Below are 57,671 nucleotides of genomic sequence, written 5' to 3'. Positions count from 1 at the left end.
TGCGACCGCCTGTTCCGGAGCGTGAGGCGAGAAAGCCCATGCGTGGGCCAATGTGGCGAAACGCTTCACCAGGCAGTCATTTTTCGCCCGGTGTCGGCAGACACGTGCAGAAGGGGTGCACGAAAGTCCGCGCAATTGTGACTTTGTGGGTCAGCCACGCTTTAGAGTCGCATAGCAAAAAGTAGCGTAATCCACGATATTCGCAAATGCCAGGTGGATGTCGGACAAAACGCAGGCGCATTCAGCATTGCGCGGTGCGAATGATGAACTATCGCGCGATAGCGAATGACTGCGAAGGCCTCACCGGTCGGCTGGCACGTAGGCAAGGATGACCGTTGCACGTTGGAAGCTGCCGTTGACGCGGCCTCCGGATCATCGAGGCCACCGGAATGCGCGATCACTGATCGGCATTCTTGAGCGCGCGTCTCTGCCTGCGCTCGGGGCGCAGCCCTATAACGAGTACGGCATTGGCCCGACCTCAATGGCACTCTAGCGGACCGCGTGGCGAGACGGGCCGCTCACGCAAAGGAGACGTAGAATGAAATCAGTACTCGCGATTGCCTTCATCGTTTTTTTTAGCGTGGCTGCGATGGCCACCACTTCCATGGGATCCTACTCGAGGAATGGCAGCGACCAGCAGGACGCTTGCCGTTCTGCAACCGCTGCTGCGGAGCAGGACAGGGTTAATTGGCTCTCCAAGGGATGGATCTTCGCAGGGATGTCAAGCTGCACCTGCTCCGGAAGCGGAACAAGCTGGACTTGCTCAGTCAAAGCCACGTATTTCCGCCGCTAACCGCAGAGCGACGCCTCACGGCAACTCGGGGGCCAGGTCGGCACTTCCGGTGTGCGCGGCTCCCTATTGTCGACCGTCCGGTCAGCAGCCCTTAGCGGACTCGCCAACGCTTGTGCGCGACAGGCAGCTTCACGCCCTGAGGGCGGTCAGTCAAGGTTTTTCCGAGGGCAGGTGCAGCCCACATCCTTGACCTTGTAGCCTCGGGCGCCGCTCATTCATGAAACGGCGTATGTCGAGGAAACGTCGTGCGCCCGTCTGGCTGCACAAGCAGGTGATGCAGGCGCTGGCGGCGAACGGTGGCAAGCTGCCGCCCGATCTGGCGGCCTGAGTTCGTTTATGGCTGTGTCCGGGCTCCGCGATTTTGACGCCGTCGTTATCCAGCTTGTCAGCGTCAGCTTTGCTCTGGCCCGGCACGTTCATGGCAATGGCATGCCGATGAACTAACATCTATGCAAAGAATCAAGGAGGACATGAGAGGGCGGGTTCAGTCGGTGTCGTCGAAGTCAGAAAGCAGGTCCATAACCGCATCACAAAGCTTTCGGAGAGAAAAATGGATTTAACCAGTTTTTTCGTTACGCTGGAAAACGCGCTAAGTGGCTTTTTGCCTAAAATCGCCGGTGCGCTCGGCATTCTGATCGTCGGTTGGCTGGTTGCCGTTATCGCCCGGGCCGGTGCCCGCAAGCTGCTCTCTGCGCTCAAGGTCAATCAGCGCATTGCCGACAGCACGAAGCAGGCCGCGCAGGTGGAGAACGTGATTGCCGGCGGCCTGTTCTGGCTTGTTCTGCTCATGACCGCCGTCGGGGTCTTCAATGTCCTGAACCTGTATGCGGTCTCCAATCCGTTTTCGCTCCTTGTCACCCAGATCGTCAACTATCTGCCGAACCTGATCGGCGGCACCGTGCTTGCGCTGGTCGCATGGCTGATCGCGTCGCTATTGCGTGCCGTGGCCGACAGGGCGCTGCGCGCGAGCAAGCTTGACAGCAAGTTGTCCGAGACGGCCGGCATGCGTCCGATGAGCGCGTATGTAGGTGATGTGCTCTTCTGGCTCGTCATCCTGTTGTTCATTCCGGCCGTGCTCGCGGCATTCGCTCTGAACGGCCTGCTCGCGCCCGTGCAGAGCATGATCGACAAGCTGCTTGCGATCGTGCCGAATCTCTTCGCGGCCGCCGTGATCGGGATTGTCGGCTGGATTTTCGCGAGGATCCTGCGCGGCCTTGTCACCAATCTGCTCGCGGCGGCCGGTGCGGACAAGCTCACACAGGACGTCGACAGCCCGACGCCCGTGCGGCTGTCGAGTCTAGCCGGAACGGTGGTGTACATCTTCGTGTTCGTGCCGACGCTGATTTCTGCACTCGACGCACTGAAGATCGAAGCGATATCAGGACCCGCCACGCATATGCTCGATCAGTTCCTGAGCGCCGTGCCGGATATCGTCGCAGCCGTGGTCATTCTGCTCGCGACCTTCTATGTTGCACGCTTCGTCGCGGCACTGGTACAGAAGCTGCTGGTGACGGCCGGTGTGGACGGGTTGCCGGCGGTGCTCGGTCTCGACAAGGTTCTGGACGGCCCGTTGCAACCGTCGGTGCTGGCCTCGCGACTCGTGGTTTTCTTCGCGATGTTGTTCGCCGTGGTGGAAGCTGCCAATCGCCTGGGCTTTGGCCAGGTCCGCGACGTGGTCACGCTCTTTATCGAGTTCGGCGGACACATCCTGATGGGCAGCGTGATCCTGATCATCGGATTCTGGCTGTCGAGTCTTGCGCGGCGTGTGATCGAGCAGGCCGATCGAGAGCACAGCGTACTGCTTGCCCGCATCGCTCAATTCGCGATCCTCGGACTGGTGTTCGCCATGGGACTGCGCGCAATGGGTATTGCCAATGAAATCGTGCAACTTGCATTCGCCCTGGTGCTGGGCGGGATCGCGGTAGCCGTGGCGCTGTCGTTCGGGCTTGGCGGACGTGACGCGGCCGGCAAGCTGCTCGAACGCTGGTTCGCTACCCGGGGCGACAAGGAGTAGCGGCGCCCGCCTGAACCGCACCGTGTTTGCGGTGCGGTTCAAGTGCTCCACTAACGTCTTCCGTGGTGAAAAGTCGGAATGGCAAACGATCCTGGAATGGCTTTCGTGGGAGACGAATCGCATCGGGTTCAGCATACCGAACCTTCGTTTCTCGCTACTGTGGGCGCATCAACCGACAGAGGTTATTGCATATCTGCGCCATCGAGCGATTGCAGATCTGCGGACGCTTGATGAAGTTCTATCGACCACCGAGTTTCTCTTACCATCAGGTCCAACGATTGCCGATATCTCGTGTTCGGCGTATCTCTTCTGGCTTTCTCAGGCCGGCATCGCGGAGGCTGAATTCCCTAATATTGAGCGATGGTTGCGATCACTGCGTGCTTTGACTGGATGGATCCATCCTGATGACGCAATGAGGCCGGCGCCGCTCGCTCCCATGGCCTAACTGGGGTCATGCGAAACGCTGAATGTCTGCTCTCGAGTGCGGTGAATTTTCGCGATGGGTCGACTTCTGCCTGTCGCCAACACAGCAGTCGCCGACCAGGAGACTTTCACTGATTGCGCTGGGAATTTTGACAGTTGAGCGAACCGAATCGATGGAAAGCTTCGGACAATGCCTTCGCTACGCAACGAGCGCAGCGTCCACCGCAGGCAGATAGCTGTTGAAGCCGGCTTCCACGAGGGCTGCGCGCGCACGCTCGAGTTCGCGCTGCGCTGCTTCTCCAGAATGGTCTTGCTGCGCGCGAGCGAGGGCGCGGCCGCGCGCCACAAACAGCTCTGCCCATGGCAGCGGCTCAGCGCGCGTATAGTCTTCGAGCGCGGTGACATAGGGCAGTGCGCCGGCTGCGTCGCCGGCGGACAGCATCGCTTCCATGGCATCGCGGTAGAACCACAGATGATTGTGGCCAACCGCGCCTCGGTGCAACATGTCGGCACCTTCGGCGAGCAGACGCGCGCGTTCGCCGTCGTCCTCGACAGCGCGGCTCAGAGCGCCCACGGCCTTGGGTGCGCTGAACTGCGTTCCCACCTCGCGGCAAATCGCTAGCGCTTCACGCAATAATTCGGCGGCCTCTCGCCGACGCCCGCTATCGAGCAGCACTCGCGCCCGCATTTCCATATTCTGCGCCTCGAAGCGGCGAGCTCCCAGCTGACGGATGATGTGCGTCTCGCGTTCGAGATGGGTGAGGGTCGCCTCCATGTCGCCCATTTCGTAGCAGGCAAAGGCGCCTAACGTTTCGCACAGCATCTGCGCACGCGGCTGACCGACCAGCGCGGCGGCGCGTGCGGCGGCGCTTACGTCCTCGCGCGCTGCGCGTGCCTGGTTGAGGTAGATCCTGCTGAAGCCGGCCATCGAACGATTAGCGACCTCGATGCGGCCGAAGCCGTGTTCGCGGCTTAACGCAACGCACCGGCTAAAGTGCTCGAAAGCGGTGCGCATGCGCCCTTGCGCGTAAGCAGCATCCGCGAGGCCACCGAGCGCGCGCGCCTCGGCTTCCGGCAAGCCGAGGCGCCGTGCATAGGCAAGCCCGCGCTCATGCTCGGTGCGGCAATCTTCGATCCTGCCAAGCGGGAAGAGGATGTTGCCGCGCAGGTGATGCAGGCGCGCAAGTTCAGGCACCTTATCCAGACGTTGCGCCACTTGCTGGGCCGCGTCGAGCAGCGAGAGGGCTTCGGCGAGGCCTTCGCTCACCCGCAGACCTTCGGCGAGCCCAAGTTGGGACTGGCAGAGACTCGCTTCGTCCGGAGCGGCGGCCACGGCCGCACGGTACGTCGCGATCGATGCGGCGATGTCGCCGAGATCTCGTTGGAGTTCGCCACTGAAACAGATCAGCGCGTGGCGATCCACGTCCGTTTGCGCGATTTGCAGACCTCGCTCGACTAGCCGCAATGCCGCCTCGGTCAAGTAGGCGGAGCGTTGTGCGATCGCGGCGTCGAGATAGGCCTGCGGCGCCCGCTTGTCCTCGGCGCGATCGAGATGCTGGGCGCGCAGCACGGGGTCAGTCGTCGCAAACCAGCCGGCCGCCAGGCGGTGCAAGTCGCGCCGGCGCGCCCGCAGCAGCGTCGCGTAGGCGCTCTCCTGGATTAGCGCGTGGGCAAACAGGAAATCTTCGCCTTCCGGCAGGACGAGCGCGTTGGCGACGAGCCCGTCACAGACATACTCCGGTGCATCGATCAACCGCCGGAGCAAGGCGAGGCCAAAGCGCTGTCCGATTACCGAGGCAGCCTGGAACGCTTCGCGGTCGCGCGGAGTCAGCCGGTCCATGCGCGCCAGCACGAGGCTCTGGATCGTCGCGGGGACCGCTTCCTCGCTGCCTTCCTCGGCGTTATGCAGGAGTTGTTCGAGGAACAGCGGATTGCCGCCGGCTCGCTCGATGCAGGCACGCGCGACACGCCCGGTCGCTTCGATAAAGCTGCCGGCAAGGTTCAGCGCCTCGTCGCTGCGCAGCGGGCCGAGGTCTATCGTGGCGAAGGGCGTGCCGCGGCAACTTGCCCGCCATGCCGCGTCGAGCGGATCGCCGTCCACGCGCGACGTCATCACAAGCAGGCCCGGACCGTTCGCGATCGCAACGGCGAGGGTGGCGAGGTAACCGAGCACCTGCGGGTCGGCCCAATGAATGTCCTCCACCACAATCATGGTTGGCTGGTGCCGGCAGACATCCTCCGTGATTGCTGCTGTGACCGCGCGCTTGCCGCGCGTGTGTGCGGCATTGTCCATCGCGTCGTAAAGCGTGTGCCATTCGCCGGTTTGCGTGAGATCGAGGAGGTCGTGGAGAAACATCAGCTGATCGGGGCCGACGGCCCCGGATGCGGCAACCCGTTCGGCGGCGGCGCGCAGTTCATCGGACCCGGCCGCGGGCCGCAGGTCCAGCAGGCTGCCGACAATGGTGCGAATGGGGTCCTGGCCTTTACCCACGCCAAAATCCAGTACGAGGCCGCGGTGACTGACAAAGCCCAGCGTTTCGACGAAGCGGCGCATCTCGTCGACGAGCCGCGTCTTGCCAATGCCCGCCTCACCGCGGACATAGACGACGTGACCGGCCCGCTGTTCGAGGCACGCGCGGGCGAGGCCCTTGAACTGCTCGAGTTCAGCCTTGCGGCCGACAAACACACTGCGGCTTGGCGTGACGGGTTCAAAGGCGAGACCGCTCAGACGCCACACGCGCACCGGCGAGTCGATCCCCTTGAAGCGCATCGCACCGACGGCGTCGCTCATCACGCAGTTGCCGAGCGCGTGATGCACGCTATCGGAGAGCAGCGTTTCCCCGGGGCCGGCAGCGGCAACCAGGCGGGCGGCGAGGTTCACGGAGTCGCCGAGGACCGTATAGTCCTGAACGTCTGCGCGCTCGAGCGGACCCGCGACCACCTCGCCGCTGGCGATGCCCACATGCGCCCTCAGCGCAGGCGCCACCTGCTTGCCCAGTCCGTTAAGGGCCTCATGAATCTCCAACGCGGCACGCGCCGCGCGCAGCGGATCGGTGTCGTGCGCGCGCGGTGCACCGAAGATTGCCATGACGGCATCGCCGATGTGCTTGTCGATCGTGCCGCCGTAACCGAGGACGATCCCATCGACGAGCGCTGTGTAACGACCGGTTAACTCGCGCAACTCTTCAGGATCGAGCGTTTGCGACAGCGCGGTAAAACCACACAGATCGGCGAAGAGAATGGTGACTTGCCGACGCTCGCTTGCCGGCGCATTCACAGCGGGCGACGCTGCGCACAGTGCGGCGTCGCGCTGATCGGCAATCGCCGCCAGCAGGCGCTTACGGTGGCCGAGCGAGAGGACGCCGAGCTCTTTCAGGTCCGCGCCGTCGAGCTGTGACAGCATCGCGAGATCGATGTCGTTCTCGGCAAATACGCGTGCGTATTGTTCAAGCCCCAATGCATGCAGCCACTGATCGATATCCATCGCCGCCGCCTAATCCGGTGCGTTCGAACAGGCATACTCCGTCGCAGTTCGTGGCCGCGCAGGCGGTCGAACCGTATCCCCGAACCGGGCCGCGTTGCACCAACAGATCATACGAATCGACGCACCGCCGGTTGCCTGGCTGTGACGGGTGCAACGTACTCCGTGCTCAAGGCCTTCCTGCCGAAAGCACAGTGTACGTCCAGCGTGAAGGAAACGGATACCGGGTATGAGCGACGAGGTGGATGCAAATTCGGCCAGGAGCGCGACGGCGCGCCGCAGTGCGTTTGACACTGGCTGTGGCCACGACGGATACTGCGTAGCGAATCGGCCACAGTGTCGGGCGAGCAGGCGGGCGCAACGTGCAGTCGTTCGTCATCCGGAACGATGGGTGACGTTCGAACAAGCCACAACCGCAGCGCGCCGCGCGAACCGCACGGCCCAGGCCAGATTCCATCTGCCCTCACCGGGAGCACTGTGAAGCCAGCTACGACAGGTTCCTCACCCGATGCCCGCCCCGGGCCACGCATCACGGGCCTGGTCGGAGACCTCTCGGCCGGCATGGTGTCGACGTTGGTCATGCTCTGCTATGCAATGAGCCTGGGCACTATGATCTTTAGTGCGGATCTCGCCCGTTACGCTGAGCTTGGCGTGCCCACCGCCTTCATCAGTTGCGTGGTAACGGCACTGGTGATCGCCTTGACGAGTTCGATGCGCGTGAATATAGCCGGACCCGACGGCAACGCGACGGCGTTTCTTGCCGGTGTGGCGGCAGGCGTCGCGAGCAGCGTGCGGGCTGACGGCGGTACGCCCCAGACAATTCTGCTGACGGTGCTGATTGCCATCGCGCTGTGTTCTGTGGTGACGGGCGTCATTCTGTATGCGGTCGGTTCGTCGAAGCGCAGCCGTTCCCTGCAATTCCTGCCTTACCCGGTCGTAGGCGGCTTTCTTGCCGGTACTGGCTACCTCCTGCTAGCCGGCGCATTTCGGGTCGTGACCGGCGAATCCTTGAACTGGCACACATTGGCGCTGATGACGCACCTGAACTGGCTGGTGTGGACACCCGCTGTGCTGGTGTGCGCATTAGCCACGCTCCTGTCGCGCACCTGGAAACACCCAGCGGCGCTGCCGATCACCCTTGCACTCGGCGTCGTGCTGTTCTACCTGCTCCTGCTTGCTGCAGGCCTGTCGATCGACGACGCCCGCAACACGGGATTATTGCTTCCGCGCGTGGCACTGCACCCGATCCGGATTCCAGAACTGCATCTTCCGGCATTGCTGACGCGTGGGAGCGTCGACTGGTCGGCAATCGCTGCGCACTTGCCGGAGACGCTCGTGGTCACCTCGATTGCGGCGATCACGATCCTGATGAATTCGACAGCGATTGGCGCAGCCACGGGCGAAGACATCGATCTGAACCGCGAAATGAGGGCCGCCGGAATAGCTAACATCGCGAGCGGGATGTTAGGCGGGATGGTCGGATACCAGTCGTTCAACCGATCGATGCTCAACGCACGCGCGGGCGCGACAAGTCGTATGGCGGGCGTATTCGCCTCCCTCGCGTGCCTGTTCGTGCTGGCCGCCTCGCCGGACCTGGTGGCGCTATTCCCGGTACCAGTGCTGGTCGGGCTGCAGCTCTTCATTGGACTGCGTCTGTTGATCCAGTGGCTAGTCGGTGCGTATCGCAAGCTCAACTGGCATGAGTATCTACTTGTACCGCTTATTCTGGGCGCTATTGCGTTCTACGGCGTCGTCACGGGCGTCGTCGCGGGGGTCATCGCCGCATGTGTGATGTTCGCTCTGCTGTATGGCCGCGTCAGTTGCGTTCGTATGGAGTTCGATGGCAGTACCCGCACATCGAATGTTGAGCGCAGTATCGAGGCAACCGAACGGCTTCACGAACTCGGCGTACAGGTGTGCGGAACGTGTCTGCAGGGGTTCCTGTTCTTTGGCACCGCCAATTCGATCTTGCAGCGCGTGCGCGAACGGCTGGCGAGGCACGGGCCGCTGCCGGTTCGCTTTGTCGTGCTCGACTTCGCTTTGACCAACGGCATGGACGCGTCGGTATCGGTCAGCTTCGTCAAGCTCAGGCAGCTGTGCGCGACGATTGATGCGGACCTGGTGTTGACGGGGCTGCCGACACGCTCGCGTGAACTGCTCATGAAGACCGGCACGCTGAACCTAAGGATTCACGAGTTCGCTACGCTGGATGCCGGCCTGGAATGGGTCGAAGATACGCTTCTTGCGTCGGATTCACGCGCGCCGCCTTGCGGCGAAGAGGATTTCGAGGCGCTGCTCGCACCGCATTTCACGTCATACGCGCTCGAAAGGCTGTTGGCCCTTCTAGACGTGCGCGAGCTTGGCGCGGGGCAGCCGGTGTTCCGTCACGGCGAGCCGGGGGACGCCATGTACTTTGTCGAGCGCGGCCGTGTCACCGTCTTACTGCCGCTTGCGGACGGGAGATCCCTCAGGCTGCGCTCGTTCGGACCAGGTACGATCGTCGGCGAAATGGCGGTGTACACGCAGCGGGCGCGTAGTGCGGATGTACTCGCAGACGGCCCTGCGCGTGTCCGGCGTTTGACATTTGATTCGTTGCATGCGCTCGAGCAGGACGATCCCGTGACCGCGCGGCAAATCCATCGTTTTATCGTCAAGGTCATGGCGTCACGGCTGGCTGTCGCGGACGAAGCCTTGCGCGCGGCTCATTGACAGGCAACCCTAATCATTGAGGCAAGCCAGTATCTGCCGGATCGTGACCAGCGCCCGCAGCCGCACGAGCGTGCGGCAGTCCCGTTCATTCCGCACGCGCACCAGACGCTCCATGACGGCCTCCGGAGCTGTATATGCAAACATATTGCGCACATATACAGGTTCCACGGATCTTTCAAGGTTCAGCCCGTTCAATTGACGAGACAAACGGCGAAAGACCCTCGGCCAGGCGCTCGCCCAAAGCGAAGTCAGGCCGCGAGGTCGGGCGGCAACTTCCCGCCGTTCGCCGCCAGCGCCTGCATCACTTGCTTGTGCAGCCAGATATTCATGCTCGCCGAGTCGTTCGTGTCGCCGTCGTACTTGAGTTCCTGGGCGAGCTGCTTGCGATGATCGAGGCTGCTGTCGACGCCGAGCGCCTTCATCGTGTCAACGATTGACGTGCGCCAGTTCAGCGTTTGCCCGCTTTCACTGACAAGCTGATCCATCACGGCTTCGACGTCGACGTCAGTCAGAGGCGCAGGTGCTGGCGTGGCATCCGGGGCGGCAGCCTGGGCTGCCGCGGGATCCGGTGTCGGCTCCGCTGCAGGCGCTGGTTGATCCGGTTTTGCTTTTCCGAACAGCTTGTTCACAATCTCGCCGAAGATGCTCATTATCGATGCTCCCAACAGGTTGGTAATTCACGGAAACACCGTACCGTATCCCGATACGCGTGCTTTCGATATCCTATGCGAGGTTTGCGTCCAGGTCGTGGCAAATTGTTTAAGAATGTTCAGGCGTTGGCAGTCTGCGCCAAGGATTGAAAGCAGCGCGAGTCGCCTTGCGGCGCGCTCTGCATGAGAGCTGCCCGCACACTTTCAGATCGACATGAGTGCACTCTGTGTGGCCGCTCATGCGCCCGCGGATGCTTCCAGTTCCGCGAGACGCTTGCGCAGCAAGCGATCTTCCTGGAAGCGGCTGGTTTCGTCGCGGATCACGGCGACGATGCCGGTGAGCTCGTTTTGCGGCGAATGCAGCAACGCAACCGTAAAGGCAATCGACAGTGACCGCCCGTCCTTATGCGCGGCGGGCACACGCAGCACGTCGTTGCCGTAACGGGTTTCGCCCGTTGCCATGGTCTTGTGATAGCCGTCCCAATGGCGGCCGCGCAAACGTTCCGGAATGATCAGGTCCAGCGACTTTCCCAGCGCCTCGCTTTGCGTAAAGCCGAACATGCGTTCGGCCGCGGGGTTCCACAATGTGATGCTGCCGCCGGCGTCGGAAATGATGATCGCGTCGCCGATTGCGTTGACGAGTTGCTGGAAGTCGATGGCTCTTTGCATGGCGTTCCCCCGAATGTAAAAACGTAGATCCTTGAATCGGATACGGCGCCGCCAGGGCGCTGTATTCACAGGCCCGAGCGTACAACCGGGCCTGCGTGACACCCCGCGTGACACCCTCGTGACACCATTAAACCGCTTTGACTTCGCGCAGGTTGACGATTTCCTGCTGACTGTAGCCAAGGCTCGCGAGCACTTCGTCCGTGTGTTCGCCGAGCAGCGGCGACGCGGTGACTTCCGGCTTCAGATCCGAGAACTTGATCGGACTGCCGACCGTCAGATACGTGCCGCGTTTCTTGTGCGGCACTTCGACGATCGTGCCGCTCGCGCGCAATGACGGATCGTTGGCCAGTTCCTTCATCGTCAGCACAGGCGCGCACGGAATGTCGAACTTGCGCAAGATGTCGACTGCTTCGAATTTGGTCTTGTCGGCGAGCCAGTCTTCGATGGTTTTGAAAATCTCGAAGATATGCGGTTGACGTGCTTCAGCGGTCTTGTAGGCTGGGTCATCGATCCACTCGGGTTTGCCGAGTGCCCGGCAAATCGGCTCCCACGCATGACCCTGGATCGTGAAGTAGATGTAGGCGTTCGGATCCGTTTCCCAGCCCTTGCACTTGAGCACCCAGCCCGGCTGACCGCCGCCGCCCGCATTGCCGCCGCGCGGCACCACATCGCTGAATTCGCCGTGCGGATATTGCGGATATTCCTCGAGATAACCCACGCGCTCCAGCCGCTGCTGGTCCCGCAGCTTTACGCGGCACAGGTTCAGTACGCTATCCTGCATCGACACCGCGACCTTCTGGCCCTTGCCGGTTTTGTCGCGCCCCAACAGCGCGGTCAGAATGCCGATCGCCAGATGCATGCCGGTGTTGCTGTCGCCGAGCGCCGCGGCGCTGATGGTCGGCGGACCGTCCCAGAAGCCGGTGGTGGACGCCGCGCCGCCCGCGCATTGCGCGACGTTTTCGTAGACCTTCAGGTCGTCGTAGTGATGGCCGTCGCTGAAACCCTTCACCGAAGCGACGATCATCTTCGGATTGAGTTCGTTCAGGCGTTCCCACGAAAAGCCCATCCGGTCCAACGCGCCCGGGCCGAAATTTTCGACCAGAACGTCGGATTCGCGGATCAGCTTTTCGAGTACCTCCTTGCCTTCGGGCTTTTTCGTGTCCAACGTCAGCGACTTCTTGTTGCTGTTGAGCATCGTGAAGTACAGCGCGTCGGCGTCGGGCATGTCGCGCAACTGGTTGCGCGTCACGTCGCCCGAACCTGGTCTTTCAACCTTGATCACGTCGGCGCCGAACCAGGCGAGCAACTGGGTGCACGCGGGACCGGCTTGAACGTGGGTGAAGTCGATGATCTTGATGCCGTCGAGAGGTTTGGTCACTTTGCTATCTCCTGGGTTGCTCTGGATTACTTTTTCATCGCCGCGCTTTGCGGATTCAGATTGGTCAGGCGGCCGCTTTCGGTGCCCGCCGCTTCATCGATCACGGCATTGATCAAGGTCGGCTTGCCCGATGCGATCGCTTCGACGAGCGCCTTCGTCAACTCTTCCGGTGTGGTCGCGTTGTAGCCGACACCACCGAATGCCTCGATCATCCTGTCGTAGCGCGCACCCTTCACGAACACGGTCGGCGCGACGTCCTTTCCGCCCGTCGGGTTCACGTCGGTGCCGCGATACACGCCGTTGTTGTTGAATACGATCGTGCAAACCGGCAAGTCGTAACGGCAGATGGTTTCGAGTTCCATGCCGCTGAATCCGAACGCGCTGTCACCTTCGATCGCGACAACCGGTTTGCCGCTCGTCACCGCCGCGCCGATCGCGAAACCCATGCCGATGCCCATGATTCCCCACGTGCCCGAATCGAAGCGTTTGCGCGGCTCGGCCATGTCGATGATGCTGCGCGCGTAGTCGAGCGTGTTCGCGCCTTCGTTGACGACGTTGATGTCCGGGCGCGTCTTCAGCACATCGCGGATCGCGCGCAACGCGCTGTGGAAATTCATCGGCGACGGGTTCTTCTCGAGCGTCGCGGCCATCTTGGCGAGATTCTTGTTCTTGCGCTCGGCGATCGCGCCGGTCCACTCGGCGCCCGGCTTCGCGAAGCCCGCATCGAGGCCCGCGCGCAGTGCCGCGACACACGAGCCGATATCGCCGATCACCGGCGCGGCGATCGCGACGTTGCTGTCGATTTCGGTCGGCGAAATATCGACCTGGACGAACTTCTTCGGCTCCGCGCCCCACGTTTTGCCCTTGCCATGCGCCAGCAGCCAGTTCAGCCGCGCGCCGATCAGCACGACGACGTCGGCTTCCTGCAGCACGAACGAGCGCGCCGCCGACGCCGATTGCTCGTGCGTATCGGGCAACAGACCCTTGGCCATCGACATCGGCAGATACGGAATGCCGCTTTGTTCGACGAACCCGCGGATCTCCGCGTCAGCCTGCGCGTACGCCGCCCCTTTGCCGAGCAGGATCAGCGGACGCTTGGCGCTCTTCAGGACGTCGATCGCACGCTTGACCGATTCCGGCGCGGGCAGCTGACGCGGCGCGGCGTCGACCACTCGCACCAGCGACTGCTGCGCCTTCACGGCATCCAGCGTTTGCGCGAGCAGCTTGGCCGGCAAGTCCAGATACACGCCACCCGGGCGGCCTGACACCGCGGCACGAATCGCACGCGCCACGCCGATGCCGATGTCTTCCGCATGCAGCACGCGATATGCGGCCTTCGCGTACGGCTTGGCCGCGTTCAATTGATCCATCTCTTCGTAATCGCCTTGCTGCAGATCGACGATTTCGCGCTCGCTGGAGCCGCTGATGAGGATCATCGGGAAGCAATTGGTGGTCGCGTTGGCGAGCGCCGTCAGGCCGTTCAGAAAGCCCGGCGCCGATACCGTCAGGCAGATGCCCGGCTTTTGCGTCATGAAACCGGCAATGGCCGCCGCATTGCCCGCGTGCTGTTCGTGACGGAAGCCGATAAAACGCATCCCTTCCGCCTGGGCAAGCCGCGCCAGGTCGGTGATGGGGATACCGACCAGCCCAAAGATGGTGTTGATGTCGTTTAGTTTCAGTGCATCGATGACGATGTGGAATCCGTCGGTCGTCTCCGTCGCCTGTTGTTTCAAGGTCTCTTCTGCTGTGGTGCTGTCGGCTTCTGCCATGACGTCTCTCCTCCGAAGCTGGGGCGTTGTGTGGTTCGTGATATACAATATTCCACACACAGTATTAGTCAAGCGAGTTTTTCTATGACGGGTGGATTGCTGCATTGCAGCTAGTCTGTGCGTGCTTGTATTTAAAGGCCGGTGCGGGGTGTGAGCGGTTGCGCCGCACAAATCGCCGGCGGAGCCGGAATTGCGCGGGCGCTGCATTTTTGACCACTGGTTTGGCGGGCGTCGGTGACGAAAGAGAAGGGTTGGCCGACGCTCTGTCGAGGTCTGGCCCCTTGCGAGGGAGAATAAAAAAGCACTGCGACGCTGAAAGCGTGGCAGTGCCTGGCGGTTCTTACGAGATGCGGCGACCGGCTCCTATGCGAAGCCTTTATGTCGCGCCGAAGATGATTTCAGGCTCAGTCGAGGAAATCGCAGTTCGCTTCGACGAACGCCGCCAGCTCGAGCGAATGCTGCCGCACGAGGCTCTCGACCAGCTCGGTATCGCGCCGCTCCAGCGCCTCGATGATGCGCATGTGATCGACAATCGAGCGCGATGCCCGGTCGCTCTGCGAGATCGTCATTTTGCGAATCGCGCGGACATGGACGAACAGATTCTTCATCGTATCGAGCAGAATCTGCGATTGCGATAGCTGCACGATCGACTGATGGAACGTAATGTTCGCCTCCGAATACTCGTCGATGTGCTCGGCCGGCGTGGTGTCGCGAAAGTCGTCGAACATGCGCCTGAGCGCGGCGATCTCGGAGTCGGACGCGCGCTGCGTGGCGAGGCGCGCCGCCATGCTTTCGAGCGCCGCCCACATGTGGATCATGTCGACGATCTCTTTCTTCGTCTTGCGCTGGATGTAGATACCGCGGCGCGGCACGGTGCGCAGAAACCCTTCCTGCTCGAGCAGCGTCATCGCTTCGCGAACCGGCGTCCGGCTGACGCCGAGCGCCTCTGTGAGTTCTTTTTCGTCGAGCCGGATCTCTTCGCGCGAGCGATAGATGTCGGCTTCGGCAATCGCCTGCTTCAACTTGGCGTAGGCCTGGTCGCGCAGCGAAGCAGTCGCGTTGATCGGCACGAGCGTTAGTGGCCGAGCCGCTGGAAGAACATCGGATTGCGTATCAGCCATTGACAGTGCTTCCCAGTTTGAGGATTCGTTGCTCGGGACGCGCGAGCGAGTCATTTAAATATATTTAATACCATATATCACATACAGATATTAGTCCAGGTGGTGTAATCCACGGGTTTTAGCCGGGAAGCGCGTGCCGTTCCGTACGCGCTATACATATTAGATGGGGAAGCGCGGAAAGCGACCGTGCAGCAAGCTGCAGGTCGCGACGCAGCACCGTCGAACGCGGTGCGAGGGCAGGGCTGCCGCCGCAGCAGCCTATGCCGCTGCGGCAGGCGAATCCAGTTGGGCTGTGAGCTACGCGCTCAAGTTGTCATTCACGCTCACGTTGCCATTCATTCACGCGAGCCGCCGGACAACGGCTGCAACCGCGCTTCGGCGACAACTACGCCGGCCGGCGCACCCGAGTGCTCGATCCAGCGCTTTCTCATGGGCGCGAGGACGAACTTCGCGGACACAGCTGCCGCAATCGATACCACCGCCGCCGAGATGAACACTGTGCTCCACCCGCCGTTCGCCGACAGCACCGATGCTATCGGCACCAGCATCGACGCGGTCCCCTTCGCGGTATAGAGCGTCCCCGCATTGGCCGCGGCGTATTTGCTACCGAACGTGTCCGCGCAGGTCGCCGGGAAGATCGAGAAGATCTCGCCCCAGCACAGGAACACGATGGCTGCGAAGAACATGAATGCGTACGGATCGTGGCCGAACTGCATGAGCCCCAGCAGCGCGACGCCTTCGCCGAGAAAGATCATGAACATCGTGTTCTCGCGGCCGATGCGGTCCGACAGAAAACCGCACAACGGACGCGTGAAGCCGTTGCACAGATTGTCTATCGACAGCGTCATCGTCAACAGCGGCAGGGTGATGCCCATCAGATTCACCGGCAGCCTGGCAAAGCCGAATTCCTTCGCGATCGGCCCAAGCTGCGCGGTTGCAATGATGCCGCCGGCCGCGACGAACACGAACATCAGGTACAGCACCCAGAAGAGCGGCGAACGGATCATCTCGCCGGGCGAGTAGTCGATCCTGGTTGCGACCACGCGTCTGGCCGCGACCGCGGTTGCGGGCGGTTTCGGCCGTATCAGCATGGTGGCGAGCAGCAGAATGCAGACGCCCTGGAAAATGCCGAAGAACATGAACGTGTGCTCGTAGCCCGAACGCTGGATCATATTGGCGATCGGAATCACGGTGAGCGCGGCGCCGGCGCCGAAACCGGCCGCCGTCAAACCGGCCGCGAGACCGCGCTTGTCCGGAAACCATTTGAGCGCCGTGCCGACGCAGGTGCCGTACACGCAACCCGCACCGATACCGGCGATCACCGCCGCGACGTATAGCGCGGTGAGACTGCTCGCATGCGCGTCGATGATCCAGCCGAGCGCCGCGCACAGCGAACCGCCGATCACAACCGGGCGCGGCCCGAACTTGTCGACGAGCCAGCCTTCGACGGGCACGAGCCACGTTTCGGTGACGATGAAGATCGTGAACGCGGTCTGAATCGCCGTCTGGCCCCAATGGTGCGCGTTGTCCATTGGTACGACGAAAAGCGTCCACGCATATTGCAGGTTCGCGACGAGCCCCATGCACACGATGCCGATCGCCAGTTGCACCCAGCGGTTATGCCTGAACGCCGTCCTGCCTCTCCCGGCTACGTTGGAATAGCCCATGTCTCCGTCTCCTGTAGATTCCGTCGCGCTCGAGCGGCACGTTGGACTTACCTAGTCGAATCGCTTGATCGCCGGTTTGTGTGCCGGCAATGAAGCGCCAATGGTCGGCCAGAGGGCATTTCATTAACGAAAACCCTTACCTCGTTGATCGCGCGACAACTGAGTAGAAGTAGCTGCGCGTGCGGCGAGTGTGGGGGCATGCTGCGCGAGAACGGCAATCGGTGAAAGTTAAAATATTTTATGGTTTGTATTAGGTATCCCTAATATAGGGTTTCCCAGCTCTGAGTGTGGGTTCGTCGTTCTGGGCGGCGAACATGCATAAACAAAACACTATCGTTATTCACAATAACTTTAACTGTTGTTTATTTATGCTCGCTCCTATTCTTGGTCCATACCATCTGCCTGAAGGAGACGACCATGAACCCCTCCCAATTCGACGCAGGCGACAGCGCGCATGATGCGGAAATCCGGGCGCAACTGTGCGCCTATAACACCGCTTTCGACGAACTCGGCCTGCGCTTCCGTTGGGACGCGCGCACGCTGGCGTCGCTGGCTATGATCGACGGTGAACAGGCGAGGATTACCGCGTACATCGAAGCGCACCATGCGCATTTGCTGAAAGCGTATAGCGCCGAGTTTCTGAGCCGGGCCATTCTCGAGAAGAAGAACTCACGCTACCCGGCGTGCGTACCGACGCGCGTCGACAGCGCGCCGCATCTGAGCCACGAGACACGTCGGTCGCCGATGAGCAGCCGGCGCGAGCGCGTGTCGTATGACGCAGAGCTGCCGGCGCTGGCGGGTGTTTAGACGCAACGGGCGGATTTCGGGAACGGCGTCCTTACCCCGGCTGCCGTTCTCGCGTCGCCCCTTACTTTCGCAAGCTGATTCCGCGTGTTTCGGGCGCAAAGAAAGTCGCCGTGAAGCTTATCCCCGCGAGCACGCCGATATACGTTGCGATCGGCCAGTACGCACCGTGTGTCCACGCCAGCAAAGCCGCGGCAATGAACGGTGCGATACCGCCCGACGCCACTGCTGCGAACTCTTTGCTTACGGCAATGCCGGTATATCGATAGCGAGCATTGAACAGTTCGGGGAAGTATGCACCCTGGATGCCATACATCCCGAACACGCCGACGCCTATCGCCATCGCCATGCTGAAAACAATCAGCACAGGATCCTGAGTGCCGAACAGCCAGAATGCCGGGAACGCCCAGAGGCAGGTAAAGAGGGCGGCAAGGCGGTACATCAGGCGCCGGCCGAATCGATCGGAAAGCCAGCCCATCAATGGAATGGTCAACACCGCAAGCGCCGCCGCGATCGTAACGCCGATTGTGCCGACCGATTTGTCGACCAGCAGCACCTTGGTCAGATAGCTCAGTGCGAACACCTGATACAGATAGGATGAACCGTTCTCGCCAACCCGAAGGCAGAATGCGACGAGCAAGGTGCCGCGGGCTTCAGACATCAGATCGCGCACGGGACGTTTGCTTGCATGACCCGTCTTCTTGATCTCCTCGAAGACCGGACTCTCTTTGACCCGCATCCGGATAACGATGCCCGCGACAATGACAACGGCGCTGAACAGAAACGGCACGCGCCATCCGTAGCTCAGAAACTCGTCCTTGGGCAGGCGCTGCACCAGGGTGAATATTCCATTCGCCAGCAATATGCCGACAATGCATCCGGCGAACGGCAGGGCGGCATAAAAGCCGCGCCGGGCGGGCGGGGCGAATTCTGAAACGATCAGCGAGGCGCCGGCTTGTTCCGCTCCGGCGCCGAAGCCCTGCAGGAGCCGGAGCGCCACCAGAAACACCGCTGCCCAGACGCCGACCTGGTTATAGGTGGGTAGAAGGCCGATACAAAATGTCGAGCCGCCCATCAGCAGTACGGTCGCAACGAGCACACTCTTGCGCCCGTGCTTGTCGCCGAGCCAGCCGAAGAAAAGTCCGCCGAAGGGGCGCGCAAAGAATCCGGCGGCATATGCGCCGAATATCGCCAGCAGCCCGGCCGACTTGTCGAGCCCCGGGAAAAACAGATCCGAAAATATCAGCGCCGACGCAGTACCGTAGATACTGAAGTCGTACCATTCCATCGCGCTGCCGGCGACGCTGGCGCTAATGACGCGTCTAAGATCCGTGCTTGTGACCGTACCGGCCGTCTCATGAGTCGTTGAGATATTGGTGGCTGCATGTCCCGTCATGTTTTGTCTCCTTGTCCTTGATGCACGGACATTCGTCGTGGTTTTGAATTTGCGATTGCATAGCCGGCAAACCGGATTCGCCAATTTCGCCGCTAGTTTTCAATCCCAGCATGGAGGCTGAGGAATTCGCCCATCCGGCGACGCGCCAGTTCCGGCCGAATCAGAACGCCGGATCCGTCTGCCTTTCTGAACAAGTTCACGTAATGCAGGACGGACCGTGCCGATTGCATGCCACCCGCCATCGAGAAATGACTTTGATGGCCGTTGAGCCACGCGAGAAACACCACGCCGGCCTTGTAATACTGCGTCGGCGCGACGAACAACTCTCGCGACAGTGAGACCGTCGGCGCAATCAACTGGTGGTAGTGTTCGAGATCGCCTGCGGCAAGCGCCGTCAGCGCCCGGGACGCGACCGGCGCGATCGGATCGAAGATACCCAGCAGCGCGTGCGATTTGCCGGTGCTGTCGCCGGCGATCAGGTCGCCGTAGTTGTAATCGTCGCCGGTGAACATCAAGACGCCTTCGGGAAGCTGGGACCGCAGCTGGCATTCGTATTCGGCGTTCAGCAGCGATATCTTGATGCCCTCGATATTGCTGCGGTGCTGTCTGATGATGTCGAGGACTGTTGCCATCGCAGTCTGCACGTTGCTGCTGCCCCAGTAGCCTGCAAGGGAAGCGTCGAATGCCTCGCCAAGCCAGTGCAGGACGACCTTGTTGCGAGACGGGGAGATCACCGCGTCATAGACGTTTTTGTAGTCGTCGGCAGACCGGGCCGCCGCGCAGAGCGCGCGGCTAGCCATCATGATCGGCCGACCGCCCGCGGACTCCACCACCTCGAATTGCTCGTTGTATGCATTGATGATGTCCGACAGCGTGTGGCGGCGCGAATTGTCCAGATGGTCGGTGCCTGCCCCACAGGCAAGGTCGGCGCCTGGAATAGTGCGGGCATGTGCGATGCTGCGCCGGATCAGTTCAGCCGCGGTCGGCCAGCCGATACCCATGCCTCGCTGTGCGGTGTCCATCGCTTCGGCCACTTTGAAGCCGAGCCCGTAGAGATACTCGCGGAACGCAAGCGTGCTATCCCAATCGACCCGAGGCGCATCACCCCACGGCTCATACGCCGTGCGCGGATCGACTACGACGTGCGCCGCCGCATAGGCGATACGGTTGAAAACAGGGAGCGTCTTGGGAGGCACCGCGTCTTCCTGATGCTGCATCACGTAGCTTTGGATCGCGCCGTCGTGGGATGGTAGATTGATCTGCATGAAATCCTCTCACTGTCTGGATTGAATGATCATGTCGGCCGCTTTCTCCGCGACCATGATCGTCGGTGCGTTGGTATTGCACGACGGCACGAACGGCATGACCGACGCGTCGACCACGCGCAATCCCGCGAGGCCGATCAGACGAAGATCGGGCGTCACGACGCTATCCGGATCGCTCGCGGAGCCTATCCTGCATGTGCCGACCGGGTGATGATCGGTCTTCGCATTCGCGCATGCGTATTCGAACAACTCCTGGTCCGTATTCGCGCGCGGTCCCGGAAGCACTTCGTTTTGCACATACCGCTTCATGGCAGGGGCGCTCATGATGTCGCGCGCAATCCGTAAGCCCTTGATCGCCATGTCGCGATCGTGAGGATCGGACCAGTAGTTCGGATCGAGTAGGGGAGCGGCGGCCGGGTCGGAGCTCGCCAGGCGAACCGTGCCTCTCGAGCGAGGGCGAAGGTACGCGGTATTCAACGTCACGCCGGCGTTTTTCAGCTTCGCCATGCCCGCTTCGATGCCCGATCCCAACCCCAGATGAAACTGGATGTCGGGAGATCGGTCGCGTGACGGCGAGTCGCGATCCGCGTACCAGAAGCCGCCCGTTTCGAAGAGGCTGGAAGCGACAGGCCCTTTCTTCAGCACCAGGTACTGCAGTGCGGCCCACGCTGCGTTGTGCAGTTTGTTGTACTTGTCGTAGGTGTGATCGCCGGTGCACTCCGCAATGACAAAGAGATCCAGGTGATCCTGAAGATTCTCTCCGATGCCCTTCAGGTTGTGCACGGGTTTGATTCCCACCGATTCCAGATGACTCGCCGGACCGATTCCGGATTGCATCAACAGTTTCGGTGACCCGATCGCACCCGACGAAACAATGACCTCGCGCCCGGCACGCACGATTTGCGGATCGCGGCTATTGCCCACTACGAGTTCCACGCCGACCGCCCGGCCCGCCTCGACAAGCACACGCAGCGATCTGGCCTGCATCCGGACCGTCAGGTTCGGCCGGTCGAGAACAGGCTTGATAAAGCCGGTCGCCGTCGAGGAGCGGCGGGCGCCGAGCTGGGTGAGCTGGTAGTAGCCGAGTCCCTCCTGGCTCGCACCGTTGAAATCGGGGTTGAAGGGAATCCCCAGTTCCTGTCCGGCCTGAAAGAACGCTTCGCAGATCGGCAGCGGGCTGATCGGATTCGATACCCCGAGCGGGCCGCCATAGCCGTGATATTCGTTGGCAAAGCGCTGATTGTTCTCCGAGCGCTTGAAATAGGGCAGAACGTCGCGATAAGACCAACCCGTGGCGCCGGCCTTGCTTTCCCATTCATCGTAGTCGGCGGGCACGCCGCGCGTATACAGTTGGGCGTTGATGGATGAGCCGCCGCCGATTACCTTGGCCTGCGTAAAGCGCAGTACACGATTGTTCAGATGCTTCTGCGGCACCGTGTACCAGCCCCATGAACCGATTCCCTTTGTCATCTTCGCGAAGCCTGCCGGCATCGCAAAGAAGGGATGACGGTCCGAGCCTCCCGCTTCGAGCAGCAGGACCTTCACCGAAGGATCGGCACTGAGGCGATTGGCCAGTACACAGCCCGCCGAACCGCCGCCCACAATCACGTAGTCGTATATTGTCGTTTTCATGTCAGTCGGCTTCAAAAAGCGGGAATAGACAGGCCGCCGTCCACGTTCAGCACACTGCCGGTGGCGAACGGGAGAGAGCCGTCGGCCAGCGTGGCGACCGCCTGGCCGACCTCTTCGCTTTCGCCCCAGCGCCCGGCCGGGACGAGGCCTTGTTCGAAGCGCGCCTCGTATTTTTGCGCGACGCCTGCTGTCATCGGCGTTCTGATGATCCCGGGCCTGACCTCGAAGACGGCGATATTCGCGCTCGCCAGGCGGAGCGCGAAGAGCCGGTTCATCATCGGCAAGGCGGATTTCGACAGGCAATACTCGGCGCGTTCGGGTGAGGCCATCTCCGCGGATACCGACGAGACCGTGATGATCGAGCGGGCGAAGCCGGATGGCGTGGCCGTCATGTGGCGGGCCACTGCTTGCGACATGAAAAACGTTCCGCGTAGATTGACGCCGAGCACGGCGTCGAACGCTTCGGACGAAACGTCGAGCAGATCTCCGCGGCTTGGTGAACCCACTCCCGCGTTGTTCACCAGGCACTCGATGCCGCCTTTGAAGCGAACGGCCTTCTCGAGAACGCCGGCATGCGAACCGAGGTCGCTCAGGTTGCTCTGCACAAAGAGAGCGTCCCGGCCTTCCCGCCGAATCAGCGCGCAGGTGTGCTCCGCCTCTTCATCCTGCACGACATCCGTCAACACCACGTCGAACCCGCGACGCGCAAGCGCAACGCAGATCGACCGACCGATGCCTCGCCGGCCGCCCGTTACCAGTGCGGTCGGATACTTTCCCTCTGAATTGCTCATGGCTACACCATCTTTCTATGCGCGAGACGCCGCAGCGCCGTTCGTGGCTCAATGAATCCGGGCTTCCGTTTCGGCATCGAACAGGACGAGTTTCGAGAGATCCACTCGTAATTCGCAGCGCTCTCCTGACCGGTGAGGCATATCGGCGCCCAAGCGCGCCGACACCTCCATGCCGCCGAATTCCAGAACGGCCAACGTATCGGGTCCGGTCGGCTCGAGCACGTTGATCTTCACGGGAACCGTGCGGAATGACGACGTTGCGCGCTCGTTCTCGACGCCGATCGCCTCCGGCCGAAGACCCGCGATCACGTTCTTTCCGACATACCGCTCCACAGCCGCCGGTTGAGCCGGCAACGCCAGATCGATCGCATCCTCACCGGTGCCGATATGAAGGTTGAGCGAGCCGTTCCTTTGCTCGATGCGAGCCGGAATCAGATTCATCGACGGTGAGCCCATGAAGGTCGCCACGAAGGTATTCGCGGGCGTGTTGTACACCTCCGAGGGCGTGCCGAGCTGCTGCAGGACGCCACCCTTCATTACGGCGATTCTGGTGGCAAGCGTCATCGCCTCGATCTGATCGTGCGTGACATAGACGATCGTCGCGCCGAGCCGCTGATGCAGCTTCTTGATCTCGGTGCGCATGTCGACGCGAAGCTTGGCGTCGAGATTCGAGAGCGGTTCGTCGAAGAGAAAGATCTTTGGGTGCCGCACGAGCGCGCGGCCCATTGCGACGCGCTGCCGTTGACCGCCGGAAAGCTGAGCCGGGCGACGGTCGAGCAGATGCTCGATCTGCAGGAGGCGCGCGGCATCCTGCACAGCCTTCTCGCGCGCCGGTTTCGACACCTTGCGCATCTCGAGACCGAAGCTGATGTTCTGTCCGACGGTCATGTTGGGATACAGCGCGTAGCTCTGGAACACCATCGCGATGTCGCGTTCGCTCGGATGGAGATCGTTGACCTTGTCGTCGCCGATGCGAATCTCGCCGCCGCTCAGCGTGTCGAGGCCCGCGATCAACGAGAGCAGGGTGGACTTGCCGCAACCCGACGGGCCGACGAGAACAAGGAAGTCCCCGTCTTCGACATCGATGTTGATCTCGCGAAGAATTTCAGTGGAGCCGTATGCCTTGCGGACATTCGATACGTGCAGAGAAGACATTTTCTTACCCCTTGACCGAACCGGCCATCAAACCGCGAACGAAGTAGCGACCGCCAATGACGTAGACGAGCAGCGTCGGCAGCGCGGCGATCATTGCCGTTGCCATCTGCACGTTGTATTCCTTCACACCGGTGGACGTGTTGACGATGTTGTTGAGCGCGACCGTGATCGGCGCGGAACTGCCGGTCGTGAAAGATGCGCCGAACAGAAAGTCATTCCAGATATTCGTGAATTGCCAGATCACGGTGACGGTGATGATCGGCACCGAATTCGGCAGCAGAATCCGGAAGAAAATCCGGAAGAAGCGGGCGCCGTCGATCATCGCCGCCTTGACGAGTTCATCCGGAAACGCGATGTAGTAGTTGCGAAAGTAGAGCGTCGTAAAGCAGAGGCCATACACGACGTGGACGAAGACGAGGCCGGGGATCGACTGTGCGAGGCCCACTTTTCCGAGGAACGACGCCATCGGGATGAGGACGATCTGAAACGGAATGAAGCAACCGAACAGGACGAGCGCGAACAACACGTTGTCGCCCTTGAAACGCCACTTGGTCAGTACGTAGCCATTCAGTGCGCCGATCAAGGTGGAGAGCGCCACGGCTGAAAACACCATCCGGAACGAGTTCCAGAAGAAGCCTTTGACACCTGAGCAATCGAGGCCCACGCACGCCGAACCCCACGCCTTCTCCCACGCGGCGATAGTCCATTCGTGAGGCAGCGCGAGGATATTGCCCGCGTAGACTTCCGGCAGCGGTTTGAGCGACGTCAGAAGCATGACCAGCAGCGGTATGAGGTACACCACGGCTGTGATAGCCAGCATCGAGTAGATCACGATGCGTGAGATGTAGTTGTGCTTGCCCACCACCATTTGTGGCGAGTCCCATGATTTGGCAGCCATCATTGTCTCCTTGGCTTTGTGAATCAGGCTCTATGAATCAGTCTCTATGAATCGCTTAATGCCCACCCGCCGTCCGGCGGGGGCGCATTTCGGAGTAGAGGTACGGCACCATGATGGCCGCGACGGTGCACAGCATCATCACAGCGCTCGCGGCGCCCATGCCGAGTTCGTTACGCGTGAAGGTGAACGAATACATGAACGTCGACGGCAACTCGGTGGCGTAGCCCGGTCCGGCTCCGGTCAACGCGATCACCAGCTCGTAGCTTTTGACGGCCAGGTGTACAAGAATGACCAGCGCGGAGATGAACACGGGACGCAGCTGCGGAATGATGATGCGGCGGTAGATCGCAGGCATCCGCGCGCCGTCGATCGATGCGGCCTTGATCATTTCCTGGTCGATCCCGCGCAGTCCCGCGAGAAACATCGCCATCACAAAGCCGGAGGCCTGCCACACCGCGGCGATCACGACCGTATAGATGGCCATGTCGTCATTGATGATCCAGTCGAACTGGAACGTCGTCCAACCCCAGTCATGAAACAGCTTGGTGAGCCCGAGGCCGGGATTCAGGATCCACTTCCACGCCGTGCCCGTGACGATGAACGATAGGGCCATCGGATAGAGAAACACCGCACGCAGGCCGCCTTCGGCTCTGATGCGCTGGTCGAGAAGAATGGCGAGCGTGAGACCGATCACGAGACATAGCACGACATAGAGCGATGCGTAGATGCCCAGGTTCGTGACCGCTACATGCCAGCGCGGATGCTCCCAGATACGCGAGTACTGGAGGAAGCCCGCCCACTTGAAGTTGGCGAATGCGCGAGATCGCGTGAACGAGAGGATTGTCGTCCAGGCGATAAAGCCGTACACGAAGATAAGCGTAACGATCAGCGTCGGGCTGAGAACGAGCTTGGGAAGAACCGCTTCGAACTGGTTGCGAAGAGAGCGTTTTTTCACGCTCGGCTCGGCGGACCGGTTCAATGAAGCGGCCGCGTCGACTGAATGGGCGCGATTGTGTAAGAGCATGGTGTCACCTGCACATCAGGTACAACGAGTACACGGGGGACGCGGATACCCAGGAGCATCTCGCGTCGCCGGCTAGTCGATTACTTCGAGTTCTCCACGGCCTTCACGAGTGCCTTCACTGCGTCGGCAGACGACTGATTCGAATTGAAGAAGTGGGTCACCACGTCGTACATCGCGGTCTTCGACGCTTCCGGCATGGCCTGGCCATGGGCGAAGCTGCCGACCATGGTTCCGTTCTTCAGCGCGGTGCGCATGTCGTTCATCGATTTCACGCCGCATTCGTCGAAACCGTCGGACGGAACATCGAGGCGGGCCGGAACCGCGCCCTTCACCTGATTGAATCTGGCCTGCACGCCCTTGTCCATCACCGCTTCCGAGAACGCGTATTCGCCTGCCTGCCGGTCGCTGCCGGCCTTGAACGTGGCGAACTGATCGGTCACGAAGATGAAGTCGCCCTGGGTGCCGGGATAGCGCATGCACAGATAGTCGACGCCGGCCTTCTTGCCCGCATTGGCGAATTCGCCTTTGGCCCAGTCGCCCATGATCTGCATGGCCGCCTTGCCGGTGATGACCATGGAGGTCGCGAGGTTCCAGTCGCGGCCGGAGAAGTTAGGATCGACCATGCCGCGCAGCTTGCGCATCTGATCGAAGGCCTTTTCCATCGTCTTCGAGCCGAGCGCCTTGGTGTCGAGATTGACCATCGCGTCCGTATAGAACTTTGGGCCGCCAGCCGACATCACGGCGCTGTCGAAGATCGTCGCTTCCTGCCATGCCTGGCCGCCGTGGGCGAGCGGCACATAGCCCGCCTTGCGGATTTTGTCCGCGTCGGCCACCAGTGCGTCGAAGGTTTGCGGCGGCGTCAGCTTCAGTTCGTCGAAAATCTTTTTGTTGGCCCAGATCCAGTTGGTGCTGTGCACGTCGATGGGTACGGCGTACCAGTGGCCGTCCGCCTTCGAAAAGCGCTGGATCGGAGCAGGGATCAGCTTGTCCCAGCCGCCCTTGGACGCCACGCTATCGAGCGGCGTAAGAAGGCTCTGTTCCGCGTAGTCCTGGACACTGAAGCCAAGCATCTGCATGGCGTCCGGGGGATTGTTCGAGGCCACGCGTGCACGCAGCACCGTTCGCGCAGCTTCGCCGCCGCCGCCGGCGATCGGGCTGTCCTTCCATGCATAACCCTTCTGTTTGAGATCGTCCTTGAGTACGCTCAAGGCCTTCGCCTCGCCGCCGGACGTCCACCAGTGCATCACTTCCACCTCCCTGGTGTCGGCCGCAACGGCAGACAGGGCGTGGCAGGCGAGCAGTCCCGCCGCGATCGCAACAATGCGTTTCCTGAACATCTTCGTCTCCATGATTACGCTCCCTTGATGGGCGTTCTTTTCGATTCCACAGCGACAGATCGCCGTGACCAGGTGATGAGGGTTGGGTTAGGCCGCCGGGCGCGGTAACCACCAGTTCTTCCGTTCCCCGATGTGAAGCTGAATCGTTTTTGTCTCGGTGTAGTCTTCGACCGCCTGTTTGCCGAGCTCACGTCCCACGCCGCTCGACTTGAATCCGCCGAAGGGCAACTCCGGGTAGCCGTCGAGGAATGTATTGACCCAGACCGTCCCGGCATCCACGCCGCGCGCAACGGCGAGGCACGTGTCGATGTTGCTGCTCCAGACCGCCGCGGAGAGGCCATAAGCCGTGTCGTTGGCAATATCGATCGCTTGCTGCGCGTCGGAGAAGGGAATAATCACGAGGACCGGGCCGAAGATCTCGTCGCGGGCGATGCCCATGTCCGGCGTGACATCGCTGATGATCGTCGGCTCCAGATACAGGCCTTTCGCGTCGTAGCGTTTGCCGCCGAGACGCAGCCGGGCGCCGGCTTCGACACCCTTGTCGACGTTGCCGAGAATGTCGCGCAACTGGTTTTCGCTGACGATCGCACCGACCTTGCAATCCGGGTGCAGCGGGTCGCCGACAGGCACCTGCTTCGCACGCTCGACGACCGCCTCGGCGAAGCGTTCCGCAATGGATTCGTGGACGAGTACACGGCTGCCGCTGTTGCAGCATTCGCCGGCGTTGAAATACACGCCGAAGACGACCGCATCGATCATCGCTTCCCAGTCGCAGTCAGGGAAGACGATCTGCGGGTTCTTGCCGCCGAGTTCCAGCGCGATCTTCTTCAGGTTCTTCGACGCCAGCCCGCCGAGCATGCTGCCCACGCGGGTCGAACCGGTAAACGACAGCATGTCGATCGCGGGATGTTCGGCAAGCGGCTGGCCGACCGTCGGACCTTTGCCGGTCACGACATTGACGACACCCGGAGGCACACCGGCTTCCTCGAGTACCTCCATCAGCATGACGGTGGTACTCGAGGTCAGCTCGCTCGGTTTGACGATGCAGGTGCAGCCTGCCGCAAGCGCGAAGGGAAGCTTTTGCGAAAGGATCCACAGCGGGAAATTCCAGGGCGTGATCAGGCCGACGACGCCGATCGGCTGACGCAGCACGATGCCAAGCATGTCTTCGCCGAGGCTGTCGTAGGCGTCGCCGCTGATGGTGCGCGCGAGACTCGCCGCGTATTGCCAGAGATCGACACAGCCGGACACTTCGCCGCGCGCCTGCGCAAGCGGTTTGCCGGTTTCGAGCGATTCGAGAAGCGACATCTTTTCGACGCGAGCCTTGATCCCTTCAGCGACCGCGAGAAGAATCCGGGCGCGCTCGGCGCCATTGAGTTTCGGCCACGTTCCTTGCCGGAGTGCCGAATCAGCGGCTTTGATCGCTGCTTCGACGTCCGCGGAAGTCGCCTCCGGAAATGTGCTGACGACGTGTCCATGCGCCGGGCTGCGTCGCTCGAAGCGCATACCGTCCCGCGCTTCGGTCCACACGCCGTTGATGTACATCCTGCCGTTGAAGCTGTCTTGCGTGGGCGCCGTAGCGCTCATCAGCAGAGCAGGGGCTGCGGGAATTGCGGATGCGTTCGTCATTTCATTGACCCTCGTATTGCGCCTTGCGGCGTTCACGGAAGCTGGCCATACCTTCGCGCGCGTCATTCGTCGTTGCGGACAAGGCACCCGCCATCGCTTCCAGGGTGGCGCCTGCTCCGTGGCCAGAGGCGGCGTTGATCAGTTGCTTGGTCAGTTGTACGGAGACCGGCGCCAGCGTCGCGATTTTTTCGGCCAGCGCGATGGCCATGTCGAGCGACTGTTTCGGTTCGGAAAGTTCGTCCACGAGGCCGATTCCATAGGCGCGTTGCGCATCGATCCGCCGGGCCGTCAACGCGAGCGATTTGACATGGCTGGGGCCGATCAGCGAAACGAGACGCTGCGTGCCCGACCAGCCGGGACAGGTGGCAATGCTTGCCTCGGGCAGCGCGAAGGTCGCCGCGGGGTCCGCCACGCGCACGTCCGCGACAGCGGCGAGTTCCAGACCACCGCCTAATGCGGGGCCGTTGATGGCGGCGACAACCGGCAGACGCAGCGCAGCCCAACGATCGAAGATCCGATGACCGCGGGTGACCCAGAGGCGCCACATGTCGAGCGGGGCGAGCGCTGCCCATTCGTTGATGTCCGCACCGACGCAGAAGGCCCGCTCGCCGGCGCCGGTGAGCACGACGGCGCGCAGCGTCGTATCGGCTTCGAGACTTCCGGCTGCGGCCTCCAACTGGTCCAGCATGGAAGGCGTGAGGGAATTCAGCTTCTCGGGCCGATTGAGCGTGACGACGGCAACCGCTCCTGTCCTGTCGATCTGGATCAGTGGCTGATCAGACATGACGGGCCTCCTTGAGCTTCAAGCCAAAGCGCTCGTCCGTGAAGATCGACGCGTCCATGGTTTTGAGCGCGGGGGAGACTGCGAGATGGATGTCGGACTGATCCAGCACATCTCGTTGCAGATCGATGCCGGGGGCTATTTCGGTTACCTCGAGTCCATCAGAGCCGAGCCGGATCACGCAGCGTTCGGTGACGTAAAGTACTTCCTGATTTCGTTGCCGGCCCATGCGGCCGCTGAACGTGACGTGGTCTACGTCAGCGATGAACTTCTTCTTGCCTTCCTTGAGGATGGTCAGGCGGCCATCGCCCACTTCGAGTTTCGCGCCGGCCGTAAAGTAGCCGCTGAACACTAACCGCTTCGCGTGAGTCGTGATGTCGATGAATCCGCCGCAGCCGGCGGTCAGATAGGGTTTGCTGGGCAGCTTCGAGACGTTCACGTTGCCGAAGCGGTCGACTTGCAGGAACGACAGCAGCGAGACGTCGAATCCGCCGCCCTGGAAATACACGAACTGCGAAGGCGAGGGCATGATCGCGTCTGCATTGCCCGAACAGCCGAACGCGAAGCCGAGTAGAGGAACGCCGCCGACCGCGCCTTGCTCGATCACCCAGGTCACGTCGTCGCGGTAGCCTTCCTCGAGCAGAATTCGCGGGACGTTGGCCGAGATGCCGAAGCCGAGATTCACCGCGTCGTTCTGCGCGAGTTCCATCGCTGCGCGCCGCGCGATGACCTTGTCCGCGTTCCAGTCGGCGAAAGCAAAGGCGCTATCCGGCAGCTTCACTTCGCCGCTGATTTCCGGGTCGTATTCGATCTGCGTTGTCTGCTTCTGTTCAGGATCGACGACGACATGGTCCACGAGATTGCAGGGGATATGCACCGCCTGCGTATGCAGTGAGCCGGCCTTGACCACGCGTTTGACCTGCGCGATCACGATGCCGCCGTTGTTGCGAACGGCCAGCGCCTGATCGCGTCCGCCAAGAAGCGCTCCTTCGTGCTCGAACGACAGATTGCCGCGCTCATCCGCGGTCGTGGCGCGCACGATCGCAACTTGCGGAACGAAGTTCTTGTAGTACAGCCACTCGTCGCCAGCGAAAGAAACCTTCTCGACGATTGGCTGCTCTGCAGCTCGCGGGTTCATCGCACCGCCCTGGCGGGACGGGTCCACATACGTGTCCAGACCGACCTTCGTCAATACGCCCGGCCGTTTCGCTGCAACTTCGCGATGCATGTCGAAAAGCACGCCGCTGGGCAGGTTGTAGGCGCGGATGTCGTTGTCGACGACCATGTGCCAGATGTCCGGCATGGGCAGACTCGATGGACCGCTCGGAAACGAACCGGCAATGACCGTGTCGATCAGCCCTTTCTTCGCAACGTGATCGATGCCCTTGATGCCGTACATATCGCCTGCGGCGATCGGATGAAGCAACGTCAGATTGCGCGGATGGTTCTCTTCTTCGAAGCGCGCGCCGATGGCGGCGAGCATTGCATCCGGACATCCCAATCCGCTGGACGAACTCACGGTGACGACGTCGCCGTCGTTGATCAGGCTCGCGGCGGCTGCCAGTGAAATGACTTTGCTAGGACCCACAGTGAATCTCCTCGGACATTCTTAACGCGCAAATTGAGCAGGGACCGTCACGTGCTCGCCTGTTTCGGCGGACCGCACGAGAGCCAGTGCGGTAATCAGGGAGCGGTATCCGTCAACGCCCGTCGCAGCGGGTTCCTGTCCCTCTGTGATCGCGCGATGAAACTGGGCAACCGCGGTGACGTACAGATCGCCGTGTGCGATATCGATGAGTTCGATGCCGCGCGCGGATCGAAGCTCGACTTGCCCCACGGCGCGCTGAGTCATGACGTCACGCGCCGACAGCGATCCTTCTGTTCCGTGGACCTCCAGGCCTGTCGGTGCATAGGGAACTGTGAATGCGTCGTGAATTTGCGCGAGCACGCCGTTCCGGAAGCGGATGATGGCCATCACGCCGTCGGCGAGTCCGGCCGTTCCCAGGGATCCCGAAGCGGTGAGCGCGCTGACCTCGAGCGGTTCATCGTCGAGAAGGAAACGCAACGTATCGACGTCGTGAACGGAGATGTCGAGGACGACACCGCCGCCTGCGTCCTGGCTTTCGATCCGCCAGCCGCGCAAATGCGGCGGCAAGCAGACTGCGTGAAAAACCCGCGCATAAAGCGGTTTTCCAACGGCGCCGGCGCGGATGAGTTCGCGCATCTTCCGGTGCGATGCCGCGCAACGCAGATGGTGGTTGGTGCCGAGAATCACCTTATGAGCAGCACATGCTTCGATCATGTGTGCCGCCTCGACCTCGGAGAGGGCAAGAGGCTTTTCGCAAAGGACGTGCTTGCCGGCTTTCGCTGCGGCCAGAACGTGAGAGAGGTGTTTTTCGTTGGTGCTGCTGATGTAGACGGCGTCGATGGCCGGGTCGGCGAGGACCGCGTCCAGATCCGTCGAGGCAAGCGGGATACCGTGCTTTTGTGCGAATTCACGGGCGCGGTCCTCGTTGCCACTGACGACGGCTTCTATCGAGCCGTCAGGTTGCGACCGTATCGCGTTGATCATCCACTCGTCGGCGATGGTGCTGGCGCCGATCAGCGCCCAGCGAATATTGGACATTGTCTCTCTCCGTTGGAACGTTCCAACTCACATTCGTTGGATCGTTCCAACGGACTGTAGTAGACTGAATTCACGCTGTCAAACACTTTTTGGAACGTTCCAATTGTGCAAAGCAACATGAAATCTGGTCCGACCATTCAGGACATTGCCGCCGCTGCCGGCGTCTCCAAATCGACCGTCTCGCTCGTCTTGCAGGAAAGCCCGCGGATCAGGGCCGAGACGGCGGAGAAGGTGCGCGCGGCCGCTCGCAGTCTCGGCTACGTATACAACCGCGGGGCCGCGACGCTCAGAGGGCGGCGCAGCACGACGATCGGGATGGTGATCAACGACTTGACCAATCCCTTCTTCGTTGAATTGCTAGTTGCGATCGAACGGGTGCTTGCGCAATCCGGCTACACGACCTTGATGGCCCACACGGCGGAAAGCATGGAAACGCAGACGAGGGTTTTGCGATCGATGCGTGAGCAGAATGTCGCCGGTCTCATCATGTCGCCTGCGCTCGGCACCCCCGACGAGCTGCCTGCCGAGATTCAATCGTGGGGAATTCCTCTGGTTCTGGTGATGCGTCCGATGGGGACCGACGTCGACACGGTCGGCGTGGATAACCAATACGGCTTTGCTCTCGCGACTGAGCATCTGATCGAACAGGGACACACTCGAATCGCCTTCGCCGGCAACCGGAAGGGTTATGCGGTCGCGAACCAGCGCAGGGAGGGCTATCTGTCCGCCATGGCGAAGCATTCGCTGACTGTCAGCGATGACTGGATTATCGATGTGGAGTTGACGCCGCAGGGAGGCCGCAACGCAGTTCGTGCGATCTTCGAGATGAAGCCGCGGCCAACGGCGGTCGTCTGTTATAACGACCAGGTCGCCATTGGCGTGTTGCACGAGCTTGACCGGATGGGCAAGCGCGCGGGCAAAGCGTTGGCGGTCGTAGGCTGCGACAATGTCGTGGCGGCGGAACACACCAACCCGCCTTTGACGACGCTATTCGCCGGGGCGGGCAAGCTTGGCACTATCGCGAGCGAGACGCTGCTGGGCAGGCTGACCGAAACATCCGAAGACGAAAAGCCCCCGGTGCAATACTTCGCGGTGCCCGAGCTCGTTGTCAGAGAGTCGAGTGTAGGCGCCGGCGTGAGCCACGCAAGCGTAACGTCCGGGACGGCACGGAAACGGGAGCCTGTTGCTGGTGGGCGATAAGCTCCGCGCACGCGATCCTCGGCGTCGTTCGCCACGCACACCACCATTTAGCGTGCCTGTTGCCTCAAGAGGAGCGTGACAACGCGCTCCAGCCGCTCAGATGTCCAGACGGGAGATTTGTCGTCCCATCCGTTGTCGGCCAGACGTCCAGAACGGTCGATCGTGAAGCTCACCGGGACGTATCTGGCTTACTGCAGACGGAACGCGCCGACCATCGTCTGCAACCGTGCGGCTTGTTCGTCAAGCGATGCCGCAGCCGCCGCGGCCTGTTCGACCAGCGCCGCGTTTTGCTGCGTCACTTCGTCCATCTGCGACACCGCGCGATTGACCTGCTCGATACCGGTGCTCTGTTCGAGCGACGCTGCGGCAATCTCGCTCATGATGTCGCTGACGTGCCGGATCGACTGAACGATTTCACTCATCCGTTCGCCCGCGACCGCCACCTGATCCGTGCCGTCGTCAACACGCGCCACGGACGATTGGATCAGATCCTTGATGTCTTTCGCCGCCGCCGCGCTGCGTTGCGCGAGCGTGCGCACTTCGCCTGCGACCACCGCAAAGCCGCGCCCTTCCTCACCGGCCCGTGCCGCTTCGACCGCTGCATTGAGCGCGAGGATGTTGGTCTGGAACGCGATGCCTTCGATGACCGCGATGATCTGGCCGATCTTGCGCGATTCGTCGGCGATGCCCTGCATCTTGCCGATCACCTCATCGACCGCATTGCCGCCGCGCCGGGTGGCTGCCGTGGCGAGCTCCGCTAGCTGGCTCGCCTGCCGCGCGTTGTCGGCATTCTGCTTCACGGTGGCCGTCAACTGCTCCATGCTCGCTGCCGTCTCCTGCAAGGACGCAGCCTGCTCTTCGGTACGTTGCGACAGATCGGTGTTGCCTTGCGCGATTTCACCCGAGCCCGTCGCAATCGAATCGCTCGAATGCTGAATGCCTTGCACCAGTTCGCGCAGCTTCTGCCGCATCTCGCTCAACGCGTACAGCAAACTCGAACGGTCAGTCGGCGCGAGCTTGATATTGGCCGCCAGATTGCCCGAGGCGATCTGCGCCGCAAACACTGCGGCCTCTGCCGGTTCGCCGCCCAGTTCACGCTTCACGCTGCGCGTCATGACCCACGCCATGCCGCTAACCGCGGCGAAGATCGCAAGCGAGAGCGCGATCAGCGTTTTCGCGAGCTTCCAGTACGCCACGTTGATGTCGTCGTGGAAAAAGCCTGTGCCGATCCACCATTGCCATGCCGGAATCGCGACCACGCCTTGCAGCTTGGCTTCGAGCGGGCCGTTTTGAGAGCGCTTGATCAGGACGTCCACCAGCGCAAAATGTCTGCTTGCAAGTCCTTGCTGATAGGCCTGCGTATCGGTGAGATCGCCAGACGTCGTCTTGTTGCCGCCGGTCTTGGTGCCGACGAGACTCGGGTTCGGGTGGACCAGATTGATACTGTCGGTATTCGTCACCCAGTAGTAGCTCTGGCTGTTCGCGTTCAACTGACTGAGCGCCGTTTTGGCGGCGGCCTGCGCGTCTTCGCGGCTCATCTTGCCGTTCGCCTCGAGCGACTGGTAGTAAAGCACGAGATGTTCCGCTTTGATCAGCAGCGTTTCGATCTGCGCCTGACGGCTCTCGATCAGGGCATGGTCGAGTTGTGACAGCGCGATTGCAGCGATGCTAACGACACCTGCCAGCGCGGTGCAGACAATCAGAACCAGTTTGGTCGAAACTTTCATGGGAATGTAGCCAGCGGGGGCGCGCAAAGTTAACCGTACAGTACATATAACGACCAACCGCGCTTGAACCTTTAGCGATTTTTTTGACTGGCAGGCGTCACTTGTGAGAGCGGCCGTTCGCAGCCGCTGATCTGGTGAAGCGACCGCTTCATTCTCGAAAGGCGCCAATCGTTGACACGGACGATCCTGTTCGACGGGGTGCCTGGATTGCGTGGAAAGTTCTTGTAATCACTTCCGGATCACGGGTTTTTCTCTCTTAATCGCAAAATCGCGCCCGCACTATCCTGTTCTCTCAGAAACCGCATCCCTGAAAGCATGGCGGCAGGTCGCGACGATGTCCCGCCACGCCTCAGCCTGGTTACTTCCCTGAACAGAGGCTCGGCATGTTTACTTTCAACACTGTTTTCTCTTGCGCTCTCCAGCGCCTCGCGAAGCCGTCGGCTTTGCTGTCGATCGGCATGCTGGTGGCAGGCGCTACGCTTGCCGCCGATGCATCCGCGGCGAGCTTCAAGTGCACGAGCAAGTCGTCCGCGTCGGAAAAGATCGTCTGTAAAGATCCGGAACTGTCGGCACTCGACGACCGTCTCGCCGCCTCCTGGCGCCGCGCAAAGGACACCACGCTCGACCCCGCAGCGCTCGAAGCGGCGCGCACCCAGCAATGGCTCTGGCGGCAGCACCACTGCACCGACCAGGCGTGCGTGAAGAGCTGGTACGACCGCCGGATCGTCGAATTGGACGCCGACTATGAACAGGCGAAGCAGGCGCGCCACGAAGCCTTCGAAGCGTCGCTGGCAGCGCAAAAACTCGTGCCTTCGGCAGCTGACGCGGTTCGGAAGATGAAAGACACGTCGGTGGCGAATGCGACAACCGCGAGCACGCAGTAGTCGAATCCGAGCCGCTCGAGCGGATAGCCCCGGGAACTCCGTTTGAAGGGGCACGCGGCCTGACTGCGCTCGCGGATAAACCGCTTGGTGCGCTCGCGCAGGTGTGCGGTGCTGGTATGGCTGGCATGGCGCCGCACATGCGATCTCGTCTGTCTGGCGCATCTCAACGCAGCAGCATCGCACACAGCGCCCCACCGGTCAGGTAGGTCCCAAGTGCGCCGACGAACCGGAAAGGGTTGGGCTTTGCCATCGTTGGCCATGCGATCAGTCCGACGACAAGCAAACAGCGGCACACCGTTGCCGCGACGATCAGCGACACTGTCGCCGTCGAAGGCGATCGCGCGCCAAGATAGAGAAACAGCAACGCGAGGAACGGCGCGTATTCGGCCGTGTTGGCATGAGCCCGGACGAGCTTGTGTAGCCGGTTCGCGGGATCCAGCTCGCAGCCTGAGCCGGTGCCTTCGCGAAAACGCATCACCGAGACGGACAATCCGAGGCCGAACAGTAGTAGCCCTAGAACTACCGCGCATGCGAGAGCAACGTTGTCCATTTGAACGAGCCTCCTTGGCAGGGAATCAACGAACGCCGGTTTGGTGAGTAAAGCTAGCGTGTCGGTCTCTCGATTACGATGCACCGATTTGCAGCGGATAGCCTCGGAAACTCCATTTGAAAGGGCGTGCGGTCTGATTATATGCTCGCGGATAAACGGCTCGCTCGCCTCATGTCTTCGGCCACATTGCGAACGGACAACCACCACTACTTGCGAATCTACATGGGGCATCTGCGTCACAAGCTCGAACGCGATCCGGCTCGCCCCGAGCACATCATCACCGAATCGGGCGTGGGTTATCGCCTCGTCGGCGTGCGCTGATCTGGCGGCGCGAATTCCCGAGCGGGGCGAGAGTCCGCAAGGAGTTTGAAAACCTCCGATACTTTTACACTGTGTTAACGCAGCTTTAGCTAAGCTGAAAGTACATAGTGCGGGATAGGAGTTTTCGATGTTAAGAATGCTGATCCCTGTGTTCGGCAACGGCGGAGCAGTAGAAGCCGCACGTTTCGCTGCATTCATGTTTCTGGAGCGCTGCGTCACCGAAGTCGAATTGCTGGAAGTACTCGAACCCGTGGACCAGGGGCGCGCGGCAGCCTTCCACTCCCGAAGCTCACTGGTGCGTCTGGAAAAGCAGGCCATGCTGAAGGCGCTGGTCGAGGCCCGTGCGATCCTCGAAGAAGCCGGCGTACCGTATCGGTGGAAACGCGTATTCGGCCACCGCACCAAAGCGATCGCCGCCTATGCGGCAACGACGCAGCCTGACGTGATGGTGATCGACGCCAGTCATATGGGATTCTTCCGCCAGCTGGCGACGCTCGCGGCACTCTCGCGGCGCACCGTCACCCCGGTGACGATGGTCCACTGAATCAACCCACGTTCATTGGCAGCAGCACCATCTGTTTGCCGACAATCAGACGCCAGATGTTGCTGAAGGCGTTCATGTCCCCTCCCAACCTGCGTAGGCATTCCGGCGTAGTTTGCGTCGGTCGATGGCTCTGGTGCGGGGCGCACGACGACGGCCCAACATCCACGCGGCCATTTTGCACCGGATCGGGCCAAATCGACGTTTGAAATCGGCTATCGGGGATTCAACTGTGGAAAACGGGGTGGTAGCTGCGATGCCGAGGAGGACGGGCCGGTAAAGCAGCCCGCGGAAGAAACTTTTTTCCGCCAGTTTGCATCCGGCGTGCCGCTTGATCCGTATAGGTCGTTGAGGACTTGCCGCTTCGTGCATAGCCACCGAATGCGCGGTCTTATGCTCAGGGAGAGTCTCGGGATGCGATGGCAACGACCCCAGGAGGCACTCGTTTCGACTGGCCGCCGCGCTGCTAAACTACCGCTATTCCCGATCATGCACGGCCAACCTGCAGAGAATGCGATGCCCATGCAAGGAAATGCAGCGGCCGACGGCGACGGGATGACGGATGACTTCGAGGCCCGGCGCCGCGACGAACTCAACCGGCTTCTGCTCCGCACCGGTGAAGGCGACCAGGCAGCATTCGCCACGCTCTATCAGCGCACTTCTGCAAAGCTCTTTGGCATTTGCGTGAAGATGCTGCGCGATCGCAGCGAAGCCGAGGACGTGCTTCAGGACGTCTATGTCACGGTATGGCGCCGAGCCGCGATCTTCGACCCTGGAATGGCCGGCGCCGTCACCTGGCTCGCGACGATCGCGCGCAACCGGGCGATCGACCGCTTGCGCCGCCGCCGCGAGGAATCGCTGGATGAGTCGACGGAAGAGGACATCGTCGACGAGCATCCGTCACCGGCCGCGTTGGCCGAGCGCAGCCAGCAGAGACGGCGTCTGGAGCATTGTCTGGAAAGGCTGCCTGCCGGGCACGGCAAGATCGTACGGGAAGCCTTTTTCACGGGCGCGACGTATGCCGAGCTGGCGGAGCGCCTGAGCGTGCCGCTGGGCACCATGAAAAGCTGGATCCGGCGTAGCCTGATTCAGCTCAGAGCCTGTCTCGAGCAATGAATACGTCCTTACACGAACCCGACGATCTGCGGTGCGCCGAGTACGCGCTGGGTGTGCTCGACGCTGCCGAGCGCCGGCAGATCGAAGAGGCGATGCGACACGATCCTCATCTGGCGGCTAACGTGGCTCGCTGGCAGAACCGCTTGATGCCGCTGAGCGAGGATATCGGCGAGATCACGGCGCCTCCGCATGTGTGGGCGCGCATCCAGTCCGAGCTGGGTTTCGCGCGGCCGGCGCCGCGCGCGCCACGCTTCAGGCTATGGGACAACGTTCGTTTGTGGCGCGTGATCGGTATCGGTTCGAGCGTCGTGGCTGTCGCGCTCGCTATCGTGTCTGTGTTGCCGGTCGGACGGGCGCCCGTTACGGCGCCGGGCAATCACGACTACATGGTCGCCAGCATCGTCCGGCAAGGCGGGGGTGCGGGATGGACCGCCACCGTCGACGTTCAGCGTGCCCGCATGGTGATCGTTCCGGCAGACAACGTACCGGCGGTGGCCGACCGTTCCACCGAGCTATGGATCATCCCGCCGGGCGCACGGCCCATCTCGCTCGGCGTCATTGCCGCGGACCGGCCGACGATCGTATCGCTGCCGCAGGCCAGGATCGCGCAGTTGAACGCCCGCGCGATCCTGGCTGTGTCGCTGGAGCCGTCCGGCGGGTCGCCTACCGGACAACCGACCGGGCCGGTACTGGCGAAAGGGGTTGTCGGCGGGACGTGAACCGTTCTTGCGGCAAGGTTCTTCGCGTGCGTTTGTGTTTAATTGAAGCGCGTGCATCCGCCCGTTCGTTGGACCCGTATCTTCGATTGCTTCCAGTCCGGAAGCGTCGATCTTTCGGGGAGAACCGAAATGCAATCCTGCAACGATATGAAGACTATCGGCGCGATGCTCGCGCTCGCGCTGACCTTGGGCGTGGTGACGCCGGCCGCTGCGGCCGGATCGATGTCCACCGATAACACGGTGGAAGTCGGCGGTGCGCCGATGTATCCGTCAAAAAATATCATCGATAACGCGGTGAATTCGAAGGACCACACGACGCTGGTGGCGGCCGTCAAGGCCGGCGGTCTCGTCGATACGTTGTCGGGCAAGGGGCCATTTACGGTGTTCGCGCCGACCAACGAAGCATTCGCGGCGTTGCCGTCCGGAACAGTCCAGACGCTGCTCAAACCCGAGAACAAGCCGACACTCGTGAAAGTGCTCACGTATCACGTCGTGCCGGGCCGCATCACCGCACACGACCTCGCCATGGCGGTCGAACAGGGGGGCGGCAAGGCCAACCTGAAAACGGTCGAGGGCGATTCGCTGATCGTCAGTAAGGACAGCAAAGGTTGGGCTATCACCGACGACAAGGGGGATATCGCACACGTGACGATTGGCGACGTCATGCAATCCAACGGCGTGATTCATGTCGTCGACACGGTGCTGATGCCTTGACGTCCGCGTGAAAACCTCGGGGGACTGGCTGTTGCGACGACTGCGTTTAGAGTGGCAGGTCGGCGGCCAGTCCGCTTCGTATTGCGTGGGCAGGCGATCCGTGCGTGATGTCGCGGCGCCGCAGTCCTGCGTTACAGGTCAGCGGCCGACAGCGTTACACGTTCGCCGGTGTCTGGCGCTTCCTTCGCCTCAACTGCCTGCAACAGCCGATGCTTGCCAAGCTCGAAGGCGAGCAGCAATTGCCTGGGGGTCCGGTTCGCAGCGCCGAGTTCTTCGCAAACGACTTCGCAAGGCAGCGCAAAGGCGCAGTATCCCCAGCCGAAGCCGTACGCCGAAAACAACACGGTAGAGTCGGTACAAAGGATTGGCTCAGTCAGATTCCTGGTGGGCTGCATCATGGCTCATCGCCCTCCTATCCGACGGAAATGTTTTTTGAATTCTTGCATGTTGACCTTACAAAAGTCCGTGTGTAGGGGTAAGCGATGACGAGGTGCTTTGCTATCCACGCACGTTGCAAGGCCGCAATCGGAAAATCTGCTGGATTGTTCACGGCCGCGAGGCGCGTGTCGTTTGAGTCAGCGGTCGGACAAAGGCTGCCCTTCGTCTTCGCCGCCCTCAAGACGTTGCAATAGTTGTTGATTGGTCTGGCGAATTCACTGCAGCGAATACGCGCGCAGGTATCGTGAGCAATTAGGACCTCGAGTGCGGCGACCGAAGCACGATGGGAGGTGATTAGAGAGTAGGACCGACTAACGATTTACGATAGTTAATGTCTTTAGCGATAAAAATAAGCCAAATTTCATGCATTTTGGCGCTCGGTCCAGCCGAGGTTTCTATGAAGCGCCGGCGACTGCCTGGCGGACATTCGCTAGACTTCACCCTACCCGACGGATAGGTCTCTGCCCGGAATAACAGCCATTCCTGCAGCCAGTGAAATCTGCCCTCGACTTCCTTAAGCAGACGTTAAGCGACCGTCTGTCATGCTTGGTCACGGTTTCTGTTTAACTTTGAACAAGGGCATTCATCAATATGAAAAACGACGCGCGGCAGATATTGGAACATGCGGTCAGCAAGGTCCCGCAAGTCACATTGGGCTTCTGGATTGTCAAGATTGCCGGAACTACGCTTGGAGAAACGGGCGGCGACTGGGTGACGATGTCGCTCAACCTGGGCTATCTGATCGGCTCGGCCATTTTTGCGGTCATCTTTATCGGACTCGTTTCGGGACAAATCAAGGCCGAGCGGTTTCGTCCATCCTTATATTGGGCGACGATCGTCGCGACCACGACGCTCGGCACGACCATGGCCGACTTCTTCGATCGATCGATGGGTGTAGGTTATCCGGGCGGCGTCGCCATCGTGTTCGCACTGCTGCTTGCGAGCCTCGTCATCTGGTACAAGGCGGAGGGCAGTGTGTCGGTCCAGAGCATCACGACGCCCAAGGCCGAGTGGTTCTACTGGATCACAATCCTGTTTTCGCAGACGCTGGGTACAGCGCTGGGCGATTGGGTGGCAGGCTCGGACCGCGGCGGCCTGGGTCTCGGATACGAGTACGGCGCGCTGATTTTCGGCGGCGGCCTGGCGATTGTGGCGGGTCTTTATTTCTGGAAGCGTATCTCGCACACGCTGCTGTTCTGGGCCGCCTTTATCCTGACGCGTCCGCTTGGCGCGACGCTTGGAGATTTCCTCGACAAACCCGTCGCCGACGGCGGCCTGCACGTCAGCCGGCTGTATGCGTCGGTGATATTGCTGGTCTTCATTGTTGCGTGCGTCATGCTGATTCCTCAACGCCCGGCAACCCGGACAAAGCCGGTGAGAGCGAGCGGCGAATACGGGGGCGCCTGACGGGTATTGAGTTTGCCTGGCGACGCGGCCGATCCGGTGTATGTTCGCCAAGGACAAACGTTGCCAGATGCCGCGCCACCGGCATCTGGCTTGTCCGTCGCTACGCGGAAATCAGCTCGCCCGTCGCTACGCGGAAATCAATGCCGTAATCTGCGCGGCACTAAGCGCGTTATGGTAGATGCGGAACTCGTCGATCAAGCCGCTGAAATACGGGTCGGCTGAAAACTGCGAACGGCCGATCCAGTTCTGGTTCGTACTTTCCAGACGGAACGGCGCAAACGACATCGCCGTGTTGGAGCCGATCTCGCTGCCGTTCAGGTACAGCGTGCCGACATTGCCCGACAGGGTCACCGCGACGTGAGCCCATTGCCCCGTGGGCAGCGCGACGTTGCCGTCGATGCCCTGCTCGCCGGCGGCGCCGTTGAGCGTGATCGCGAAGCGTGCGAACCCGCTATTGGCGCGCGGCGTCAGCATCATGTAACGGCCCGTGCCGGAGCCGAAGTCGAATACGCGCTCCCAGGTCGTCGCCGCGTTCAAGTAGACCCAGGCCGCGATCGTGAAGTCCGACACGTCTGCCACGAGGTTGCCCGGCAGGCTCACATAGCCCGTGCTGCCGTCGAGCGACACGGCATTGCCCTTCTTGCCGGCCGCCCGGCTCGCACCGCCGACCAGCGTACCGGTATGTCCATTCCCGCTCGAATCGGCCGCGCTCGTGCCGCTGCTTTCGTCGAATGTCAGCCAGGTCTGCAGTTGCACCGCCGTGATCGCAACGGCCACGTTCGACGCAGCCGTTTCACCGGACGGCGTCACCGCGGTCACGACGTAGTAGTAGGTGCCGGCTGCAAGACCGCGGTCCGTATAGCTGAGCAGATCGGTGACGCCGTTCGCAATGGATGTATAGGGTCCGCCCGACGTAGTGCCACGCTTGACGTTATAGCTCGTCGCATACGCCGTGCCCCACCACGACAGGATGACCTGCCCCGCGCTCACGCTCGCGCTGAGTGCGCTCGGCGCCGCGCCGCTTGCGATCGCGTCCAGCGTGCAGGTCAGCGTTCCATAGCCCAGTTGGTCGTAGCCGCCGCTGTCCGATCCATAGTTGCCTCCGCCACCTTCCGGCTGAACCAGCGTCGCAAACTTCTGCGTATAAGGCGCGGCCAGACCCTTGCGGTTGACGTAATGGTTGTAGACCAGCGCCCAGCAAGGCCGCGCCGTACCTTGAGCCAAAGTCGAAAAGCCCGTCTGGTTGACGTTGTCGACATTGTTGTAGCGTACGAAGGGCACGGTGTAATAGGTCGTGCCCGACTGGATCAGGTTGCTCTTCGCAACGTATTCGGCGCCCATGAGGAACCGGTTGTTGTCGTAGCCATAGAGGTCTACTCCCTGATTCCAGGCCATTTCGCAGATCGCCCCCCCGAGCGCGATGCCGAGCGTGGCGTGCCCCTGGTCGCGTCCCGATTCCTGCCATTGGCCAAGATAGCCCGGATGAACGTAGTACACAGCTTGCTGGATCGCGCCGTTGCCTGCGCCGCTCTTGAAGTAGATTACGGCCTCGTCGAATAGCGCCTGATCGTCGCATAGCACGCCGATGGCCATGATCGATGCCATGTTGCACAGATCCCAGTTGGCCCAATAGTGAGTCACCTCGGTGTTGTTGTGCCGGTTGATGAAATCGTGATTGATCGGATAGAAGATGTTGCGCATCATGCTCTGGAAGCGCGCGAAGTCGGCGGCCGCCCAGCCTGAATAGGTGCGCATGATTTCACCGGCATTGGCGAATTCATAGCCGTAGATGCCGGCCGCAAGATCGGCGTTCGTATCGCCGCCGATCCCGGTCAACGTGGACGACCAGGCGTTCATGATCTGCACTGACTTGTCGGCATAAGCGGTGTTGCCCGTGACTTTCCAGCGCAATGCGCAGGCGTACGCCGCCGCGACGTCATTGAACAGCAAGGCGTAGTTCTGCGGATGCACCCCGTCGCTACCCCGATAGACGACCGCCTGTGGGCGCGGTGTCCAGGACAGGCTGGCATGACTGTTCGCAATCAGGAGATTCCAGCTATCGATCCACGGCGAAGCCTTCGCCGCGACCTTCTGGCTCATCCGGTCGAAATCGGCCTGGGTGTGCAGCAGACCTGGATGGACGAACGTGCCGGATGACGAACTGCTTAGCACCGCCGCGCGCGACGCGGCCGCCGCAAGCGATGACCCGGACGATGCTTCGGCGTTGCCGCCACCGCCGCAGGCGGACAGCGCCAACGCACCGAGGCTGTAAAGGAATGTACGACGCGAAATGCCTTCAGCAATGTGTGCCTGCATCGCGAAGGAATCCGCTTGTCCAGACAATGTTTCAGGAGTGTCTGGATTCACGTGAGCTCGTTGCACATCGAATTTGCTAGATTTCGATCTTTTCATACCTTGCTCCATCTCTGAATGGGACGCGCCCGGCGGTTGATCCACGTAACGATTCCGGACGTCGCCGATAGTTGGCAAACGTTTGCTCTCGAGGCCGCAACGTTCCTCGCCCGTACCAAGCGGCGAACAAAATCATCACGGCCTGTTTGTCTGTTGCAGTTCAGTGAACCCTGTTGGCTTCACCCAGTTTTTGATACGCGCGTTCAGTGCCCGGCAAGGCTTTCTGTTTTGCCGGATGGCTCGTCCCGATACGCTTTTGCGCTGCGACGTCGAATCTGAATGCGAATACCGGTTGATTCATTTCGATCATTTAAGGTTGCCGATATCGCATCGGATCAAGCGATTTCGACAGGTGTTCCGAAGATCAGACATAGCTGTGCCGCCAGAATCAAGCCGTGACGAGCGCGGATGGCGGCGGCTGCTGATGATCCACGATCCTCCATGGTATACGGCCACGTCCAGTCATTCTGAAGAGCGGAAGCAGGTGTTATTTCATCGGTTTCAGGTAAGGCGCTGGATGTAAAGCAAGCTCCAGCAATGGTCTATGAATAGGAAAGGAAATCCTTATAAAAAAATCAGGATTTATTTACAAAGAAATGTTCATAGAGTGAGCGAGCCTGAGGAATAGGCTCGCGGAAATCAGCGAATAAAGCGCGCGTCAACTTTCCGACCCGGTCGCCCGCGAGAGTCTGTCGTGCTCGCCGCGCAACTCGTCGTGGCGCGGCGACGCATCGCGGTCGATCTCCCGCTGACGCAGCCGCCCCGGCAGGCGCGCTGAGGTGCTTAGCGTCTTGCCGAACAAGATGCATGGCGATTCGATGAATCGATACGTAAGCGATGCGCTCGCACAGAGCAGAACGACATAGGCAAGACCGACAAGCCAGAATGCCGGCATGCTGGCGAATGCGAACGAGCGGATTGCGGGAATGGAAAAGAACAGCGTGAGGAACAGCCCCTGGGCTAGGTAGATGCTATAGCTCGCTTGTCCCAGCATCTGCACGGACCGGCTCGTCAGTAAGCCGAATAGGGTGGTGCCGGAGCTGATCAGATAGAAGAGGAGCGAATAGTACGCGACAGACATCGGGGACAGTGTTTGGAATGCATGTGGCGCAGCAAACATTGCGGCAAGCAGCAACAAAGCGGCAGACGACGTAGCGCGGTCGTCGAGATGAATCCGGTGGCCCGTATGATGAAGTGACGCGGCGCTCATGCCGGCAAGGTACAGCGAGGCGAACATGGGCATCGTCTTGTGGCTCGTCAGCCCCGCGACCAGCAGGCAGACGGTCAGGGCCAGCAATGGGAAGAGCACGCGGGTCTTCTTTCCGGATAGCAGGGCCAGCACTGGCAGGCACGCGTAGAAGAGCCACTCCCAACGCAATGTCCACGTTACGCCGGCCAAAATCAGATCGGCCCTCGGGTGGCCGTTCACCGTATGCGGCACGTCGACGATCCCCACGCCGAGCCAGCACAGCACCTGGTAGGCGACGCTGCTTGCCGGCTCGCGCAGTATGAAGCCGGTGCGCGCAAAGACGACAAGCAGCATGATGCTGACAACGAACAAATACATCGGACCAATGCGAAACAGACGCGCGATATACAACCGCAACCAATCGGTCTTGATGCCGGCCTGAAGGACCTTTTCCCAAAAGACGAACCCTGTGATCATAAAAAAGAGTGGGAACGACTCGAAATAGCCGATCATGCCTTCCCATTCGCCCGTCTCGATGGCTTTGTGGGTGCGCAGCAAGTGACTGACGGCGACATTGATCGCAAGAAAGGCGCGCAATCCATTTATCGCGGCGTTGCGTGCAGGCGGCGAACTCGCCGGCGCGGCGTTCGACCGCGCTTGCCAGAGCTGAAATATCCAGAACGTGGTCGCCAGCAAGACGATGCTCGGTAAGGCGGGGGAGTAACCGATCATGGGCGTCTCCGGTCTCGTGGAACGGGCCAAGCGAGAGCGGTGCTCGACCGAAGCAGCGATCGTCTGCCCGCCGTGACCGCGTTCACCGGCTCCACTCGCATGCAGTAGGACAGCGCGTTGGCCGCGCTGTGTATAGGCTTCCTTCCTGGGTACGCAAAGAGAGCCGCGTTCTCTTTGTGGAACGCGGTCGAGAGGCTCAGTTTTCCCCTCGCTGTCTCCGTTTTATAGACCCGAGTATGGGTCGTCAATGGGGTTGCTTCCCCAAACGTTTGGAATTCTGTGGGCCAGCCCACCGGCCACACGCGTTATTCCTTCTGAGCGACCAGCTTCTGGATTGCCGCTTCGGTCTGAGCGTAATCGCCTTCGCCGAAGTGGCTATAGACGATCTGTCCTTTCCTGTCTCGTCTGGATGTATCTCGTGTGTGTCGATTGGGATTCGAATGCGCAATGTTTTGTATCTATTCGGCGCGTGGATGCATTGCGATACAAATCGTGGAGCTATGCCACCAGCAGCCTGAAATTCCGCGTTCACCCATCCCACTAATCAAGAAGCGGCAGTCTTCAGCCCGGCGGCGTGTAAACTGCTGACTTTTTTGACTTTGGTGGTATGGTGCAAGCCCCGCAGCGCACAGCTTTCAGCGGTCCGACGCTCATTCGCTTACTGGCTCGCCTGACGGACGCCGACGTTCCCGAATCCACGCAATCGCTCTCGGACCGGCTGAGCCAATGGCTCGGCTGGACCGACGCCATCGCGTTGTCGAGCGCGCTCAACGGCAGTCCGCCTGCCGCAGCATCCGGCGCGCGCGCCTTCGGCAGCGCTGAAGAGAACGAGTGCGACCGCGTGCGCACCTCGTTGGCACATGCCATCGCTGGCGACAGTGCGTTCGCCGGCGCCAGACGGCGCGGGCCGGCGCAAGCGCCCGTCCAGGGCGCCCCCATGGATGCAGCGGTCGATTACGCGGTTTTTCGTCAACGCTATCTCTCCTTGCAGCAGGAGATGGAGACGGGTATTGGCAATCTGCGAGGCCGTCTGCGGCAAATGCTGGCCGCCAGGACGCCCGCCATGACCCGGCTCGCGGTAATGGATGCCGTCATGGAGCGAGCGCTGAGTTCGCGCGAGCAGAACCTGCTGGCCGCTGTGCCGGGGCTCCTTGCAGCGCACTTCGAGCGTTTGCGCCGGGCCGGGCAGGACACGCTGGCCGACGCTCGAGCTTCGGGCGATGCCGCGGCGGTCACGCCCGGCGCATGGCTCGACGTGTTCCGCAAGGATATGCAGAGCGTGTTGCTCGCCGAACTGGATCTTCGTTTTCAACCGGTCGAAGGGTTGCTCGCGGCCCTTCGCACCAGCTAACTGGGACACTATGTCCAGACATCTTCTTAATCTCGTTGTTTTTCTGGCAGGTCTGGCCGCTGTGTGCTGGATCGGCGCCGGCTACGCCGGCTCGAACCCGCTGGCGCTGGCCGTCACGATGCTGGTTGGCGTTTGCTATCTGGCCGGCGCGCTCGAGTTGCGACGCTACAGCCAGGCGACTTCCACCCTGGCGAGCGCCGTCACGGCGCTGTCCGTACCACCGCCGAGCCTTGACGCCTGGCTCGACCGCTTGCATCCCAGCCTGCGCAATGCGGCGCGCCTGCGCACCGAGGGTGAGCGCGTGGCTTTGCCGGGGCCGGCGCTGACGCCGTATCTGGTCGGCCTGCTGGTCTTGCTGGGCATGCTGGGTACGCTGCTGGGCATGGTGGCGACCCTCAGGGGCACCGGGATGGCGCTGGAAAGCGCGACGGACTTGCAGGCTATCCGCGCTTCGCTGGCCGCACCGGTCAAGGGGCTGGGATTTGCGTTCGGCACCTCGATTGCGGGCGTGGCCACCTCCGCCATGCTCGGGCTGCTTTCCGCGTTGTGCCGACGCGAGCGGATTCAGGCGGCGCAGTTGCTCGACGTGAAGATCGCGACGACCTTGCGCATCTACTCGCAGACCCATCAGCGCGAGGAAACCTTCAAGCTCCTCCAGCGGCAGGCCGAGGTGATGCCCGCTCTGGTCGATCGGCTACAGACGATGATGGCGGCCATCGAGCAACAGGGCCTCACCTTGAACGAGCGGCAGATCGCCAGCCAGGACGTCTTCCATGGCAAGGCGGAGGCCGCCTACACGCGCCTTGCTGCCTCCGTGGAGCAGTCGTTGAAGGAGAGCGTCGCCGAAAGCGCCCGCGTCGCCGGCGCGGCGTTGCAGCCGGTCATGCAGGCCACGATGGCGGGTCTCGCGCGCGAGTCGGCCTCGTTGCATGAGACCGTCACGCACGCCGTGCAGCGTCAGTTGGACGGGCTGTCGACCGGTTTCGAGACGACTACGACGACCGTGGCGGATATCTGGAACCGGGCATTGGGCGAACACCAGCGATCGAGCGAAGTGCTTGCCCAGGACCTGCGCGCCTCGCTGGACCGATTCAACGAGACTTTCGTACAACGCTCGGCCGGCTTGCTGGAGGGCGTCTCCGCGCGCCTGGAAGCCGCGGCCGGCAGTGTGGCGCAGGCGTGGGGCGAGGCGTTGTCGCGGCAAGAGCGCGTCGGCGAGAAACTGGCGGGCGACAACCAGCAAGCCCTGGCGGCGGCCACTGCGACCTTCGAGCAGCATTCGGCGTCGCTGCTAAGCGGCGTGAGCCAATCGCATGCCGACTTGCAGGCGGAATTGGCGGCGCGCGACCAGCAGCGCCTCGCGGGCTGGACCGAAACGCTCGGTTCGATCGCCGCGACGCTGAGCAAGGAGTGGGAGCAGGCGGGCACGCGTACCGCGAGCCGGCAGCAGGAGATTTGCGAGACGCTCGCGCAGACCGCACGCGATATCTCGGCACAGACGCAGGCTCACGCGAGCGACACGATCGTGGAGATCTCCCGCCTCGTGCAAGCCGCCTCGGAAGCGCCCAAGGCCGCGGCCGAAGTCGTCGCCGAACTGCGTCAGAAGCTCTCTGACAGCATGGTTCGCGACACCGCGATGCTGGAGGAGCGCAGCCGCCTGCTGGCCACGCTGGAAACGCTGCTCGATGCTGTGAACCATGCGTCCACCGAGCAGCGGTCGGCCGTCGACGCGCTGGTCGCGACGTCGGCGGATCTGCTGGAGCGTGTCGGCACCCAGTTCACCGACAAGGTCGAGCTCGAGACCGGCAAGCTGGGCGCCGTTGCCGCGCAAGTCACCGGCAGCGCCGTCGAAGTGGCGAGCCTCGGCGAAGCATTCGGTGTGGCCGTCCAGTTGTTCGGCGAGTCGAACGACAAGCTGGTGGCCCACCTGCAGCGTATCGAAGCTGCGCTGGACAAGTCCCTCGCGCGCAGCGACGAACAGCTTGCCTATTACGTGGCGCAGGCGAGGGAAGTCGTCGACCTGAGCATGAGGTCGCAGAAGCAGATCGTCGAAGACCTGCAACAGCTCGCCGGCCAGCGGGCGTCCGCCGGAGCCGAAGCGGCATGAGCGAGGAAATCGACGGCGGTGTGGAGACAACGGCGCCGATATGGGCCGTATTCGGCGACCTGATGTCGGTGCTGCTGGGCGCCTTCGTGCTGATCCTGGTGGGCATCATCGGCGTGCAGTTGGAACTCTCGACGAGGCTGGATGAAGAGGTCAAGCAGCGGCAGATGGAAACGCAGCGCCGCAAGAGCCTGGAGCAGGCGCTGGCAGGGCCGCTGGCGGCGGGCCGGGTGACGCTGGTCAACGGGCGCATCGGCATCAGCGGCAGCGTGCTGTTCGCGCTGAACTCCGATCAATTGCAGCCCGCAGGCCGGGAAGTGCTGAAGAGCCTGGCCGGGCCCCTGTCCGGGTATCTCAAGGCCCGCGACGAAATCCTGATGGTGAGCGGCTTTACCGACGACCGCCAGGTGCGGGACGGCAACCGCCGCTTTGCCGACAACTGGGAGCTGTCGGCGCAGCGCGCGTTGACGGTGACGCGTGCGTTGATCGACGAAGGCGTGCCCGCCTCCTCGGTATTCGCGGCTGCGTTCGGCTCCGGGCAGCCCGTCAGCTCGAATACCGACGACGCCGGACGAGCCAGGAACCGGCGAGTGGAAATCGCGCCTGTCCCGAGGCCGTCGACTGCAACGGTGAAGTCCCATGACTAGTGGCGTGACACACGCCCGGGCGACGCTCGACGCATGGCGCGAGCACGGCGCCGATCGCCTGGATCCGGTCCGCTTTCATTTCATCGAGGCGCTGGATCGGCGGGCGGCCGGCCACAGCGGCGAGGCGCGGCGCATCCTGGACGACAGGCTGTCCAAACTGCTAGCAGCCTATGCCGACGATCTCGAGCGCGCCGGCCCCAGGCCTGGCGACGCCGGCGGCGCTTCATCGTCAGGCGAGCCCGCTCGCGGAGCGCTCGCCGGACTGATCGATCACATTACCAGCCACGCGCCTATGGATGGCGACGGCCTCGCGGCGGCCAACGCCGCGCCGCGGCGCCCCTCCTATCCGGAACTGGAGGGGCTCGATTACTTCAGAGACATCTGGTCCAGGCTCAGCACCCAGAGGCAGTTGCGGCAGTCGCTGGAGCAGGTGCCGGGGAATGCCGGTCCGCTCAACTCGAGCAGCCTCGTGCATCGGTCGCTCTCGTTGATGCGCGAGCTGTCGCCTGGGTATCTCCAGCAGTTTCTGTCGTATGTCGACGCTTTGTCGTGGATGGAGCAGATGAACGGCGGCGCCGTGGCGGGTAAAGATGCGCCTCGCGTCGGGAGCGCCAGGAAGAGCGCCCGGGGCAAAGCACGCTAGCGCCGTCAGTGCGGCACCCATTCCCGCGAGGACCGAAGCCCTCATCATCTCGCTGCTGTTGGTTTGCAGGCTGTTGCTCCGCAATAGCCGTTTTTCATCGGCAATCGTTGCGTGCCGTCACAAACCTGTCACACCGAAAAATCAACATCGCTTGATGAATCAGCCGAGCCGGGCAGTCGGCGTGGCCGGACCAGAAGCGAGTACTCGTGGAGCCGGGGAGCCTGAGATCGCATTCTGGCGTGCCTTCCGTCATCACCGCCCGACGCCCGGCAGGAATGGACGAGACTTCATGAAACAGCGCGCGACGGTCGTGTGCCAGCAAGGAACGCGAGTTCTGCTGGTAGGCCGGGAACAAAGTAGATGGTCGCTGCCGGGCGGCAAACCGGAAGTGGGGGAAACGCTGGAAGATGCTGCGTTGCGCGAGTTGTTCGAGGAAACCTGCCTTCGTGCGGGTGCCTTGAAATTCATGTTCGAATTTGCCGGCGCGCATACCCGCCATCACGTTTTTGTGGCTGAGGTTGCGCAGGGGCAATTCCCGGTGCCCAGCAACGAGATTGCCCATTGCTGGTGGGCCAAGGTGACGGATGTCCCGAAGCTCGCCACCAGTGTGTCCACCAAGGGCATCGTGGGTCTGCTGGCCATGGATACTCGCCGCCCTCTACGGCTGCAAAACCGCCGCGAGCGAGCACAGTCGTTCGTGCAGAACCTCAGGCTCGCACTACAGGAAGGGAGCAATCAGGGCCCGCCTTCCTTCATGAACGCCAAAGGCTGACACCGCCAGGCAGTCGCCCCGCACTTTGGAACGGATGATTAGCGCGGGGGCAAAACCAGCCCTTCGCGCATGTGCCGTCGACGCAGCTTTTATCCCTTTGCAGGTCGCCCCGTCTTCACTGCTTCCACTGATGACACCGCGGCTACAAGTTGTTTCGGTGCGGCGGACTCCAGCATCAGCAGCCCTGCACGCAACAGCTCACTCTTCTTGACGGAAACGCCGGCATCCAGACACTTCTGCTTCAGCGCCGCGATTTTTTCGTAGTCGGATTTTGGCATGGTGAAGCTGTCGCGCACGACTTTCTCTTTCTTTGCGCGCTTCACTTTTGCCTCTGCGGGAGCGCTGGCCGGTGCGGCCTCCTCAGCCACCGGGCGTTTTGATTTCGCGGCCTTGGTCGTGGCGGACTTTTTCGTCGTAGCGGGCTTTTTCGCAGCGGCGGCCTTCTTCGCAGCGGCAGGCTTCTGCGCAACCGGTTGCTCCGCAGGGGCAACGGCTTTGTCATCGCCTGATGCAACGCTATTCGAATTCGTCGGGAAGTGGAATGTTTTCTTGCTGGGCTTCTGGGTAATGGGAGCGGTCATGTGAACCTCTACGTTTTTAATGGTATAAACAGTATATACCGTTTATCGCAATTATCCCGTCGGACAGGTCCCGCCGTCTTTCTATCGTTACCTGGTGCGCCGCACTGAAGCGAAGAAACAGAAATCCTGCAATCGCTAGCCGGTGTACGCGTCAGAGCGGTTTTCAGCACGCATCGCGCCGACCGCGCCCGTCAAGCCAGCGCGACATCTACGGCGGCTTTCAAGGTACAACGGCCGTTCGTCGACTCGCATAGGGAGACGGGAGTTCGGCCATTGCCGACATTGGGGCGGGCTGACTTGTACGTCAGCAATGTGGCGGATTGCTGACGGGCTGCGTCAAGGAGACGGACGGCAGCTTTCTGCATCAGCGAACTCACACTCCCGACCCGTCTCGGTCGCTCGTTAAGCGCCATTGGATGTCGACTTTGTCGCGGATTTCGGCCGTTCGTGCTGGTCACGGCTGCCACGGGCGCGGCGACGAATATAGACCTCTGTCCGGTCGCTACGTCGGACAAGGCATCAAGGAGCCGCTCTGCGTGCTGTTGGTATTGGGTGCCAGTTCGGTGCCCGATTCCAGCAGGAAGGCTCTTCAGCGAAAGCGAGCCGTCGGTAAGATGGACGGCTCAGGGAATTGAATGTCTCAAGACTGACGCCGCGGGCCCCGCATCGGCAGGAGCATGACCCGTGAGGCAGGCAAAAGCAGGCAGGAGCGGGCAGATGCAAGCCGCTGCAAGTAAAGCGCTATCGGCTCGCCTGCATGAATGCGAGCAATGCCGCGCCGACTTCATCGTCGGCGGTGTTGAACGAGTCGACCACGGACATGTGATTGTGTCCCGCGAAGCGTGCCCACGTCGGGCAGCGCTTTGCATCGCATAGCGCGGCCCTCAGGTGCGTTGCGTAACCCTCAATTTCGGGCGGATCGAACTCGGCCATTGTCACCATGATCGGCAGCGGCGTGCTCAGCATGCCGGGCAGCGACGAGCGCTCCGCATACACGCTCGCGTCTTCGCCGAAATACGCGTCGCGCGCCGGTCCTTTGGCACGGGCTGGATCGATGATGCCGGGCGATATCAGGGCGACGCCCGCCAGCCCGACACCCTGTGGTCCGTAAAAGCGCGGCTGCGCGACATAGCTGGCTACGTGCGACGCCCCGGACGAATGGCCGACCAGAAATATCCGCGATGGAGCGCCGCCTTGCGCCGCGATGTTCTGTTGCACCCAGCGTACCGCGAGCCCCAAGTCTTCCGCGCCCGATGGCCAGCGGTTTTGAGGAGCCAGCCGATAGTTCACGTTCACTCCGATCATCCCGTGATTCGCGGCCCAGAGCATGATGTTGTCGTAGAACGGGCTGTCGGGCGCATGCTTGTCGCCGAGGACATAGCCGCCACCGTGCACGAAGATCATCACGGCGCGCGGCGACGATGGAGCGGCTTCGGGCACGAACGTGTCGAGACGTTGCTTGTCGTCCGGACCATAGCTCGCGTCTCGCGTGACACGTACGCCCGCATAGGACTGAGCTTTCAACTGAGGTGCGTAGAGCGCACGCGTCGCGACAGGGTCGATCACGCGTCCGATGGTTGCTAGTTTTGGTGAGACGTCTGGGGGCGGCTCGGCTTGCGCAACCTGGTTGATTGCGACGCAGCCGGACACAACGACAACCCAAGCAAACCCGCGGTGCTTCATATCGCCTCCCCGGAAGGATCACGGCGCTTTGATCATCTCGCCCGTTCAGAGGTTAGCCCATCGCGGCGCAAATCGCTATTGAGATATAGCACGAGCGAGCCGGCGAGCTGATCACCGCGGGACCGGACGCAGCCGCTTCTTCGAGAGAAGCTCGTGCAGCACCGCCCAGAAGACTGGCGGCGCAGAGAGCGTTCCGCCGACCACCACGCACAGGCTGTGCTCCATGGCCGGCGAGAAGTTGCTGAGCCGTCTGGCGTCGACTTCGCTTACCTCCGTCTGGCGGCACAACGGCTTCAACCGATTCCACGGTCGTCGCGTGCCGACTAGAGAGCGGTCGTTCGTGGGACGCTGGCGGGTGACTCAAATTGGCCGATTGCCGACAATTGGGACCGGCGAGTTCTGATTCGACTCGGAGCGGATACGCTCGGTGATTCTTTGTCACGGCGGCGCCTGAATTCCCTAAGTAACCCGTGCGGCCAGACATCTTGTCGCCTGACAAAGCGGCCGGTCACGTCTCAAGAATCTCGATGCCGTTTTCGGCACACCATTGCCTCAGCGTTTCATCCTACCTGTACGTATCAAAGCTCCCAGGACAGGCGAATCCGCTCGCGAATTTCGGCCAGGCGCTGGACGGGTTCGTTTGCAAATACAAAGCGCAGGTATCGACTGCCGCTTGGCCCCCAGTTGTCCATCGGTGTGGCGGCCACCTTGCCTCGGGCGAGCAAGCGCCTTGACGCTTCGGCTGGTTCAAGACCAAGCCGCTGCGTATCGATCAGCAGCGACCACCCGCCGTCCGGTCGCATCACGGGGAGGTCCGCCAGCGCGGTCAGTAGCGCATTGCGGCGGGCTTCCCACTCCGCAGTCGCCGCGGCCACGCCATCGTCGTCGGCATTCAGTGCGGCCATGGCGCCCGGCATGGCGATGCCGACCTGACAAACGACGTTTGACAAACTGGTCAGTCGCACATCGGCCATAAGCTGTGCTGGCCCGACTATCCAACCGACTCGCCAACCGATCATCCGATATTCCTTGGAAACCGAGCCCACGGTGATGGTCCGCTCGCGCATACCAGGCAGGGAAACAGGGTGGACGACCTTCCGGCCGTCAAACAGGATTCTCTCCATGGCAGCGTCATAGACCAGCCACGCACCGGCGCGCTCGCAATGCCGGGCGATCTCATCCCATTCCGCCGCCGACACGACGAAACCAGTCGGCATCGAAGGCGACATGATGAGCAAGGCCCGTGTGCGAGGACTGATCACGCTCGCCAGGCTCTCCAAGTCGAGTCGCCATCCGTCGACTCCCGGCGCGAGCTGTGCAAATCTCGGCACGCCACCTGCCAGATACACGCGATTGATCAGGCCAGCGTAAGTCGGATCGGTAAGTACAACCTCGTCCCCGGCTTCAAGCGTCGATAACAGGACATTCAGGATCCCTGCCAGCCCACCCGCAGAGATGATGCACTCGGTATCCGGGTCATAGACGACGCCGGAAAACCGTCGGACCCGCTCGACTGCGGCTTCGCGCAGCGCACGCTGACCCATGAACGGCAAATAGCTGTTGGCGGCATCGTCGTCGATTGCTTCGTGCGTGCGCCGGATCGCCGCGGGTGGCGGCCGCAGGTCGGTGTCCAGATTCTCGAGCCGCAGGATGTTGGCATTGCGCATCGAGTCCGCGGTTTCGGCCATCCTGTCGACCCCGATACCTGGGATGTTCTGCAAGCGTGTGACGGCCATGCTGTTCTCCTTGTCCATACCAGTTCATTAAAGCGCGAGAAGCTCCCCAGTGGAAAGGTCTGCCATGCGTCATCCGTGGCACGTCTGGGCGAACGGGATCCCGGCGTTCAATTCAACACTTTCACGAAGCCGCACCAATCCGCATCGCTACGGCAATGTGAACCCCTGGCAGCAGGCTGCCGAGCTGTGGAGCGGCGCAGCGAGAGCGCTGCGCCGCCGCCGGGCGCTGTTTGTCCGCTTTCGGGCGCGAGGGCCAACGTCCGAAAGTGGCCCGGCTGTGAGCCTCCGGGGAATCCACCGTAAGCGGACAGCCGGGGGCGGGTAACCCAATCGAACTCCCATCATCCCTGTGGGAGTCTGTCATGAAGACCGAACAAACTCGTGAGGCGTGGAACAAAGGCAAGTTGATTGGGCAGAAGCCGCCGCTGAGGCCCAAGGACGTTTGGGCCATCCGGATCTACCTTCAGAACGCTCATGCTGTCCGCGATCTCGCCTTATTCAACCTTGCAATCGACAGCAAACTGCGCGGTTGTGACCTTGTCAGTCTGCGAGTCCGCGATGTCACTCACGGCAATGAGCTATTACCGCGGGCGCTGATCGTTCGGCGAAAAACGCAGCGACCCGTACAACTCGAACTGACCGAGCCGACTCGGTTGGCGGTCGGAGCGTGGCTTGAGAAGGCTGCTTTGAGGCCGGAGCAGTATCTTTTCCCCAGTCGACTATCGGCGTCTCCACACCTTTCAATCAGGCAATATGCCCGGATGATTCATCTATGGGCGGGCGCGGCGGGGCTTGACCCGACGGTCTACGGCACACATCCCATGCGCCGTACCAAGGCAACTTTGATTTACAAACGCACGAAGAACCTCAGGGCCGTCCAATTGTTGCTCGGCCTTAGCAAGGTTGAAAGCACAATCAGGTACCTTGGCATCGAAGTCGACGACGCGCCTGAGATCTCAGAGCAGACTGAAATCTAGCGCGGCCGGTGCTGGCCGCACGAAACGATGCTTCGTACGGGTTCGTGCGGCCGCTTTCTGGCGCGGCCCTATTCGTGCGCAACCGGCCATGAACTGCCGCTCGCAGTTACATTTCCATCGAATTCCTTTGGCGATGAGCTAAGCTGACTTGATGGCGATCGGACCAACGCCGTCGTCGTTTGAAGCACGGTTGCGGGGCCGCCGTCGCTGGTCATCGTCGTACGTTGACGTCCGGTTCTGAACACGTAAAACGACCCTCATTGGCCGCTTTGAAGCGGTGCATAAGAAGGGCCAAAAGCAATGGGCATTCGTCGCCGCTGCTCCAGTTGTAGCTTGCTGATTCGCTAGCCCGTCCAAACGGCAAGCGTCCTGGCGACATCAATGTTTAAAAGGGGATGGCAATGAAGTACATGATTAGCTGGTTCGAACGCACACAAGGTTCGCCTGTAGAGTACGAGAATGCCCAGAAGCGAATCCTTGATGTGTTTGGTCAGTGGAAGGCGCCAGACAACTTCAAGATCGAGTTTTTCGTGGTGCGTGTGGGAGAGTGGGGTGGGCACATGTTGGTTGACTGCGACGATCCGTTGGCGGTTCACAAAGTTTGCTCGACATTCCCTGCATTTGAATTTCGGGCGCACCCCGTAGTTGCCGTCGAGGACGCGGTCCGGGTCGAACTCGAAGCGATCGCCTGGCGAGACGGACTGAAAAGCAAGTGACATCCGAGAGGATCATGTCGCCTTCACGGCGAGTGAACCCGAGGCACGGTCCTCCTTTTTGAGGTGGCCAGCGTCCTGGCACTGCCGCCGAGCCGCGGGCTAACCCCCGCTCAGTCGGACGGCCAACGGCCTGCACCCGCGGGCCGTCGTTGACCGTAAGCGTCCGCTTCAGGGAAGGATGAACGGCGGCAGCGGGTCGAGAGTACGCATCCGCTATCCGCGAAACCCGACATTCGCGGTCGCGTAGGTTCGAATGGCAGAAAAGGAACCTGAAGCCGCCTCACGTGCGGCGACACGTGAACGTCGGCTAAGGCCGAACTCCCGTCTCCCTGTGCGGGTCGACGAACGGCCGTTGTACCTTGAAAGCCACCGAAGATGCCGCGCTGGGTCGACGGGCCGCAATGGGTGCGGGAGTTCAGTTGCCCGGGTTCTGCCGTCTCCTTCCATTCGATAATCGCTGTCGGTCGTAGAAAGCGAGTTTGCGAGAAGTCGATAATCG

General features: G+C 61.6%; 46 protein-coding genes and 2 pseudogenes. 20 read left to right on the top strand and 28 right to left on the bottom strand.

Going from position 1 to position 57,671, the window contains the following annotated elements; all coding sequences use genetic code 11:
* The first annotated feature begins 538 nt into the window (after nt 1-538).
* The 3 genes from AC3WLT_RS30210 to AC3WLT_RS30200 all read left to right on the top strand — a co-directional run bounded on the left by AC3WLT_RS30210 (nt 539) and on the right by AC3WLT_RS30200 (nt 3,252).
* Nucleotides 539-793, top strand: a complete 255-nt coding sequence (locus AC3WLT_RS30210; RefSeq protein ID WP_492595314.1) for a hypothetical protein — start codon at nt 539-541, stop codon at nt 791-793.
* A 550-nt stretch (nt 794-1,343) separates the two neighbouring features.
* Nucleotides 1,344-2,807 (top strand): mechanosensitive ion channel, encoded by a 1,464-nt coding sequence (locus tag AC3WLT_RS30205; RefSeq protein ID WP_492595313.1) that lies wholly within the window; start codon nt 1,344-1,346, stop codon nt 2,805-2,807.
* A 22-nt stretch (nt 2,808-2,829) separates the two neighbouring features.
* Entirely contained in the window at nt 2,830-3,252 is a 423-nt protein-coding gene (locus tag AC3WLT_RS30200; RefSeq protein WP_492595312.1) for a glutathione S-transferase family protein, read from the top strand.
* A gap of 177 nt (nt 3,253-3,429) precedes the next feature.
* On the opposite strand, the gene AC3WLT_RS30195 is transcribed toward AC3WLT_RS30200, so the two are convergent.
* Nucleotides 3,430-6,714 (bottom strand): adenylate/guanylate cyclase domain-containing protein, encoded by a 3,285-nt coding sequence (locus AC3WLT_RS30195; protein WP_492595311.1) that lies wholly within the window; start codon nt 6,712-6,714, stop codon nt 3,430-3,432.
* Nucleotides 6,715-7,188: 474 nt separating this feature from the next.
* Here AC3WLT_RS30195 and AC3WLT_RS30190 point away from each other — a divergent pair, with 474 nt between their 5' ends.
* Complete coding sequence (locus AC3WLT_RS30190; RefSeq protein WP_492595310.1) at nt 7,189-9,420, top strand: SulP family inorganic anion transporter; 2,232 nt, start codon at nt 7,189-7,191, stop codon at nt 9,418-9,420.
* A gap of 248 nt (nt 9,421-9,668) precedes the next feature.
* Here the strand turns inward: AC3WLT_RS30190 and AC3WLT_RS30185 are convergent, their stop codons facing one another.
* The 6 genes from AC3WLT_RS30185 to oxlT all read right to left on the bottom strand — a co-directional run bounded on the left by AC3WLT_RS30185 (nt 9,669) and on the right by oxlT (nt 16,674).
* A complete protein-coding gene (locus AC3WLT_RS30185) occupies nt 9,669-10,070 on the bottom strand; it encodes a DUF3597 domain-containing protein (protein WP_492595309.1) in 402 nt (133 codons plus the stop codon).
* A 237-nt stretch (nt 10,071-10,307) separates the two neighbouring features.
* A complete protein-coding gene (locus AC3WLT_RS30180; protein ID WP_492595308.1) occupies nt 10,308-10,739 on the bottom strand; it encodes a PAS domain-containing protein in 432 nt (143 codons plus the stop codon).
* A gap of 127 nt (nt 10,740-10,866) precedes the next feature.
* The gene (frc, locus tag AC3WLT_RS30175; protein WP_492595307.1) at nt 10,867-12,117 is read right to left on the bottom strand and encodes a formyl-CoA transferase; all 1,251 of its coding nucleotides are present in this window, start codon (nt 12,115-12,117) and stop codon (nt 10,867-10,869) included.
* Nucleotides 12,118-12,143: 26 nt separating this feature from the next.
* A complete protein-coding gene (oxc, locus tag AC3WLT_RS30170) occupies nt 12,144-13,886 on the bottom strand; it encodes an oxalyl-CoA decarboxylase (protein WP_492595306.1) in 1,743 nt (580 codons plus the stop codon).
* 404 nt (nt 13,887-14,290) lie between these two features.
* Nucleotides 14,291-15,007, bottom strand: a complete 717-nt coding sequence (locus AC3WLT_RS30165) for a GntR family transcriptional regulator (protein ID WP_492595305.1) — start codon at nt 15,005-15,007, stop codon at nt 14,291-14,293.
* 335 nt (nt 15,008-15,342) lie between these two features.
* Nucleotides 15,343-16,674, bottom strand: a complete 1,332-nt coding sequence (oxlT, locus tag AC3WLT_RS30160) for an oxalate/formate MFS antiporter (RefSeq protein ID WP_492595304.1) — start codon at nt 16,672-16,674, stop codon at nt 15,343-15,345.
* A 417-nt stretch (nt 16,675-17,091) separates the two neighbouring features.
* On the opposite strand from oxlT, the gene AC3WLT_RS30155 reads away from it, so the two are divergent.
* The gene (locus AC3WLT_RS30155) at nt 17,092-17,481 is read left to right on the top strand and encodes a hypothetical protein (RefSeq protein ID WP_492595303.1); all 390 of its coding nucleotides are present in this window, start codon (nt 17,092-17,094) and stop codon (nt 17,479-17,481) included.
* Between the two features lie 61 nt (nt 17,482-17,542).
* Here AC3WLT_RS30155 and AC3WLT_RS30150 read toward each other — a convergent pair whose 3' ends face one another.
* The 12 genes from AC3WLT_RS30150 to AC3WLT_RS30095 form a co-directional block, all read right to left on the bottom strand.
* Nucleotides 17,543-18,874, bottom strand: coding sequence for an MFS transporter (locus AC3WLT_RS30150; protein WP_492595302.1), 1,332 nt, complete (start codon nt 18,872-18,874; stop codon nt 17,543-17,545).
* Between the two features lie 92 nt (nt 18,875-18,966).
* A complete protein-coding gene (locus AC3WLT_RS30145; protein WP_492595301.1) occupies nt 18,967-20,139 on the bottom strand; it encodes a dihydrodipicolinate synthase family protein in 1,173 nt (390 codons plus the stop codon).
* Between the two features lie 9 nt (nt 20,140-20,148).
* Nucleotides 20,149-21,771 carry a GMC family oxidoreductase gene (locus AC3WLT_RS30140; RefSeq protein ID WP_492595300.1) on the bottom strand — a complete coding sequence of 541 codons (1,623 nt, stop codon included), beginning with the start codon at nt 21,769-21,771 and terminating at the stop codon, nt 20,149-20,151.
* An 11-nt stretch (nt 21,772-21,782) separates the two neighbouring features.
* A complete protein-coding gene (locus AC3WLT_RS30135) occupies nt 21,783-22,562 on the bottom strand; it encodes a 3-ketoacyl-ACP reductase (protein WP_492595299.1) in 780 nt (259 codons plus the stop codon).
* Between the two features lie 48 nt (nt 22,563-22,610).
* Complete coding sequence (locus AC3WLT_RS30130) at nt 22,611-23,717, bottom strand: ABC transporter ATP-binding protein (RefSeq protein ID WP_492595298.1); 1,107 nt, start codon at nt 23,715-23,717, stop codon at nt 22,611-22,613.
* A gap of 4 nt (nt 23,718-23,721) precedes the next feature.
* Complete coding sequence (locus AC3WLT_RS30125; protein WP_492595297.1) at nt 23,722-24,615, bottom strand: carbohydrate ABC transporter permease; 894 nt, start codon at nt 24,613-24,615, stop codon at nt 23,722-23,724.
* A gap of 55 nt (nt 24,616-24,670) precedes the next feature.
* Complete coding sequence (locus AC3WLT_RS30120; RefSeq protein WP_492595296.1) at nt 24,671-25,570, bottom strand: carbohydrate ABC transporter permease; 900 nt, start codon at nt 25,568-25,570, stop codon at nt 24,671-24,673.
* Between the two features lie 149 nt (nt 25,571-25,719).
* The gene (locus AC3WLT_RS30115; RefSeq protein ID WP_492595317.1) at nt 25,720-26,976 is read right to left on the bottom strand and encodes an ABC transporter substrate-binding protein; all 1,257 of its coding nucleotides are present in this window, start codon (nt 26,974-26,976) and stop codon (nt 25,720-25,722) included.
* An 87-nt stretch (nt 26,977-27,063) separates the two neighbouring features.
* On the bottom strand, nt 27,064-28,605 hold the full coding sequence (locus AC3WLT_RS30110; protein ID WP_492595295.1) for an aldehyde dehydrogenase family protein: 1,542 nt from the start codon (nt 28,603-28,605) through the stop codon (nt 27,064-27,066).
* 1 nt (nt 28,606) lies between these two features.
* Nucleotides 28,607-29,389: an enoyl-CoA hydratase/isomerase family protein gene (locus AC3WLT_RS30105; protein ID WP_492595294.1), complete on the bottom strand. Its 783-nt coding sequence runs from the start codon at nt 29,387-29,389 to the stop codon at nt 28,607-28,609.
* Nucleotides 29,382-30,974, bottom strand: a complete 1,593-nt coding sequence (locus tag AC3WLT_RS30100; RefSeq protein WP_492595293.1) for an acyl CoA:acetate/3-ketoacid CoA transferase — start codon at nt 30,972-30,974, stop codon at nt 29,382-29,384. The genes AC3WLT_RS30105 and AC3WLT_RS30100 overlap by 8 nt, the downstream gene beginning before the upstream one ends.
* A gap of 21 nt (nt 30,975-30,995) precedes the next feature.
* A complete protein-coding gene (locus AC3WLT_RS30095; protein ID WP_492595292.1) occupies nt 30,996-32,012 on the bottom strand; it encodes a Gfo/Idh/MocA family protein in 1,017 nt (338 codons plus the stop codon).
* Between the two features lie 117 nt (nt 32,013-32,129).
* On the opposite strand from AC3WLT_RS30095, the gene AC3WLT_RS30090 reads away from it, so the two are divergent.
* A complete protein-coding gene (locus AC3WLT_RS30090) occupies nt 32,130-33,212 on the top strand; it encodes a LacI family DNA-binding transcriptional regulator (protein ID WP_492595291.1) in 1,083 nt (360 codons plus the stop codon).
* 188 nt (nt 33,213-33,400) lie between these two features.
* Here AC3WLT_RS30090 and AC3WLT_RS30085 read toward each other — a convergent pair whose 3' ends face one another.
* Nucleotides 33,401-34,939, bottom strand: a complete 1,539-nt coding sequence (locus AC3WLT_RS30085; protein ID WP_492595290.1) for a methyl-accepting chemotaxis protein — start codon at nt 34,937-34,939, stop codon at nt 33,401-33,403.
* A 383-nt stretch (nt 34,940-35,322) separates the two neighbouring features.
* Here AC3WLT_RS30085 and AC3WLT_RS30080 point away from each other — a divergent pair, with 383 nt between their 5' ends.
* Entirely contained in the window at nt 35,323-35,823 is a 501-nt protein-coding gene (locus AC3WLT_RS30080; RefSeq protein ID WP_492595289.1) for a lysozyme inhibitor LprI family protein, read from the top strand.
* A 163-nt stretch (nt 35,824-35,986) separates the two neighbouring features.
* Here the strand turns inward: AC3WLT_RS30080 and AC3WLT_RS30075 are convergent, their stop codons facing one another.
* On the bottom strand, nt 35,987-36,373 hold the full coding sequence (locus tag AC3WLT_RS30075) for an MAPEG family protein (RefSeq protein ID WP_492595288.1): 387 nt from the start codon (nt 36,371-36,373) through the stop codon (nt 35,987-35,989).
* Between the two features lie 195 nt (nt 36,374-36,568).
* On the opposite strand from AC3WLT_RS30075, the pseudogene AC3WLT_RS30070 reads away from it, so the two are divergent.
* The 5 genes and pseudogenes from AC3WLT_RS30070 to AC3WLT_RS30050 form a co-directional block, all read left to right on the top strand.
* Nucleotides 36,569-36,694, top strand: a pseudogene (locus tag AC3WLT_RS30070) (winged helix-turn-helix domain-containing protein); the annotation flags it as partial.
* Between the two features lie 127 nt (nt 36,695-36,821).
* Nucleotides 36,822-37,238: a universal stress protein gene (locus AC3WLT_RS30065; RefSeq protein ID WP_492595287.1), complete on the top strand. Its 417-nt coding sequence runs from the start codon at nt 36,822-36,824 to the stop codon at nt 37,236-37,238.
* 519 nt (nt 37,239-37,757) lie between these two features.
* Nucleotides 37,758-38,351, top strand: a complete 594-nt coding sequence (locus AC3WLT_RS30060) for a sigma-70 family RNA polymerase sigma factor (RefSeq protein WP_492595286.1) — start codon at nt 37,758-37,760, stop codon at nt 38,349-38,351.
* The gene (locus AC3WLT_RS30055; protein ID WP_492595285.1) at nt 38,348-39,070 is read left to right on the top strand and encodes an anti-sigma factor; all 723 of its coding nucleotides are present in this window, start codon (nt 38,348-38,350) and stop codon (nt 39,068-39,070) included. The genes AC3WLT_RS30060 and AC3WLT_RS30055 overlap by 4 nt, the downstream gene beginning before the upstream one ends.
* Nucleotides 39,071-39,199: 129 nt before the next feature.
* Nucleotides 39,200-39,784 carry a fasciclin domain-containing protein gene (locus tag AC3WLT_RS30050; protein ID WP_492595284.1) on the top strand — a complete coding sequence of 195 codons (585 nt, stop codon included), beginning with the start codon at nt 39,200-39,202 and terminating at the stop codon, nt 39,782-39,784.
* A gap of 131 nt (nt 39,785-39,915) precedes the next feature.
* On the opposite strand, the gene AC3WLT_RS30045 is transcribed toward AC3WLT_RS30050, so the two are convergent.
* Nucleotides 39,916-40,182, bottom strand: coding sequence for a hypothetical protein (locus AC3WLT_RS30045; protein WP_492595283.1), 267 nt, complete (start codon nt 40,180-40,182; stop codon nt 39,916-39,918).
* Nucleotides 40,183-40,813: 631 nt separating this feature from the next.
* On the opposite strand from AC3WLT_RS30045, the gene AC3WLT_RS30040 reads away from it, so the two are divergent.
* A complete protein-coding gene (locus AC3WLT_RS30040; RefSeq protein ID WP_492595282.1) occupies nt 40,814-41,629 on the top strand; it encodes a COG4705 family protein in 816 nt (271 codons plus the stop codon).
* A gap of 126 nt (nt 41,630-41,755) precedes the next feature.
* Here AC3WLT_RS30040 and AC3WLT_RS30035 read toward each other — a convergent pair whose 3' ends face one another.
* The 3 genes and pseudogenes from AC3WLT_RS30035 to AC3WLT_RS30025 form a co-directional block, all read right to left on the bottom strand.
* A complete protein-coding gene (locus AC3WLT_RS30035; protein ID WP_492595281.1) occupies nt 41,756-43,945 on the bottom strand; it encodes a LamG-like jellyroll fold domain-containing protein in 2,190 nt (729 codons plus the stop codon).
* A gap of 754 nt (nt 43,946-44,699) precedes the next feature.
* The gene (locus AC3WLT_RS30030) at nt 44,700-45,926 is read right to left on the bottom strand and encodes an acyltransferase family protein (protein WP_492595280.1); all 1,227 of its coding nucleotides are present in this window, start codon (nt 45,924-45,926) and stop codon (nt 44,700-44,702) included.
* A gap of 341 nt (nt 45,927-46,267) precedes the next feature.
* Nucleotides 46,268-46,363 (bottom strand): annotated as a pseudogene (locus AC3WLT_RS30025) (thioredoxin); the annotation flags it as partial.
* A gap of 206 nt (nt 46,364-46,569) precedes the next feature.
* Here AC3WLT_RS30025 and AC3WLT_RS30020 point away from each other — a divergent pair.
* The 5 genes from AC3WLT_RS30020 (at nt 46,570) to AC3WLT_RS30000 (ending at nt 51,479) form a co-directional block, all read left to right on the top strand.
* On the top strand, nt 46,570-47,313 hold the full coding sequence (locus tag AC3WLT_RS30020; protein ID WP_492595279.1) for a DUF3348 domain-containing protein: 744 nt from the start codon (nt 46,570-46,572) through the stop codon (nt 47,311-47,313).
* A 10-nt stretch (nt 47,314-47,323) separates the two neighbouring features.
* A complete protein-coding gene (locus tag AC3WLT_RS30015; RefSeq protein ID WP_492595278.1) occupies nt 47,324-49,420 on the top strand; it encodes a DUF802 domain-containing protein in 2,097 nt (698 codons plus the stop codon).
* Nucleotides 49,417-50,064 carry an OmpA family protein gene (locus tag AC3WLT_RS30010; protein ID WP_492595277.1) on the top strand — a complete coding sequence of 216 codons (648 nt, stop codon included), beginning with the start codon at nt 49,417-49,419 and terminating at the stop codon, nt 50,062-50,064. Before AC3WLT_RS30015 ends, AC3WLT_RS30010 begins: the two co-directional genes overlap by 4 nt.
* Nucleotides 50,057-50,707, top strand: coding sequence for a DUF2894 domain-containing protein (locus AC3WLT_RS30005; RefSeq protein WP_492595276.1), 651 nt, complete (start codon nt 50,057-50,059; stop codon nt 50,705-50,707). Before AC3WLT_RS30010 ends, AC3WLT_RS30005 begins: the two co-directional genes overlap by 8 nt.
* Nucleotides 50,708-50,996: 289 nt before the next feature.
* Nucleotides 50,997-51,479, top strand: a complete 483-nt coding sequence (locus tag AC3WLT_RS30000) for an NUDIX hydrolase (protein WP_492595275.1) — start codon at nt 50,997-50,999, stop codon at nt 51,477-51,479.
* Nucleotides 51,480-51,568: 89 nt separating this feature from the next.
* On the opposite strand, the gene AC3WLT_RS29995 is transcribed toward AC3WLT_RS30000, so the two are convergent.
* The 3 genes from AC3WLT_RS29995 to AC3WLT_RS29985 all read right to left on the bottom strand — a co-directional run bounded on the left by AC3WLT_RS29995 (nt 51,569) and on the right by AC3WLT_RS29985 (nt 55,479).
* Nucleotides 51,569-52,060 (bottom strand): hypothetical protein, encoded by a 492-nt coding sequence (locus tag AC3WLT_RS29995; RefSeq protein WP_492595274.1) that lies wholly within the window; start codon nt 52,058-52,060, stop codon nt 51,569-51,571.
* Between the two features lie 741 nt (nt 52,061-52,801).
* Entirely contained in the window at nt 52,802-53,626 is an 825-nt protein-coding gene (locus tag AC3WLT_RS29990; protein WP_492595273.1) for an alpha/beta hydrolase, read from the bottom strand.
* 695 nt (nt 53,627-54,321) lie between these two features.
* The gene (locus AC3WLT_RS29985) at nt 54,322-55,479 is read right to left on the bottom strand and encodes a pyridoxal phosphate-dependent aminotransferase (RefSeq protein ID WP_492595316.1); all 1,158 of its coding nucleotides are present in this window, start codon (nt 55,477-55,479) and stop codon (nt 54,322-54,324) included.
* A gap of 362 nt (nt 55,480-55,841) precedes the next feature.
* Between AC3WLT_RS29985 and AC3WLT_RS29980 the strand changes: the two genes are divergently transcribed.
* Nucleotides 55,842-56,456 (top strand): tyrosine-type recombinase/integrase, encoded by a 615-nt coding sequence (locus AC3WLT_RS29980; protein ID WP_492595272.1) that lies wholly within the window; start codon nt 55,842-55,844, stop codon nt 56,454-56,456.
* Between the two features lie 401 nt (nt 56,457-56,857).
* Nucleotides 56,858-57,172, top strand: coding sequence for a DUF3303 domain-containing protein (locus AC3WLT_RS29975; protein ID WP_492595271.1), 315 nt, complete (start codon nt 56,858-56,860; stop codon nt 57,170-57,172).
* The last annotated feature ends 499 nt before the right edge of the window (nt 57,173-57,671 follow it).

Source organism: Paraburkholderia sp. FW306-2-2C-D06C (genome assembly GCF_058781505.1).
This window is presented reverse-complemented; position numbering and strand designations above follow the sequence as displayed.

Coding starts and splice junctions, on each gene's coding strand:
- oxc (WP_492595306.1), bottom strand. CDS start 13,886: ATGGCAGAAGCCGACAGCACCACAGCAGAAGAGACCTTGAAACAACAG.
- AC3WLT_RS30020 (WP_492595279.1), top strand. CDS start 46,570: ATGGTGCAAGCCCCGCAGCGCACAGCTTTCAGCGGTCCGACGCTCATT.
- AC3WLT_RS30005 (WP_492595276.1), top strand. CDS start 50,057: ATGACTAGTGGCGTGACACACGCCCGGGCGACGCTCGACGCATGGCGC.
- AC3WLT_RS30155 (WP_492595303.1), top strand. CDS start 17,092: ATGAACCCCTCCCAATTCGACGCAGGCGACAGCGCGCATGATGCGGAA.
- AC3WLT_RS30080 (WP_492595289.1), top strand. CDS start 35,323: ATGTTTACTTTCAACACTGTTTTCTCTTGCGCTCTCCAGCGCCTCGCG.
- AC3WLT_RS30090 (WP_492595291.1), top strand. CDS start 32,130: ATGAAATCTGGTCCGACCATTCAGGACATTGCCGCCGCTGCCGGCGTC.
- AC3WLT_RS30105 (WP_492595294.1), bottom strand. CDS start 29,389: ATGTCTGATCAGCCACTGATCCAGATCGACAGGACAGGAGCGGTTGCC.
- AC3WLT_RS30130 (WP_492595298.1), bottom strand. CDS start 23,717: ATGTCTTCTCTGCACGTATCGAATGTCCGCAAGGCATACGGCTCCACT.
- AC3WLT_RS30085 (WP_492595290.1), bottom strand. CDS start 34,939: ATGAAAGTTTCGACCAAACTGGTTCTGATTGTCTGCACCGCGCTGGCA.
- AC3WLT_RS30140 (WP_492595300.1), bottom strand. CDS start 21,771: ATGAAAACGACAATATACGACTACGTGATTGTGGGCGGCGGTTCGGCG.
- AC3WLT_RS30110 (WP_492595295.1), bottom strand. CDS start 28,605: ATGACGAACGCATCCGCAATTCCCGCAGCCCCTGCTCTGCTGATGAGC.
- oxlT (WP_492595304.1), bottom strand. CDS start 16,674: ATGGGCTATTCCAACGTAGCCGGGAGAGGCAGGACGGCGTTCAGGCAT.
- AC3WLT_RS30210 (WP_492595314.1), top strand. CDS start 539: ATGAAATCAGTACTCGCGATTGCCTTCATCGTTTTTTTTAGCGTGGCT.
- AC3WLT_RS30055 (WP_492595285.1), top strand. CDS start 38,348: ATGAATACGTCCTTACACGAACCCGACGATCTGCGGTGCGCCGAGTAC.
- AC3WLT_RS30065 (WP_492595287.1), top strand. CDS start 36,822: ATGTTAAGAATGCTGATCCCTGTGTTCGGCAACGGCGGAGCAGTAGAA.
- AC3WLT_RS30135 (WP_492595299.1), bottom strand. CDS start 22,562: ATGAGCAATTCAGAGGGAAAGTATCCGACCGCACTGGTAACGGGCGGC.
- AC3WLT_RS30035 (WP_492595281.1), bottom strand. CDS start 43,945: ATGCAGGCACACATTGCTGAAGGCATTTCGCGTCGTACATTCCTTTAC.
- AC3WLT_RS30015 (WP_492595278.1), top strand. CDS start 47,324: ATGTCCAGACATCTTCTTAATCTCGTTGTTTTTCTGGCAGGTCTGGCC.
- AC3WLT_RS29980 (WP_492595272.1), top strand. CDS start 55,842: ATGAAGACCGAACAAACTCGTGAGGCGTGGAACAAAGGCAAGTTGATT.
- AC3WLT_RS30045 (WP_492595283.1), bottom strand. CDS start 40,182: ATGATGCAGCCCACCAGGAATCTGACTGAGCCAATCCTTTGTACCGAC.
- AC3WLT_RS29985 (WP_492595316.1), bottom strand. CDS start 55,479: ATGGCCGTCACACGCTTGCAGAACATCCCAGGTATCGGGGTCGACAGG.
- AC3WLT_RS30010 (WP_492595277.1), top strand. CDS start 49,417: ATGAGCGAGGAAATCGACGGCGGTGTGGAGACAACGGCGCCGATATGG.
- AC3WLT_RS30050 (WP_492595284.1), top strand. CDS start 39,200: ATGCAATCCTGCAACGATATGAAGACTATCGGCGCGATGCTCGCGCTC.
- AC3WLT_RS30125 (WP_492595297.1), bottom strand. CDS start 24,615: ATGGCTGCCAAATCATGGGACTCGCCACAAATGGTGGTGGGCAAGCAC.
- AC3WLT_RS30000 (WP_492595275.1), top strand. CDS start 50,997: ATGAAACAGCGCGCGACGGTCGTGTGCCAGCAAGGAACGCGAGTTCTG.
- AC3WLT_RS30040 (WP_492595282.1), top strand. CDS start 40,814: ATGAAAAACGACGCGCGGCAGATATTGGAACATGCGGTCAGCAAGGTC.
- AC3WLT_RS30115 (WP_492595317.1), bottom strand. CDS start 26,976: ATGTTCAGGAAACGCATTGTTGCGATCGCGGCGGGACTGCTCGCCTGC.
- AC3WLT_RS30145 (WP_492595301.1), bottom strand. CDS start 20,139: ATGCAGATCAATCTACCATCCCACGACGGCGCGATCCAAAGCTACGTG.
- AC3WLT_RS30095 (WP_492595292.1), bottom strand. CDS start 32,012: ATGTCCAATATTCGCTGGGCGCTGATCGGCGCCAGCACCATCGCCGAC.
- AC3WLT_RS30060 (WP_492595286.1), top strand. CDS start 37,758: ATGCAAGGAAATGCAGCGGCCGACGGCGACGGGATGACGGATGACTTC.
- AC3WLT_RS30205 (WP_492595313.1), top strand. CDS start 1,344: ATGGATTTAACCAGTTTTTTCGTTACGCTGGAAAACGCGCTAAGTGGC.
- AC3WLT_RS29975 (WP_492595271.1), top strand. CDS start 56,858: ATGAAGTACATGATTAGCTGGTTCGAACGCACACAAGGTTCGCCTGTA.
- AC3WLT_RS30195 (WP_492595311.1), bottom strand. CDS start 6,714: ATGGATATCGATCAGTGGCTGCATGCATTGGGGCTTGAACAATACGCA.
- AC3WLT_RS30165 (WP_492595305.1), bottom strand. CDS start 15,007: ATGGCTGATACGCAATCCGATGTTCTTCCAGCGGCTCGGCCACTAACG.
- AC3WLT_RS30150 (WP_492595302.1), bottom strand. CDS start 18,874: ATGACGGGACATGCAGCCACCAATATCTCAACGACTCATGAGACGGCC.
- AC3WLT_RS30185 (WP_492595309.1), bottom strand. CDS start 10,070: ATGAGCATCTTCGGCGAGATTGTGAACAAGCTGTTCGGAAAAGCAAAA.
- AC3WLT_RS30180 (WP_492595308.1), bottom strand. CDS start 10,739: ATGCAAAGAGCCATCGACTTCCAGCAACTCGTCAACGCAATCGGCGAC.
- AC3WLT_RS30075 (WP_492595288.1), bottom strand. CDS start 36,373: ATGGACAACGTTGCTCTCGCATGCGCGGTAGTTCTAGGGCTACTACTG.
- AC3WLT_RS29995 (WP_492595274.1), bottom strand. CDS start 52,060: ATGACCGCTCCCATTACCCAGAAGCCCAGCAAGAAAACATTCCACTTC.